This window comes from Novipirellula artificiosorum, from assembly GCF_007860135.1.
GTDB classification, from domain to species: Bacteria; Planctomycetota; Planctomycetia; order Pirellulales; family Pirellulaceae; genus Novipirellula_A; species Novipirellula_A artificiosorum.
Map to the genome: position 1 here is coordinate 19,823 of NZ_SJPV01000007.1, position 57,671 is coordinate 77,493.

Consider the following 57,671-nt stretch of genomic DNA (forward strand, 5'->3'; position numbering starts at 1 on the left):
ATTGAGGTAGCAAGTAGTACGAGAGCACGGGGGTCACGGTCATCGAAACCAGGAAAGACGCAAGAATTGAAACGATGTAAGCCAGACCGAGTGGTGAAAACAACCGACCTTCGACTCCCGACAACGCAAACAAAGGTAGGAACGCCAAGATGACAACGCCCGTTCCGAACAGAATTGAACTGCGAATCTCAAGGCTCGCGTCGTAAACGACGGCGAGCGAGGATTTTCGAGTCTTAATGTTCGAATTTGGATTGTCTTCTTCCCCAATCTTCGATCGCAAATCATTAATCGGCAATTTGTTGTTCTCTTGTAGTCGTCGAAAAATGTTCTCGACGTCCACAATCGCGTCATCCACCAACTCACCCATTGCGACCGCAATGCCTCCAAGCGTCATCACGTTGATCGAAAGCTCGCTGCCGGTCATCCAGCCGATCAACCGAAAAACGATTGTGGTTAGCACCAACGAGAGCGGAATCGCAGTCAAGGTGATAAACGTCGTGCGAAAATTCAGTAAAAACAGAAACAGAACGATGACCACCAATACTGCTCCGATTGCGATCGCCTCGGCAACATTGAAGATCCCCCGATCAATGAAATTTCTAAGCTGGAATAGTTCCGCATTGACGACGACATCCGCGGGAAGTGACGATTCGACTTCCGTGAAAGCTTCAACGACTCGATCGGTCAGATCTCGTGTATCCACATGCGGTTGTTTGACGACCGTGAAGACGATCCCCATCCGACCATTGACGCTGCCGTCGCCGCGCTTGAACTGTGATCCTTCGGTGACACGAGCGACCTGGTCCAGTAACACTGGCCGGCGAGGATGGTTGCGAACGGGTATCTTTCTAAGATCGTCGAGGACCACGCGAGCGTCCGGTCCGAGCCGCCCGAGAATGCGAATTGGGCGCTCGGTTTCACCTGTGACGGCAAAACCACCGCTGGTATTGATGTTACTTTCACGGAGCGCTCGCTCGACGTCTTGCAGAGTGACGTTGTATTCAAGAAGTGCGGTGGGGTTGATCAGAATTTGATATTGTTTCCGATCGCCACCTTGCATAAAGACTTCTGCAATGCCGGTTGTCTTCAGTAGTCGAGGCCGAATGACCCAATCGGTGACCGTTCTCAGTTCACGGTGTTGGCGATCGGAGGAAAAGAACGTCGTGGAGTAGTCGGCGCCAGCGATGATCAGCGTCGCGTGTGCCGAATCCACAATGGAGTTGGCTGAAGCGGGTGGATCGCCGTCACTCCAATGAACATCGTCGACAACCACGCTTTGCCAGGTCTCAGGGGCATGTCGGTCGACAACTTTCCACGCCAGCACTCGTCCATTTTCACTCTTGTCGAAAACCAGCTCGGCCATCATTTGAGTCTTGTCAATCGGAGCCAATTGGCCACCTGTCGGACCCCTTTGACGATAAATCCCCGCGACAACGATCTGTCCCATGATCGAAGCGGGCGGTGTCATCTGGGGCCGGATGTCTGCTGGCAGGATTCCTTCGAGTGCCGCCAATCGCTCCTGAACGGTTTGTCTCGCGGCACGAATCTCCGTTTTCCAATCGAACTCGATATAGATGACATTCAAGCCGGCAGTCGTCTGACTACGAACCGCTTGCACTCCGTTCGCGCCAAGCAGTGCAATTTCAATCGGCTGTGTGACAAGTGTTTCCACTTCCTCGGTTGCTAACCCAGGACACTCGGTAATTAAGACGACTCGTGGTCGATCGAGGTCAGGAAAAACATCAATAGGAAGTTCCGTGGCCAGATAGCTGCCGTAGACCAGCAAAAGAAGGCTGACCACAACAACCAACGATCGGTAGCGGAGCGATAGTCTAATGATAGAGTTAAGCATATGTAGATCGGAATTTATTCCGATACCTTGTGATAGGTTGAAACGTATTCCGACGCGTCGGTATTGTGAATGATCGTGTTGAGTAACGGAATAACTTCCGTTCTACGACTAATGCGCAGCATGACTTGTTCCATCGGCGTGGACATGAACGCCTGGCTGTTGACCGCTGGCGGATTGAGCTTTCAACACTCGGTTCAACGATGCGGCTCCACTCTGTGCTAAATAGCTAGCCACCGGTATGCTGCCATCGTTGTGAATCACGACTGATTGACGATCTTCGTACAACACATGAACCGGCAACCGTTTGAACAAGTCTCCATTTTGGCGAAACACATAGGACTCTGGCCCTTCGTGAACGACCGCCTCGGCAGGGAGTACCAACACGTCCTCATACAGTTCAACCGGAACGTGTAACCTCGTCCTCTGGCCTGGTCGAAACCGCCAGACAAGAAAGGTCTCACCGTTTTGCTCATACGAACGACTTTGATTGATCAATGGGATGAAAAAGTCGAACGTACGACTCGCTGAGTCGATAGAGTTCGCCATGTGCCGCAGATGAAGCGGTTGCTCAAGATCTGGCCAGTGCTCGTTCACATCTTCAGCGAATTCAACGTCAATCGATCGTTGCTCCTGTGCAACCTTTTCCAAGTAGGGTGCCTCGCGTTTGAATGCGTGACCAACAATGTAAAGGGCTCCGTGGTTGGATAATTTGCCCAGCAATTGTCCCGCTTGAACTTGTTGCCCAAGCTCAACGCTCAACTCTTGAACCTCGTAGGCAATACCGACTTCAGAGCCAGCATCGGCGGACTCGGTAAAGCTCGCTTGCTGTACGGAGTTTCCTCGCGGGCTTTCCAGCCATGCTTGCTGCGGTAACGCCGGTGGAGCAGTCACTTCGATTGTGGAGACGAAGTTGCCGCCAGCGACTTGTTGGACTTGCTGAGGACTAAGCCCGCGAGTCAATAAGTCTTGCTGATGTGCTTGAATCAACGTCGTCTGTCGGGCCAGTTGATTACGAAGCTCAATCAGTCGACTCTCGGCCACTGCACCACTCCGAGTTGCATCCGCAAGGCGGGCGATTTGCTGTTGAACGAGTTCGACTTCTCGAGTTGCTTGAAACAGTTCGGACTGAGTGTTTTGAAGGTATTCGCTGAACAGCCGAAGAGTGAACAGTGGTTCGCCAGGTCGCATCGTATCGCCGGGGAATGCATGGATCTGCGTCACGATGCCAACCGCTGGTGAAGTCACGCCACGATCCGAAAGGCCTGGACGATCAGCGATCTCACCTGGAATCAAAATGGTTCGCCAATACGATTGCGGGCGAACCGCTTTGGCTACCAATCCAAGGTTTTTCCGTGCCTGAGCACTGATTTCCAAGATGGTCTGCTTTTCGGGGGCACCGTCCGTTGTTTTGGTGGACGCTGTTGCAGTGGGCTCATTGGATTGACTGAACAATCGATCGCGAAATAGCCACATTGCGGCAATAGCAAGGACAACGACAACTGGGCCAATGAGGCTTTTCAATCGAGACTTCATATTTTGCTTGTTTTGATGATGTTGGACGAATGTGTAGCGGTGGGTTCCAGCAGCCGTGGATTTTCTGCCATAGCATGAGGGCAGCAGAAAACGATCATTTAACTGAAGGAATCGCTCGAATTCCGTGCGCGCAGGATCATTCACGAGATCCAACAACGGGGCATCGAGCAGCGTTAAACACGCAAGAAAGCCGGAATAAATTCCAACGTGGCCGCTATAAGCGTAAAGAAGCGACGAGAAGATAGATCGGTATAGGCGAGCACCGATCGGGCGGATCGCTTATCCGCGAACAACTACGCAGTTCACCAATGGCCAACGTAGAAGGCAGAGGCAAATCCAGCATCGTCGACCATTCGAATTGCGTTGCCACAACCGCTCGGCTGGCAAAAACAGTCGACGCTGCAAAGTAAACAGCATCATGATCATGGTTGGCAGAATGAGGCGTTGCCGTAAAACCGTCTAGTGAACTGACGACTGTATCGTGTTCATGCCCATGTTCATGACCGTCACCATGTTCGTGATGGGAATGAGAGAGGTGAACGTGAGGTCGCGCCGAATGATCGTCCGGTTCAACCACACCGCTCCCTGCATGCGAATGAGGCAAAACTTGCCCCAGCACGAACAGTGGAATTAGTAGTAGTGAAACGAATCGATTCATGCAGTTGAGCATATAGACCCATCAATCGATCGGCAATAGGGAAAGCTGCCAGACAGACTGTTCAGACTGTTCAAACACGAGACTCCTTGTAATGTCTCCGACCCTCGGCAATCGTTCGCGTCATCCGCAAACCCCAATGCCAGGGACTGCGTTCCAATACAGGTATGGAAACAAGTTGAAATCCAACCTGCTCAGCCCATGCTTGGCACTGCATGAGCGATGGACGGATATTGATGGACGGGCCTCTTGGCGTAGCAATGTCGTCGCGCCAATGGATGATCGCCAATGTGCCGCCGGGTCGAATCACGCGATGTGCTTCGGTAAGCAAAACCAAAGGAGACTCGATATGCAACAGATTGAAGAGCATTGCCCAATCGGCCCAACCATCCGGTAGTCCGCAGCCGTCCGCTAAGAAATCGCGTCGGGCCAATGATACGTCAGCCGAGGTTCGGTCAGAAAGTCGCATGCGCGTCGTTCTAATCATTTCATCATCAATATCAAACGACGCTATCTGCTTCACATCAACAAGCGAGGCGGCTGCCCGTGTAAAGGTGCCATATCCACATCCGAATTCCACGCACCTTTTGCGTTGATCAGGATCGCTCAGTTTGCGAACGATCTCATTAGCATCGAAATACGATTCCCATTGGGTAACGTCGGGCATACCGCTTTCACGTCCGCGCATGATTTGCCTCAACTTTGTTTTCGTGCATTGACGATGCGAACGGTGGTAGGAATCATTAGTGTTTTCGAGAATTGGATTGTGTTCATATGCGAGCACCGTTGAGGCAAATTGCTAATTGTTGCGAAGCAGCCGCAATCCATTTGCGATCACCAACATTGACGCTCCCATGTCGGCGGCGATGGCTGCCCAGAGCGATGCGTATCCCGCAATCGTGAGCGCAACGAACACAAGCTTGATACCGAGTGAGAAGACGATATTTTGACGGATGATGCGGAGGGTTCGTCGTGAGTGATGAATCAGCCAAGGGACTTTCGATAAGTCATCTGACATCAACGCAATGTCAGCGGTCTCGATCGCGGCATCGCTCCCGGCGGCCCCCATTGCGAGGCCGAGCGACGCGCGGGCAAGTGCAGGCGCATCGTTAACGCCATCGCCTATCATGGCGACGTGTTCGTATCTTCGCACAAGCGTTTCTACTTCTGCAACTTTGTCTTCGGGTAGAAGTTCCGCACGGACCTCATCGATACCAGCTTCGTTGGCGATGGCCTTCGCCGTCCCTTCGTTGTCACCCGTCAACATGACAATGTGTTCGATACCGGCTGCGTGAAGCTGATTCACCACTTCACGAGATTCTTTGCGTATCGCGTCGGCGAGAGTGATGAATCCGCAAACATGCTGATCATTTCCAATGACGACGACAGTACGACCCGCTGCTTGCATCGCTTCGAGCTGCTTGTGAATCTCCGGCGTTTCCTGACCTCGTTGTTCTAAATACCGATGGGAGCCGAGCCAGAAAGTTTTGCCACCAATGCTACCGGACGCTCCCTTGCCTTGAATCGTTTCAAAATTCTCGGTGGGTTGGACATTCATGCCACGCTGTTTTGCTTCATCGACGATGGCTCGGGCTAGCGGATGGTTGCTATTGAGTTCCAGTGCGGCGGCCCGCGATAACAACTCGGATTCGTCGTGACCGTTCATCGGAACAACATCCATGACCGCTGGTGCTCCTTGGGTCAGTGTGCCGGTCTTGTCCATCGCGATCGCTTTCAATCGGGCTGGCGATTCGATGAACACGCCACCCTTGATCAATACGCCGTTGCGAGCAGCGGCGGCGAGTGCGGCGACGACGCTGACGGGCGTCGAGATGACTAATGCGCAGGGGCAAGCGATCACCAACAGCACCAAAGACCGATACAACCAATCCGACCACTCGCCACCCAGTACAATTGGCGGAACAAGAAACATGAGTATCGCCAGTCCCATCACGACCGGAGTGTAGATGGCTGCGAACTTCTCGACCCATTTTTCGGACGGAGCACGTTTGGAATTGGCATCGCCCACCATCTTGATGATGTGAGCAAGCGTGGTATCGTTGGCCGTTTTTGTACTTTCAATCTCTAACAATCCATCGCCGTTGATCGTTCCCGCATAAACCTCGTCCCCAATCTCTTTTTCGACGGGGACGCTCTCGCCCGTGATGGGTGCTTGATCGACGCTACTCGCTCCTTTAATCACTCGCCCGTCCAACGGCATTTTTTCGCCTGGTCGAACGATCAAAACAGAGCCCACTCCAACGTCGGCTGGCGGTGCGTTTCGGACTTCGCCGGACTCATCACGCAAGTGAGCAATAGGCGGTGATAAGTCCATTAACGAGGCAATTGCACGCCGTGCCCGACCGATACTCCAAGATTCCAAAAGTAACGAGAGCGAGAATAGGAAGGCGACCGTCACGGCCTCGAACCATTCACCAATCCCGATCGCACCAAGCACCGCAACGGACATCAACAAGTTCATGTCTGGCCGTAGCGAGACGATCGATCTCCAAGCTTTGGGCAGTACAAGAATCAAACCTGCGAGGATTCCCGCGAGATAGCAACCGATTGCAACGGGAGGAACCAATTCACCCGACGTGGGCCAAAGAGATTGCACAACCAAACCTGCTAGTCCCAGCATTCCGCTTACGGTCGTGAGTGTCGCTCGCTGGTGACGTTTCCAAAATGATTGATTAACGGGATCGTCTTGCCTATCATTCCAAACCTCCGCTTTCAACCCCGTCCGCCCAATTGCCGCGAATACTTCGCCGGAAGTGATCTCGGTCTGCGAAAGATCGACGGACAATTTTCCGTTTAGCAAGTCAAAGCTGAGTCGTTCGTCGCTGCCCAGGAGAGGGACTAGCTCACGTTTCAACAGCGCGACTTCTTCGACACAATCCATGCCCTGAATGCGAAGTTCCATCGGTGGTTTTGTAGATTTATTCATGTACCCAGTATCTTGCTTCGTGATTCGCTTAGGTCTATCTAAAGAGTCCGGCACCTACCAAGTTCCACGTTCGTCCGTATCGCCACGAACTGTCTTGGATTGATTGTCCCTGTTTTCCTTCGGTTGTACCATTTTCACGTCCCAATGATTGTTCGGTTCGGCTGTTCGCATGGCTTCGATGAGTTTCCGCTTAAACTGCACACTGATCATGCGTTTGACCTCTCGTCCTCGACTGAACACCAGCAGCATGGGATAGCGGTCGACTTCGTACTTTTCCTTGATGAACGGGCGATCCACTCGGAATGCAATGGCGTCAGACGAGGATCTTCAGTGGAGTGGCGGGTGAAACGGTAAGTTGAAAAAATGGCTGAGGGCGAGCGTTCTCGCAGGAGGGCAAAGCGCGCCCGCTATGCCCCCAGCCACCACGATCCAATAGGCGACACGCCTATTCTGGCTGTGGGGGCTTGTGCCCCGTCTTGGCTTCGTAAGTGGCAGCAAACTTATCGAATCGTTTGGGGCTACAAATGAAACATTGCGATTCGGGGCGACCGTGCTCATCACACCAGTCGCCGGCATCCTTGAACTTTGACACTAAAGACTTGTCACACAACGCACACTCTTCCTCCGGCACGCCGTGCTCGACACACCACCATCCACCATGACTGTGATCCACGTTGGTGGCTGCGACCGGTTCGCCGCTCCCATCCGATGCGGTCTCGCTTTTGCTACATCCGGCCAACACCAGTGTGCCGACCAATGTTAAAAACGTGGTCGAACGCATCACTAAATTCCTACTCATTTTCATCGTCATCTCAAAGCTCCTTCGGCAATGCCGAATCAAAGGGTGAAAACTAAACCGTCACAGGTTTGGGCAGTCGCTTGCGATCGGGCAGATGCCCTGACTCAATTTCCTGCTCGACCTCGGGATCGGTCGGTTCATTAGGGTGACAATGATGACCATCATCATCGCCTCCATCTCCATCAAACTTCTCTACGGGCATGTTGAAAACAACATAGAGCACTCGAAGTACGAGCAAGCTCATCACCATCGCGCTACAAACACCACCAATCACGACTGTCGCGAGTGGCCGTTGGACCTCCGCACCCATGCCCGTACTAAACGCCATTGGGACGAAGCCAAGACTGGCTACCAGCGTTGTCATTAGGATCGGACGTAACCGTGTCATCGCGGCTTCCTCAACTGCTTCATCAAGCGATCGCCCGAGCCGGCGCAATTGCCGAATCGTCGATACGAGTAGCATGTCGTCGAGGACTGCGACACCGGACAAGGCAATGAAACCGACCGCCGCCGAAATTGAGAACGGCATGTCACGAATCCAAAGGGCTAGGATTCCGCCGATCCAAGCAAATGGAACGCCGGTAAAGACTCGAAATGAATCAATCCAGTTGCGGTAGGTCATGTAAAGCAATGCCAGGATCATCACCAACGCGATCGGCACCACGATCATCAAACGCAATTGGGCACGTTCGAGGTTTTCAAACTGGCCGCCCCATTCGACCCGGTATCGGCCCGGTGGCAACTGAACCTTCTCGGCAATGACGCGTTGGGCTTCAGCGACGAAGCTGCCCAGGTCGCGTCCCCGAACGTTCGACTCAATCGTGATTCGTCGCTGATACCAATCGCGTTTGATCGTGTTGGGGCCTTCGACCTTTTCAATGGTTGCCAATCGCGACAGCGGAATGCGTTGCCCCGACGGCGTGGCGACCAAGATTTGCTTGATCGCTTCGGGATTCGCTCTCGCCTTCTCTGGCAGACGAATGATCAGCGGAAAACGCAATTGGCCTTCGTAAACCTCCCCGACATTGTGGGTGCCCAATGAACGAACCAGATTCATGATCGTGCTGGCGGGAATCCCGTAGCGTGCGATTTCATCTTGCTTGACGCGAATTTCCAACAGCGGTTGACCGGAGACTTGTTCGACCTTGACATCCTCAGAACCAGGAATGGAATCGAGTACCCGTTCGATCTCGCTGGCCTTTTCTACCATTATGTCCAAATCGTCGCCGTAGAGAATCGCCGCGACATCGGAACGAACGCCCGAGATCATCTCGTTCATCCGCATCTCGATCGGCTGCGACATCGCCAATCGCGGTCCCGGCAAATCTCGTAATTCCTCCTGAATGGCAATGGTCAGTTCTTCCTGAGTCTCGGCGCGCGTCCATTCTTCACGGGGATGCAAGGTGACGAATAGATCCGTGAGTTCCGTTCCCATGGGATCGGTTGCAACCTCTGCCGTGCCCATTCGGCTCCACACTTGAAAAATCTCATCGGGGAACTTTTCCAGTAGCACTTGCTCCATCTTTGTGTTGTACCGAATGGACTCTTCCAACGTCGTCCCAGCCAGTCTTACCACGTTAATCGTGATTGCACCTTCGGACAGACGCGGCACGAATTCACTACCAAGATTCGGGGCCACAAGTCCAAAGACACTGACCAACAATAGCAGTGCCGAGCCGATGACAAACGCCTTGTGATGCATCGTGAATCGCAGCACTGGCGAGTAGAGTCGTTTGAGGACTCGGATCAGCAGCGGCTCTTTCTCTTGAACGTTTTTTGGCAGAAACAGACTGGCCAATACCGGCATCAAGGTGAGTGAAAGTACCATTGAACCGGCCAGTGCCATGATGACCGTTAACGCCATTGGACGAAATAGTTTTCCCTCCACCCCTTCGAGTGACAAGATCGGCAAGTACACGATCATAATGATTAGTTCACCAAACATGGTCGGCTTGCGAACTTCAACCGCCGCATCGCGAATGATTTCGAGCCGACTCTTGCCTTGGTTGTTGTGGGCCAAGTGCCGGACGCAGTTCTCGATCATCACCACCGAGCTGTCGACGACCAATCCAAAGTCGATCGCCCCAAGACTTAGTAGGCTGGCCGCAATGCCGAACTTCAACATGCCCGAGAATGCGAACAGCATCGAGAGCGGGATCGCCATCGCAACGATCAAGCCCGCTCGCAGATTGCCCAGGAAGATGAACAGCACCGCGATCACCAGTAAACCACCCTCGAAGAGGTTTTTTTGGACGGTGTGGATGACGTGGTCGATCAGTTCCGTGCGGTCGTAGACGGTTTGAATCTTGACGCCCGCAGGCAACGTTTCTTGGATGCTGGCGATCTTTTCTTTGATCGACCAAGTCACATCGTGGCTGTTTTCGCCCATCAACATGAAGCCTAAACCGAGCACAGCCTCGCCACGGCCGTTCGCCGTCACCGCACCCCGCCGAATCTCGTGTCCGATCTCCACAGTGGCCACGTCGCTTACTCGAACGGGAACGCCGTTGACTGCCGTGATCACGATATTGCTGATCTCTTGGAGATTGACGGTTCGACCCACGCCATGAACGAGCAACATCTCGCTTCCATCGGTCACCGTCCCTCCACCAACATTTTCGTTGTTCGAGGTAATGGCATTGGATACTTCCTCGAACGTTAGGCCATATTTGAAAAGATTATCCGGATCGAGCCTTACTTGATATTGCTTTTCATAGCCACCCCAACTGTTGACCTCCGCGACGCCGCGAACCGATCGCAATTGTGGTTTGACCACCCAATCATGGATCGTTCGCAATTCGGTCATCCGCTTGACGCGTTCTTGTTTGGAGGCCGTCGAAAAGTCGACGCCGTCGTAGACGAGAACATAATGAAACACCTCGCCCAACCCAGTGGAGACCGGTCCCATTTGTGGCCGCTGAATTCCGTCAGGTAATTCGACGGTCGACAACCGTTCGTTGATCAGTTGCCTGGCAAAGTAGATGTCAATTCCGTCGTCAAAGATCACGACGACCTGCGACAATCCGAACTTGGAAATCGAGCGTAGTTCGTTCAGTCCCGGCAATCCGCTGATCGCTTGCTCGACCGGAAACGTGATCTGTCGTTCGATTTCTTCCGAAGCGAGTGAGGGCGCGACGGTGTTAATCTGGATTTGAACCGGCGTGGTGTCCGGAAACGCATCAATGTCAAGTTGCAGTAACGAGAAACCACCGATGATCGCGAACAGCAACGCGGCCAGGATCACCAGCGCGCGGTGCTTGAGTGAAAAATCAATGAGCCAATTAAGCATCCGTGCATTCCTTTATTCAGCGACGCAGTCACAGCCTGCGCCTAGGTTGTTCTTGAGGAGTTGCGCCCGCAGCACGTCGCTGCCGTCAGTCGCGATCACTTCGCCGGGCAAAACTCCGGAGATGACCTCCGTAACGCCTCCGTTAGTCACCCCCAGGCGAACGCTACGAACATGGAACACCTTGTAGCTTTCCGGGCTGTCGAAATAGTTCTTGTCACGAACAAAGACGACTTGGCAGCAGCCTTCCCAATGCGATGCCCCAGTCGGAATCACGATTGCGTTGGCTTCGCTTCGCAAAATGATCTCGCCCGTACCGAAGGTTTCGTTGCGGAGGCGTCCATCAGCGTTATCCAATACGGCCCGGACCTGAACCATTCGCGTCATCCGATCCGCCGACGTGCTGATCCAATCAAGTTTTCCGACCACCGGCATCCGACTTCCGTCGGCGTGAAAATGAACGGGCTGACCGATAGCGAGTTGGCTCATGTTTTCCAGCGGCACGTTCAATGTCATCCACATTTGGCGAACATCGGCTACCTGAAACAGAATCCGTGCCGGATCGACGACCTCACCGGGTGCCACGCTACGCTCAACAACGACACCTTCAATCGGCGAGCGAACCGGCAACAGATTTGACGTTATCGATTGCGAATTAAGTTGCCTGCGAATCGCGTCTGGAATACCAATCAAACGCAGTTGATCCAGCACCTGTTGCTCGCTGAGCCCCTGTAACGAGTTGACATCGACCGGCAAGCCAAGATTTCGTAGCGACTGGTCAGCGGCCAGCACATCGGCTTGCGCTTTCGCCAGTGCCGCCTCGGCATCCAAGATCCGCGATCCAGCAATTGCCCCGCGAGCATCACTCAATCGCGAAACGTTCTGCTGTTGCAACTTGCGTTCGGCAAGTGCTCTCAGTAGCGTTGTCTTCAGTTCGCCGACTGCCGCAGCATCGATCACGGCCAGTACTTCACCCTTGACAACGGGATCGCCCACATTCTTGGTCACCAACCAAACGGTTCCCGGCAAGCGTGACGCCAAACTGGCTTGACGGGTGGGGTCATAGACAATTTCCCCACTGCCGGTGATCGCTTCGGTGATAGGAGCCCGCTGCACCAATTCCACGTCAACACCAGCCTGACGCACCGACTCGATCGAAGCGAATTGAATCCGCGTTTGGTAAACCTTGCAAGCACTATTGTTTTCTTTCCGAGGCGCAATTTCCAAGGCTCGCATCGCTCGTTCCAGATCGCTCGTCAAAATCGAAGGCGTCTCTTTCAACTGGGCGACGTCGGGGTGTTCCAAAGTGCAGTTATGCACGCCGTGAACCTCGCACCAACCATAGTCAGGACCTTTCGGCATCAACGTCGGATCACACTGTACGCAAATCGATTCAGGCACGCTGTGTTCTTCGCACCAATCGGTGACGACCGGCTCGACCGTTCCCGTCAACGCCGCAAATTTTGGGATTCGCCAGTCGTTGTGATGTCCGTAATAGAACACGGCAGCGAAACCAATCAGGACCAATGTCGGCCCAATGCTGCCCAGCACAAGGGATAACCCACGCCGGAGCGGTCCGCGTTGTTTTGATTTCTTGCCCGTTTCAGCTTCGGCTGTCTGGACGTGGCGAACAGTGACGTACGGCTCAGCCGGATGTCGCTTTGGGTGCTGTTTCGGCGCATCAACAATGGAATGACTCATGGAAAAACTCCTGCTGGCAATGGATTGGACAAGCCGGAAACGCAACCGTTGCGTTTTCCGAGCACGAACCGTGGATGCAGGCAAACCAGTCGAGTCAAATCAAATCAAAAAGCGCAGCGACGAACCAAAACTGGTAACGTCAACGCAGTTCGCTGGTTAGCGAGCGGAGGCCAGCAGCGGCCTAGAGCAAAAGAGAAGCGTGCGCAAGACGCACCGATCGACCAGTGAGCAAATCGAGACGGTGAGGCTGTTCCTCGAACCGATCCACAAAAGCTTCGGGTAGACCAACCGTGTCCAAACAAAGAGGCGTAACATCCATCATCCACTGAACGTCCACGATCAGCCGATGGTTCATCTCTGGTGCGACCTGGCATTCACAGCCGGATTCACACGGACAAGGCGACTCCGGGGGGGACGGTTCGCCATCGCCACACGGATTGCTTTGACTCTTTGAGCAACAACAATCGCAATCCGTGACCGCAGCTTCGACGCTCGCCACCTGCGCATCGCCACCCGCACAGCAGACTGGGCAGGCGATCACACGAAGTGCGATAAACGATACGAAAAGCAGACGAAACATTCGGAAGTGCAGTCCGGTTTTTTTAATTGTTCTGGCGTCGTGAGTATGAGTATAGGTTAGGTTGAGAACAGCCCACCCGCAAGGCCGATATCGTAAATAGGGAGAATGGGAACTTTCACATAGCTCCCCACTCCTTTACTCCCCACTTCACTTCATCAAGCATCCTCCGCGAACCTCGGATCGTCAATACCTAGCCGTAGTTTCCATTCCATGGCAGCACAATAAAGCACTGGCACAACCAGCATCGTCATGATCTCGATTGTCATGCCGCCGAAACTGGGGATGGCCATTGGCACCATGATGTCGCTGCCCCGACCGGTTGAGGTTAACACCGGGATGAGTGCTAATAGTGTCGTGGCGGTGGTCATTAAACACGGTCGGACACGACGCATGCCTGCCGTGACGGTTGCTTCGCGTGCGTGTTTAGCGTTAGCAATGCGGTCCTTGCGGAAACTCTCGTCCAAGTAAGACGCAATGACCACTCCGTCATCACTGGCGATTCCAAACAAGGCTAAGAAACCAACCCAAACAGCAACACTGAGGTTGATCGTGTGGACTTGGAATAACGTCCGCATGTTTGTTCCAAGAAAATCAAAATCTAAGAACCATGTTGTGCCGTAAAGCCAGAGCATGATGAATCCGCCTGCCCACGCGATCATGATGCCACTAAATACAAGCGATGTCGTGATGACGGACTTGAATTGGAAATAGAGGATCAAAAAGATGATCCCGAGGGCCAAGGGGAGAACGACCATCAATGTCTTTTGTGAACGTATTTGGTTCTCGTAGTTGCCTGCGAACGTATAACTCACACCCGCCGGCAGCACCAACTCACCACTGTCGATCTTCTCTTGAAGAAACGCTTGGGCGTCCTCGACCACATCGACTTCCGCATTGCCGGCCTTCATGTCGAACAGGACGTAGCCAAGCAGGGACGTGTCCTCGCTCTTGATTACTTGTGGACCGCGCAAATAACGTATCTCCGCAAGCTGCTCCAACGGAATCTGCTGGCCCATTGCCGTGGGAACGAGGATTCGTTCGAGGGATTCTGCATCGTCTCGCAGTTCTCTCGCGTATCTCACACGCACGGGGTAACGTTCACGTCCTTCCACCGTCGTCGTGATTCGTCGACCACCAATCGCGACTTCGATCACATCCTGAACCGTCCGAATGTGCAAGCCATATCGCTTGATCGCATCACGGTCGATATCGATTTCCAAGTAGGGCTTGCCGACGATCCGGTCGGCAATCACCGCCGACGCCTGGACCGTTGGAACTTGCTTCAACAAGCCCTCAATTTGCAGTGCAACTCGTTCGATCGTTTCCAGGTCAGGTCCTTTGACTTTCATTCCCATCGGAGCCCGCATTCCACTCTGCAACATTACGATTCGAGCCGCGATCGGTTGCAGTTTCGGGGCCGATGTTGTACCGGGAATGTCCGCTGCCTCGGTAATCTTCTCCCAAATGTCGTTAGGTGATTTGATTTCATCACGCCACTGGCGAAATGGCCTGCCGTCGGAATCTTCGATCAGTTCGCCCTTCGCATCTCGAACGTACTCGTTCGCTGCATCGTCGTACCGGAATTTCAAACGGTTGCCATCCTTGTCCGTTTTATACTCGGATTTGTACGAGATAAACGTCTCGATCATGGAGATCGGAGCGGGGTCCAGGGGACTTTCGGCACGACCAATCTTGCCCACCACGGAATCAACTTCCGGTATCGAAATGAGGAATTTGTTTTGCAGTTGCAACACATCCATCGCTTCACCGATCGACGCATGTGGCATCGTCGTCGGCATGTATAGGAACGAACCTTCATCCAATGGCGGCATGAACTCTTTGCCTAAGCCCGGCAGGACATCGGTTGCAGCGACCCAGGGTTGACTGTCGCGAATCGCTGTTTCCGAAACTCCAATAAGGGACGCGGATTTAGGAATGAACGAAAAGACTTTGTCAAATCCTTGCCACGCACTTGCTCCAAACAGGACGATCAGAGTAGGGAGAGTTAGAAATGCAATTTTATGATTCAAGCACCAGCGGAGAAGAGGTTCGTAAAGGATACGCTGGAAGAACGTAAAGAAGCCAAGTAGCCCTCCGATCAGTAGGCCAACAAACATCAGATTGCGTGCCAATCCTTTCTGTGGTCCAAGAGGCAACCAGTGATCGGTTAGTAACACTCCTACCACAACCACTGCGACCGCACTCGCCGCGTAAGGCCCATATTTGCGATATTTCTCGGGGATGAATCCCTCAAGCAATTGGTACAAACCAAGACCGGCGATAATTGCACCTGCCCACCAAGAAACAAGAAAGGCGATCAAAATTCCTGCTGCGACCAGAGAAATCATGAGGTATCGCCGCAGTGCTCCGCGTTTCAGCGGTCGGCCCATCAGAACATGAGCCGCAGGCGGAATGATCGTCAGTGCAACGATGACTGAGGCGATCAGCGCGAATGTCTTGGTGAAAGCGAGCGGTCGAAACAACTTCCCTTCGGCTGCGATCATCGTGAACACAGGCAGGAAGCTGACCACAGTCGTAGAGACGGCCGTCAATACAGCACTGGCCACTTCGTTGGACGCTCGAAAGATCACGTGGCTGCGAGGCTCGTTCGGATCCGCCTCGTCCAAATGTTTCAATATATTTTCCGTCAGAATGATCCCCATGTCCACCATGGTCCCAATGGCGATCGCGATGCCTGAAAGAGCGACGATGTTGGCGTCGACGCCGAATGTCTTCATCGCGATGAAACACATCAAGACGGCAAGCGGCAACAAGACGCTGATTAAGAACGAACTGCGAAGGTGCAACACCATCACCAAAATCACGATAATCGTGACGAGGATTTCTTCGGTTAACGCAGTGTTCAGGGTTCCGAGTGTTTCATAGATGATGCCGGTACGGTCGTAAAACGGCACGACTCGAATTTGACTTGTCGTAATCCAAGTCGGCCAATCACTGCGAGGTGTCGAACGAAGATGGCTGACCCACACATCGTGATCCGGCTCGGTTCCCTCAGGCGGCGTCAGGTTGTGTGTCTTTGCGTAAGCCATGACCTGCGATGGCGTGGTTTGTGTGTAGTCAATCAGTACCTTGGTCGGCAGACCTGGAGAAATCTCTAAGATTTTCTCTTTGACGTTCTTGATCGCTTCGAGCGGGTTGAATCCATATCGGACCACGGCAACTCCACCGACCGCCTCGGAACCTGCCTTGTCCAACGCTCCACGCCGTAGCGCAGGCCCCAACGAGACGTTGGCAACATCCGCGATCGTGATCGGCACATTGTCCGTCACTTTCAAAACGGTTTTCTCGATGTCTTCGACTGCCTCGATAAAACCGAGACCACGAATCACGTATTCCGCCTTGTTGATTTCGATCGTCCTCGCTCCGACGTCAACATTCGTCATTCGCACTGACTGAAAGACGTCTTCCAACGAAACCTTGGCCGCACGCATGGCATCGGGATCAACATCGATTTGATACTCTTGGACAAATCCGCCGATCGAGGCAACTTCGCTGATCCCTTCGGCGGACGTCAACGAATAGCGAACGTACCAATCTTGCGTCGTCCTAAGTTCATCCAAATCCCAACCGCCAGTCGGATTGCCATCGGGGTCTTGTCCTTCGAGCGTGTACCACAGAATCTGACCGAGTGCCGTTGCGTCGGGACCCAACGCCGGTTGGACGCCTTCGGGCAACGTCCCGGCGGGAAGGCTGTTGAGCTTCTCCAGCACTCGAGATCGTGACCAGTAAAACTCGGCATTCTCGTTAAAAATGATGTAGATGGTCGAGAAGCCGAACATCGAGTAGCTGCGAATCGTCTTGACTTCGGGGATACCCAACAAGGCGACCGTCAGCGGATAACCAATTTGGTCTTCGACGTCTTGCGGAGATCGCCCCATCCATTCGGTGAACACGATTTGCTGGTTTTCGCCGATGTCGGGAATGGCATCGACGGGAACGGGATTACGCGGCAGGCTACCGACTTGCCAATCGAACGGCGCGACCATGATCCCCCACATCATGATCGCCAGAACGAATAATGTCACGACAAGCTTGTTGTGAATGCAGAACCAGATGATGCCGCCGAGAATGGTACGACGACCCGCTTCAATGTCGGGAGCGATTGTGTTTTCGGTGGTGTCAGTCATGAATTGAGAGTATATGAGTCAAAAGTTGAGAGCCGATGGCTAGCTCGGAAGTCGCGTTGAGTATGGAGACAAGGAGACAGCAGAGACTTTTCCTGACCCCTACTCTCATTCCCTCCCACGCTCATAGCTTCTCTACTTTGTCGGCGCATTTCAGCATCGACTTGCCGTAATAGGGATTTCGGACTTTGTCATCAGTCTGAACCCAACTCGCACCACGACCATCGAATGCCATCGGACAATGCAACTCGAAAAGTGGTTGATCAAACTGGATCCCGAAGGATCGTTGTAACGTCAGTAGCTCGTCGGAAAGCAACGCAAAGGCCGATCGCAATGAATCAAGATCGGTCGCATTCGCGAGACGCGCCGCGATCGTTGACAAACTGTTGCGTTCAGCAGTCCAACGTTCCGCCGCTTTTTCCTTCAGTGATTCAGCATTGATGGAACTAACGGCTTTGTGAAGTCCATCGACAGCAGCCATTGCAGCATTTGCATCGTCACTCGACAACGCTTCTCCGATCGCCAAATATGGCGGTAATAACCGAGTTAGCTCTGTACGAAACTCAACCGGAACCTCAAGCGGCATCTCTGCCATGTCGTGTCCTGCATGAGCCAAACCGAACATCTTCGTCAATCGCTCGGCATGACGTTTTGTGACAAGGTAAATACGATCCGCTGGCTGCAACGTAAGGATATCCTGACCTTCCACGGCATCGTTGTTTAACAGCATCGCAAACTCTCGCCACTGGGCTTTCATGTCACTTGAAAGCGGATTGGCATCCACCGCCGCGACCTGTAGCCCAAGCTTCTTAAATGCCTCACGAATTCTTTCTAAGTCTGCCTCTTCAATGGATTGACCAATCGCGTCCACTGCGCCGACGGTTTGATGCAGTTGAGCCTCCAGTTTCGCGGGAAGGGACATACCCGAATGTCCCGCCATCGCCTCACCACCTGCACTCGTTTTGGAGCCACCTCCGTGGTCATGACCACCGCCGCCTCCACCTTCGGGCGTCATCATCGAAGGCTTGGCAGAAATCTGTAACGCACTGTCGAGCTTGAAGTTGCCGTTGGTGACAACCAGATCGCCTTCTTCCAATCCTGCTTTCACGAGGTAGTAGTCGCCTGCACGGGGACCGAGTACGATTTCGCGTCCTTCGTACGTCGGTTGCTCGGCATCAGGGATCTGCAGATACACGATCGCCCGCGTGCCGGTCAGCAAAGCCGCTGAGACCGGGATCACCAATGGTTTTGCGGCGTCGCTGGGTTCCGCAGTGACGTATCCGAGTGTTTCGGCTTTCACTAAGGGCATACCGCAGATCGGGCAATCACCAGGTTCATCCTTCACGATTTCGGGATGCATCGGACCGATCCATTTGCCAGCCAATGACGCATCGAGTACTCGGCCACCCGCAGCGATCTTTGAACGAACGATGGCACGAACGAACATCTCTGGTTTTAGACGCCCATCTTCGTTTGACACATTAACACGGACCTTCACCGTTCGAGTTGCCTCGTTAAGCACTGGATTGATAAACGCAACTCGCCCCTTAAACACTTCGCCGGGATACGCTTCGGTGGTGAACTCAACTTCTTGGCCATACCTGAGCCATGCCAAGTCAGATTCGTAAGCATCCATCTGGACCCACAATTTCGTCAGGTCCGCAACCGTATAGATGCGGTCGCCAGTCCGGACTCGGTCACCTTCTTGACGAAGTTTCTCGATCACGATACCGCCGACTGGTGAGTAGATCGTGATATGATCGGTGGGTTTCCGCCGCTGCTCAATTTCCTGGATTTGCTTCTCCGTGATCCCAAGCAATCGGAGTTTCTCGCGAGCCGATTCCGCTAGATCGATCGATTCGATGAACCGCGATGTGGGACGATTCACATCGGACTCAACTGCAGTGATCAATTCCTCTTGAGCCGTGTAGAGTTCTTCGCTGTAGATGTAGGCCATGTGGTCGCCTTTGTTGACTCGCACACCGGTGTAGTCGACGTACAAGCGATCCAGACGACCGGATACCCAAGCTGTAATGTGAGCTAGACTGGTTTCGTCATAATCGATCTTTCCGACCATTCGCACGTTTGCGGTCACGTACCTGCGAGTGACGGGGACCGTTTGCACGTTCATCAGTTTCTTGACATCCGAACTGATGGAAACCGTCCGCACTCCGCCAACGGATTTCTTGACCGGAACTAAGTCCATGCCACAGATCGGGCAATCGCCAGGGCCATCGCGGCGAATTTGCGGGTGCATTGAACATGTCCAAATCGCCGGCTCGGCGTCAGCCGTCGGTGCCGCAGTCGAGGCTGTCGTGCTATCACCGCTAGGAGTTGACGGACCACGTAATGACCAAGCGATGGCAAAGCCGATCACGGCAAACGCGACTGCCTGAGCGATCCAAAGTTTCCGTTGATGTCGTTTGATTAGGTCTTTCATATCGTCTTTGCGTTTGGAAGAAAGAGAGTCTGGGAGATAGGGGAGTTTGGGAGACAGGGAGTCTGGGAGAATAATATGTCTCCCTGACTCCCCCTCTCCGTTTCTGTTTTCAGGTCTTCTCAAGCCAATCGATTAACTCACCCAGTTCGGCTTGATTGCGAACGCCCACGGCTGTGACGCTACGCGAACCACGCCGCCACGTCGCTGCGATACTCGAATCGAGATCCACTAAGCAGCACTCCGTATCACCACATACCGTCTGACTGGTCTTGCGATCACCAAACCACTCGGTCTTCTCATCATCGTGCTCGAACAAAACCAGCGTTGAACCGTCGCTACGCTTACAGACTGCCTTCACACAAGTGCAACATGGCATCTTCAAGACGCTCGTGGATGCCAGTGAATACCCGTCCGGTAGTCCACCGGCGACCGCTGGTCGATAGCCAACTAATTGCACAGCCGACTCAGCGGGAACCGTCGTCCCTTCGTATTTGCTCAAGAGAAATCGTTCCGCTGCATCGGGGTCATTGGGAAGCGTCTTCAAATAGTGATCCATCGTCATCGCGAACTCAGCACTATGTTCGTGCTCATGATCATGCACTGCCGCCATGGGACCTGTATCCGAGTCACGCGAATGACGTGCCGCTATGACGCCCAGTCCGAGTAGAATCAATACCGCGGCCGCAACTGCGAAATGTCGCAGTCCCAGCCAGCCGTTCCGCTGGGTGGGAGCAAGCAACGAAGATGTTTGGATGAGCGGAGCCAGCGACTCACCCTCAACTAGGCTGGCACCTTTCGTCGAGCTGGCGTCGAGCCGCTGGGACAGGTTCGTCCATATGGACGCGGGTGCCTCCAATTTCGGTGAGCGTGCGAACTCCTCCGTCAGACTAGCGAAACTGGCTAGTTCGGACGCACATTGTTCACACTCGGCAAGATGTTGCTTCACGGCTTCGTTTGCCGGAGTATCCAGTTCGCCATCGTAGTAGGCCGACAATTGCTGTCGAACGTCAGTGCATTTCATGGCAATCGCCTTGTTTCAAAATCATTCAATTACTGAGACGCTGCCTTTTTGATGAACGCTGCGTGGGTTTTCTTCACCAAAGACCGGGAATTATCCAGAAAAAGATTCAAGTAACGATGCCATTGGCACGGATTTTCCACTTTTTCGCGAAAACCGTGAAGAAACCGAGCCGGCGACCATCTAAAGGGGTGTACGCAGGAATTCATTTCGGCGCGAAACAGAATTGCAACGGAATAAAATCCGTTCTACTCGCACACCCCCAAAGGAAGATGAAACTCTTAATTCCAACCACCCTTGCGTTAATTCTTATGGCTGGCATTTATGGCTGTAATTCACCTGAGTCAGATTCGCTACCAGCGAGCCCGTCAGCCATCGAGAATGAAAGTGGCGATCACGATTCAATGAATCACGACGAGCATGAGCATGAAGGTCACGACCACGCTCAGCACGATGCCGTTGCAAAGACCGACATGGAAAAGATGACTGAGGCACTCGCGGACCTGCCGCCCGAGGATCGGGAATCAGCGATGAAACAGCACTTCTGCCCTGTCAGCGGCGAAATGCTCGGGGTGATGGGAGAGCCTGAAAAGGTCGAAGTGAAGGGACAGACGGTATGGATTTGCTGCGACGGCTGTAAAGACAAACTTCTTGCTGATCCAGACAAATACCTCGCCAAAATCAACAAGTAAATCAGAATACTTTCCGCTTCCCACCTAAACCCACTAACCGTCCGTCCTCGCTCAACGTGAGCGTGGCCTTGCAGCTATGTCGGAATGAATTCCGGCCTACATTCACCCCAGAGAAACGCAATGAAGATGCGCAACCTACTCGCGGCAACGGCTGTCGCGACCACGACTCTTTCCTTTTCCCCACTCGCCTCCGCTCAGATGTCGCACGCTGACCATGATCATGGTGCGATGCAGCATGCCCAATCCAGTCACGATCACACCGCCATGACGGAATCGCCCGAGACGAGCGTTGGTCCACATGGTGGCACGGTTCAAATGGTCGGCTCGCGGAGAATCGAAACCGTCCTTGTTCCGAAAGGAATCATGTTCATGATTCTGAACTCGAAAGGAGAACCAATCGCACCACCCGATGTGGAAGGTACGGTTTCGCTACGAGTCGGCAACAACCCAAAACTGCATACCTACCAAATGCGGATTCTGAAAAATCAAGCGGTCGGAGTCGCCGTCGATCTTTCCAAGGTCACCGACCAAGCATTGCACATGGATGTTGAGATCACCAATATCGCTGCTAAACCAGTCTCATTCCATTCGATGTCAAAAGTCATCGGAAGTTCAACCGGTGCGGGCCTAAGTGATGAAGAACTCATTGCATTGCAAGGAGTATGTCCGATCAGCGGCAAACCACTCGGCTCGATGGGCCAACCGCCCAAGGTGATGGTCAACGGCAAGTCACTATTTGTTTGCTGCGGCGGATGCAGCGGCAAGGTAGAAGCATCACCTGATCAATACTTCACGAAGTTCTATTCTGCGGAAGGAGAAGAAGTTCGACCGGGCGTTTTTAAATCAACGCTCGCTGATGCCGCAGCGATAGCCGCCCAGAAAACCTGTCCGGTGATGGATGAAAAGCTCGGTGGGATGGGCGTGCCACTAAAGGTCAACGTAAAAGGAAAAGCCGTCTACATCTGTTGCGCCGGTTGTGCAAAGAAGCTTGCCGCAGAGCCAGACAAGTACCTACAAAAGCTATCCCAATCAGGCGTCACGCCCCCAGCGATGTAGTAAGCAGTACAGCCGTGAGGTACCAAGGGCGGCGTGCCGCAATCGGGTAAGTCTAAACCAAACAGACTTGTTCCGATCGCGCGCCGTCCTTCGTGCTTTCTTGTCCTGAAAAAGCGTGAGGTAGGCCGTTGTGGTACCTGGCCAACAGGGGAAACGGATGGTTGCTATGATGTGGTTGTGATTTGAGTTTGAATCCAAAATCAAGACTGCGTGTTGATCGCTGCGATCTTGGCGAACTCGACTGCTTGATGGGCCGTGTTGATCTCTCCGTCCAAGTAGGAAGCCGGCTCGCGGTACTTAGTTTTACCGGTGCCGGCGCAGAGAGATTACAGTCCAGCAGCATCGAGTGCTGCTTGGACGGCGGCTAGATCGGACTCGGGTAGGGCAGGCGTGCGGTCGATGCTGGTGTGCAAAAACCGCTCGATCGATTCGAGTGTCGTATAGCGAATTCCGCCACTCATGACGGTTTCGAGCTTACGCCCGCGTGTCCCTTTGGTGGCCCAGCGATAGACGGTTGAATAATGAACCTTCTTTCCTCGTCGCTTTGGAACGTGACGAGGAACTTCAGAAAGTGGAATGGATGTTTCCTTACTCAAGTCGATTCGCCGGTTCATCGCCCAGTTTCCTTATTGTCAAAGATCCAGCGGTAGGCTTCATCCAGTGCCAAGCGGAGTAGCGGCACGTCGTCATGACCGAATCGACGCGATTCCTTCCAATCTTTCCCGTTTCGGTAGAGCCGAAGGGTTGATAGTGAAAACGATGAAGTGGACCTGGAACGGCGACGATAGATCCGTACGACGACAAGGCCACGACGGATTTCATGTAGCGGTTTAGCTGCCATTGTCCACCTCACTTCCTGGAGGAACGACGTGGTCGAGACTTTCGGCATAATTGCCCATCACTTTGCGTCCTTCACTGTCCATCCACTCCGCGTCCGCGAGCGTGAGGGCCAGCGCATGGCAAAGCTTTGCGAATGCTTGGAGATCTTCTTGCCGTAAAGTAAGCGTGCGTCCATGGCCTGGAACCCGTCGCTGTACACTGAACCGGCATTCGTAACCTTCGTCACGGGAAACAGGAGAAATCAGATCACCGGCACCAAGCGTAGCGTAGGGAGGTTTTCGATCGGGTTGGGTGTCATCTTGCATCGTATTGCTCCCGGATCTCTTGGGCTTCGCGAGTTTGAATCGTTCGTGACCAGATCCAGGCGTAAGCCATTTCGGCGGCTTTCGCTACGACCGGCAAGTCATCACGATTGAATGAGGTGGTTTCTTTCCAGACTTCGCCGTCACGATAACTACGCGAAACAGCGACGCTGTACCAAGTCCTTTGACCCTCGCCACCGTTTTCCCAGATCGAAACTCTGATCCGAGAAAGTTTGATTTCATGAATGGGCTTCCTGGCCGGACCTGACTGATTCGGCATACTCATTTGCAACACCTTGTTTTGATTGCGATAGAACAGGGAATAGCAACGATCAAGACGAGTGAGTCATCGAAGGTTGCTCCAAGTCTTTATGATTGCTCAGCAACGGCGATCCGAAACGCGATTTTGGGGTGAATCTGACTTCGCTCGAATCATCAGTGCTTTGATGTTGGTATTTGCCTATTGCAATCCGAAATCATTTCATGGCACCCTCTGAAGAGTCGCGATCGCTGCGTCGCAAGCGTGGTGCGCGGGTTGAAAGAAAGCTCAGGCGAGAAGCGGAGAACTAATGTTCCACCGCTTCCCTCCCGAACAAAGATCAAGAGGTTTGATCAAGACCGAGTTTAGTATTCACTCGGAAGCAGGACTGTCGTGGCGTGACGGCCTGCTTCCGTGATGATCCAAAACTTCGTTCCCTTGCGATCCTTATAGACCGAGAACAATCTCGATCCGACTATCAAAGCTTCTTCATTGGCTTCCCAGTCCTCTTTACAACAATCGCCCCAGTCACCGGCAAGATGACGGTGGATTGCTGCAAAGACATCCACTTGTTCAATCTCCTCGGCTGCGCCGGGGGTGACTGACAGATATCCATACTCGAATTTCGGCTTTTCTGTGATTATCAACATCATCGGATTGCCCCTCCTTGTTGTGCAGAATCATTCTTTACTGCGTTAATCTTTGCCTCACGACGTAGAATCCAGCCGTAAGCCATGTCGATCACCTTGTTTACAACTGGCAGATCATCACGTCCGAATGACGGGCTGCTCTGCCATTTGCCACCTTCTTGATAGAACCGCGAGAGCGTCAAGTTGAACCACAAATCGTGATCCTTTGACTTGTTCGCCCAGATAGCGGCTCGTATCTTTCCAATTTGGATTTCATGGGTTGGCCTTTGCTTCTCCATGACACCTCCTTTCATTGCGCACGCCGGAACTCCTATCGGTAACGACGTGCTGGGTTTGAAAACGAACAGATCGAGACCTGTCCGTCGCTACGAGTCACGGGATTGCCGCAACTCGGTCGCTAGTTCGCCTCGGATCGATCGCCCGCGAGCGATTCCGATCCGAGGCACAATGGTGCAAGTGACTAAGCCGTGCCGGACGGCGTAATCACTTGCGAAACTAACTCAGTGCTGAGGCGGCTGCTTCGGCTAACAACATCGTTAGCACGTAGATAAACACGCCTAGCACTCCGACAAACACATCACGTTTCGACAACCAGCCCGAAGACTCGGGAATCAATGGTGATGCTTGGGCTTTCTTAGGGTTCAACAGCACTTCGGCAATGTGCGCACCGCGATAAGGAATCCCTGAAAAGAGCGAAATCGAATCCGGCAATGACTCACCCGACAAATAATGGCAACGACCATCGGTCGCTTGTATCATCATCGTGTGAATCCGCCGAGTTGTCGTTCGCCCATTCTCGGTGTGAATAACCTTGCAAAAACCTTGACCGTTGGCTGCGAGTGCCATAGTCAATCCTCCTTGTTTGTTGCGGCTACATACCGCATACGTTGGTTCAATCGCTTCCAATAAAGGGAGCGAGCAACGACGCCCGAAGGTATCATTGTGATCTTTTTCCGTGGTTGATCGTTGAACTCGATTCACAGGGTTGTCTCCATCGAGAACCAATGCAAACGGCTCCAACAGGAGCCATCTGCCGACACACACATACGAGTTGATTTGTTAAAAAATCAGCTCTCCATCCTTTGCCCCGTTGTCTCTGTCGGGCGGGATGTGAGTCGCGTGTGTCTGCTGCCACGATTTAAATTCTGGGCAGGTGGTCAGAATACTAAGTCCCTTGTTTAATCCTCGAAGGGCGTGAGGTTGATGTGCAGTCAGTATAGAAGCGTCGCCAGGACGCAAACTGCGATTTCGAGGTGATTCTGGGTTTTGCTGTTACCGACTTTCGAGATGAGGCGCGTCTACTCAGACAACACGCCTTTTTCAACCAGAATGTCACCGTATTTCAGCAAATAACGCTGAGCGTTGGACAGCAGTTCCTGATCGGCGTCAGACCAGTAATGAGGATATGGACGCAACGACCATCGCGGCTCAGGAAGGTCGCGGTCGCTTCCAATTTTGGCCAATGCCTGAAGTCCGCCGATATCCGGGTCCAACGCACCCGCATTTCGTATTGCAGTCAAAGACATTGGCTGATTGACTAAGGTACGAACGAATTTAACCGAAGCGCCCGACATCTTGGGCTGAACGAATCGTGATTCTGTAAACGGAGCAAGAACACTCAATACCTCTGGCGACAGCGATTGTACAATTATCGGTAATTTTGCTTCTCGCTTAGCAATCTCATCGTCAAAGATACGAAGTACCTCAACCACCCACTCGGGCACGACGATGGGTTCGGTCGAGGTACTCATTTTTGCCCTAACGTCGAGTGCCACTGCTTGAATTCGCCTGGCGGCGGTTGACCAATGAACACTCGATGTCTCGGCAAGTTTCTCAAGTCGACGTAACTCAATTTGCTCCGGTGATGATAAAGAAAGATTGGTGGAACTCGCCCTTCGAGATTTTAGAAGCTCGCGAAATTTGGCGACACTCGTGTTCGTATCTTGCACTTGTTCTTTAGAAATACGATCCTGCGATTGTAGTGCCGTGAGCCGTTTAGTTTGCTGGGGATCGGCGTTGATAGCCGCAAGGGTTTCCTCATCAAGCGATGCAATCTCAGAATCCCATGTTTCGATACTCGTGAGCGCACTATCGAGCTTTCGAGTCGCAGTGTCGATAGCTTCGGATGCGTCCAAAAGCTGATTCTGTTGAGCAGTGTTGCCGGTTGGAGCGTCCTGTTGAACAGCTTTCGTTTTAGATTGCCCGGTGAGTTTGTCAAATTGCTGGCTGATAGCGTTCAGAAGCAACACCAGTAAAGCGGTCACGAACAAGCCGGTTATCGCCCACCTGCGAATTGGGTACACCAGTTTACCTCTAAAAAAAGGACGAAGTTAAAGCGTTTATTCTATACCGAACGATACACCCCGTGAATCGTCAGGCATTACGTTCCACCTTTGGCGTCTTGACCACGGCGATCAAAATCGCTTAGGTAGTCCGTTTCTGCCTGACTAACCGATGTTGGTGGCATCTGGGGCACCGGTGTCGTGACTGTTTTGGTGTCGCTGGGCACTGGCAGCGTTCCTACCTCAAAGGCCCCCGGTGCGGTCGGCCAACTCACCATGTTTCGCCGTCGATACTCTGGCCCCGACATCGCAAACTGGGAGACCATCGGGACCGTTTTGCCCGCAAATTGCGTGTATCCGCTACCAAACGTGAAGCGTATCAAGCTCGATTGTCGTCGGGCTCCGATCGCCAGTAGTTCTTCGATACTGAATCGCGATTCATCCTTCTCAGTGATTCGGATCGTCCCCTCCTGAGCGAAGGCGGGATTAACTGGATCAATTAGATCACCAGCGAGCCGGTTGCGAGCCTGAAACCATCCCGTCGCTCTCGCTTTTCGTTTCCCAGAGAGCTTTTCGAGCTTTTCCAGTGAACGCAAATCGGAAGCTCGGAAAGTCTGTTTCACTGCGGTACACGAATCGACTGTCTCACCAAGGTCGGTACCATCACGATGAAGCTGGCCAGCTGTTTGATGAGCCATAACAAGCGTTCCCCCTAGTCCCCGAAACTGCTCGAAAATCAGCTTCATTCCATCGCTAATAATCTGTTGGACCTCGTCGATCAAGAAATACACCCGCTTGTTCGGATTTTCGCGTTGAGCTGCTGCCGTGAATGCTGACCACAGGAACGTGCGAGCGATTGCGGGGGCATTCGACGGTTCCAGCGCTGACTTCAGGTTCAGGTAAACTACCTGAGGGCGTTCAAACAGATCGGCAACATCAATCGCCTGCTCAACCACCTGATGATGATCCGGGAACGATGTAGGAACAACATTCACTGCATCGCTTGTCGCCAACCGGGCCACCAGCGCGATCAGATGCCGGGCCTTTTTCCAGTCTTCGTGTAAGCCAAGATCTTTGTAATACTGTTCGTCCGCTAGTCGCTTGCTCAGTTCCAAGAAGGACTTCGGTCTTTCGCCCTTGATCAACGCATGTAAAACGATTTCGTTCATCGCCGCAAAGAATGCTGCGCCATACTTAGTTCCGGATTCCAGTTCAAGCCCGCGTAAAATTTGCTGCGTTAGCTGCAAGTCCGTCATCCTATCGCAGTGTGACTGCGTAAACGGATTGAAACCGAACGTCGAGTGACCCTTGACATTTGTAAGCCAACGCATGTCAAGTTTGCCGGTGCGAGCAGTCTCAAGGCGGCACGTCTCGAACAATGACCGATCGCCTTTCAAGTCGATGATTACAACACTGACATCCCCTTGGGCAATCAATTGCGTTGCCAGTGGTGCCAACGCGAGGCTGGTTTTACTGGCTCCGGTATCGCCAAGGATATGGTCGTGCATCTCCTGGATTTCTTTATGCACAAGAACCGGGTAATCGCCTTTTTCCGTAAATCCACGCAGGAAATGCTCTCGTTCGAGTTCGTCATTGGAATTGATGATTCGATCGACGTAGTTATCCCAATCGGTCGTGCGTTCATCGAGGTGCTTTGAAAGCTCAATGTCAAATCGATCGAGTAGCGTCCCTGCGGTTAACCAAAGGAATCCAAACAACATCACGGGCGCAGAAACCACGGTGACCAGGAAACAAACCACCAGATGACCGAGGACACTTCCTTCCGCCAAGCGAGCATCTGCGATGGAAGGGCAATCTGCCGCGACGCAGAACGCCAGTAACATCATCGTGATCAGCATGAATACCCAGCGAACGATCGGCGGACGCAGCCAACGGGTGGGGAACCGAAACACTCCCGCCGCAGGTGTCCAATGAATATCGTAGGTAATAAACAAGACAAGAGCCTTCCAGGTCATTTGCAAACTGCGAAACAATCGGGGGCGCGGCAACAGGGCGAAAGCCACAACATGCCAAACAATCCAAACGGTCGGAAGCGTGACTACTAAAGCCAAAGGCCACCACCACAAGGTGCCGCTCGTCCGCATTGCCAGCCATCCGGCAGCCACAGAAGACGAGGTGATTAGCAGCGGGCCTGCGTGGAGCGTCAGCAGTTCGGGACAATCCAGCGACAAGCCTCGGGGCACGATGGTCGGCAAATTAAATCGCCAACGCTCCATTCGCTCGCGATCAACCGTTGGGCCGACTAGAATCCAGGCCGCTGCCTGCCGAGCGATTAAAGAACTGGAAAGCCAGCCGGTTGACCAAACCAGCATTTGGGCAGTCCCGATATCCAGCAACATTACCATCTGCCAAATCAGGCTGCCGGTGATTGCGAATATGTACCATCCTGCTGCGATGATCCAAAAATGGAGTTCGCCACCAGTGAGTTCACGAAACTTGATGACGGCGGCGAGAAATACGGCGATCGAGATAATGAACACCTCGACGAGCGGATGCAGCGATTGAAATGCACTCACCGTGCTCGACAGCACCACGGCCAGCGGAACAGGGACAAAGAGAATAATCTGGACGATTCGTGTTTGTTGCTCAAGAGTTATCGGTTGTGTTCGATAATTCAATTCGGTGTTGTGCGTTGGTGGTAGTGCTTCTACGTCCAGGGCATCATCTAATTGCTCGGGGAATATCTCAAACATTTAGCGACTCAGCGTCAGGAGTGAAGAGAGACCAGGAATCAGGGCCGTGCTGACTGCGACCGCACCGAAAGAAGATCGCTCAATTTGTTTCGCGATTTTTGCTTGTTGTTCTGGCAAGCCGGTTAAGACGACGATTTCAAAACGGCCCGCTTGTATCAATAGCTTGAATTTCGGCAAACGAGACCGTTGTGCAATCACCCGATTGACTCGCGATCGAATGCGACGAGCAGCACCGCCACGGTCAATTAAAAGCATTCGGATTTTCACGCCGTCTTGACTTTTAATCCGCACATAATTGGCCGACCTTGCTCCGTCCCACCACAGTTCCGGGTAAAGGTCCCTGAATTCAGCCACTGTCTGACGCTCCAACCGCATCGACACGCAATACTCGGCTACGGCCAAAACGACCGGTAGCGATTGTTCGGTCAGGGATCGCTGCGAGCGAGCGGGGAAGCCCATTGTCCGCATTCCTCGGACAGTGATCGTGACATAATCGAATCCATTTACAGAGCGATGCTGTTGAATCAGTTTTTGGCTCTCCAGACGCTTTAGCACTCGCTTGCCGTTTGCGTCCGAATCGGTTTTTGAAAAACAAGCTTCTTGCAAAATCATTTGTGTCGCGGCGCGATAGCGATACAGGAAACGAAGGACTCGCTTATCGCGTTTACTTAAATATCGTTCATGCCTTTTCATCGAGGGCCTTTTTGTCAAATCTCGTTACCAAAATTCGTAGCTCAAGCCGACGCCGCCGAAACCGGACAACGCCGTGTGTATTTCGTGTAGACGTTCGGGGGAATAATCGCCGCCGTATTCAATGGCTCGCGTTAATCCCCCGAGACGGTTCTGCAGCGCCGCATCAGGCCGAACGTTAATCGGCCACCAGCCGGGAAATCGATCCTCGCCGATCCATCGTTCCGCCAATCCTCGCCGTCGATAATTCAAATAAATCTCGGTGACGTGCAGGTCATGCGTCATTTGTGTTAATTTCACCGTCGCGAGTTTTCCCACACCAAAAATGCGGTTTGCTTTTTCAGTCGCGAAAACTACGGCAATGATTTCTGCTGGCTCTGATGCTCTTTTATGCAGTCGCCGAGAAAGCCGTGTGAAGTTCGCCTGCGTGGCTCCAGGACTCCAAACAACCAGTGGGCGTTCCAACGCAGTGACAGGGCGAGAGACAGCCTGTTGCAATTTCAGCCAACCTTCGTCGGCCATTTTTTCAATCGCGGACTTAGTTCGGGAGATTCCCCAGGACGTCGTGCTCCACCAAGTTTGAGCAATTTGAAAAACCGTCATCACACGGATCGAGTTGCAGAGAACTGCCGTGATCTCTTTTTCACGCGGAGTCATTTTTCCGCCGATGGATTTTTTCGCGGGCGCCCACGCCGACGAGGTGGCTGATTTACTTCGCTGGAATTATCGTCGCCAGTTTTAGGCTCAGCGGAATGCCCTTGTTCGCTGTAATTCGTAATCATCGCCGGTCGGGCTCCAGAGCGATGTGACGATGCCGTGTCTGAACGTCCGCCACTTTGCTGATCGTCCAGAAATTCCAATGCGTCTTGCGTTCCATCAATCACAGCGTCAAAAGCTCGCTGGCGTAAATAGTCAAAAAGTGTAAGCACGGTTTTTTCTCCACCCGGTGAGTTAGTGATTGCCCGGTGGTATTCTGGTGGAGGAGAAACCATCCGAAGTGAGATTTTGACTCGGTTCTCAGTTCGATTTTTTAGCCAATCAGCATCATCAATGCTCCGGCAAATCCTTTTTCGGCGTTTTCCAAACTCATTCAAAACGCTGCAATCCAGTTCATAAGAACTACCGAGCGATCATGATTTTTAAGTCCCGTTGACCGAACGACTTAGGTGCAATTCCCGAGTTTTTTGGTAGGCTCAAGCATTGTTGGACCATGTTGCGTCACGGATTATTTTTCAACGACTCCGAAAACAATTGATTTTCCCCAGAGCCAATGCCACATCACGAAGCCAAATCGATTCGCTTTCGCGGGCGTGATGAGCCGGTATTGGAGACAATAAGAATACGTGGCCGCAATTATTCGGTACTGGAAAGGTTGAGCCACCGAGGAGCGTACAGAGTCTTCGATCCAGGAGCTGGACCGGGTGGGGATTACCGCGTGCTGTACCGATTAAAAGCATCCAATTCGAGCAAACAAAAAATATCGGTACTGCGACGGATGACCGGCGCATCCGCGAATCGGAATTTCCCACACATCACCGATTATTCGATTGCGGGAGACCAGCTTTTTGTTGTGCTCAGTTGGGTATGGGGAAAAACACTCGATGATTATCTGAGGGCAATTCGCGAAAAAGAAATTCCTCGTCCCGTGGTTCCTGAAGTCGTTCGTTTAATTCGCGGTTTATCTCACGGGTTGAGCCACCTTCATCGCCGCACCAATTTAATTCATGGCGATATTAGCCCAGCGAACATCGTTTTGACCTCGGGGACCAGTCAATTAGTTCTCGTCGATTTCGGCTCCGCATGGCCTATTGAAAATTCAGGCAATAAAGACCCTGGTGACGGAGTCACCTCGCCCTATGCCGCGCCGGAACGGCTCGCCGGTCATGCTGCCGAGGATTTTCGCAGTGACCAATTTTCGCTCGCCGTCGTCGCTTACGAATTATTGACGATGACAATTCCCTTTGATCAACTTGGCGGACAGGCGGGATTACCGGAATTGATCAAGCAAACCGAAAAGAATTATTTACCGCCGTCAAAATTACTGCATCGGGCAGGTAAATTACCTCGCCAATCAATCAAGCGTCTCGATGAATACTTCAATACCTCGCTCGCACTGCACCCTGACAACCGTTTTCCGACGCATCAGGCGTGGTTATCCGCAATCGACGACTTGCATCGGTCATTGATTCCCGGAAAGCAGTTGTCTGCATGGGAGGAGGCAGCGATCAGTGTCGTCCATAAAATCGCAAAACTCCTCGGTGTTTCCAGGCATTAAAGCGACATTTCTTCGACTGATGCCAAAAGCCCTAAGCGGACGTTAAAGCGGCTTTCGAGAGAACTGGTTCATGGTCGCTAACCGGGCAACTTCGAGTCTCGCGCGAGGCGATGCTTCAAAACGATTTTGTTTTAACTAGTTGCGTCACGCATGGAAGGCTAATCAGTTTCGAGTGTTTCGAGCATTGCGTGTATTTCGACGTTGTGCTATAGTACCTTTGTCACTCGATAAGGAGAAATATCATGGCCACATTGATTCCTGAAAACTTCGAGACGGTTGCACCAACCGAGGCCGAGGCGCTGCTCGCCCGCGAATCCAGCCGCCTTCTGGCGGCTCATAAAATCGGCACGCGATCTAGCGTTCGCATCCAACTTCTCGATGATGGCGAAGAAGCCGAATCACTCGCCGTTCCGGCATCCGCGTTGCGATTATTTCTGCATTTGCTCACTGAAATGTCGCAGGGGAACGCTGTCACGTTAATACCGACCCATGCAGAACTGACCACCCAACAAGCCGCAGACCTGCTCAACGTGTCCCGGCCTTATGTCGTGAAGCTACTCGACGAAGGAAAGATCCCTTCCCGCACCGTCGGAAAATATCGCCGCGTTCGCTTCGATGACCTCATGGCGTACAAGCGGAAGGATGATGAGGCTCGGGCCAATGTTCTGGACCAGTTAACCGCCGAGGGCCAGGAACTTGGGATAGGCTATTGATGGAGCAACCCGTCACTGCCGTCTACGACGCGAACATTCTCTACCCGGCTCCCCTGCGAGATCTGTTCATCAGACTTGCGCAGGCGGGGCTTGTCCAGGCAAGATGGACGGAAACGATCCATGATGAGTGGATGCGGAATATCCTCAAAAATAATCCGCAGCTTGCGTCTGAGCGTTTGCTCCGAACCCGAATGCTGATGAACGGGGCTGTACGTGACTGCCTCGTTACCGGCTACGAAGACTTGATCGAGTCGATTACACTACCCGATCTGGACGACCGACATGTTTTGGCCGCCGCCATACGCGCCGGTGCCAAAGTCATCGTGACATACAATCTGAAAGACTTCCCGCAAGGTATGCTGACTGGATTCGACATTGAGGCAATCCACCCAGATGACTTTCTGGTTGGTCTGCTCGACGTGGCTCCAGGTGTGGTCTGCGCCGCAGTCAAAAGGCAGCGGGAAAGCCTTCGCAATCCGCCGAAGACCACCGAAGAGTTGCTCACCACTCTCGAAAGCCAAGGACTAACCCAAGCGGTTGCACGTCTCCGCACGTTCGCAAGTCTTCTTTGAAAAACTCGACATGCCGTCATCCAGTCGGCATTAAACCGACATTTCTTCGACGGACGCCACCAGTCCCAAGCGGCACGACTTGGCGTGTGGTGGAATTGTTCCAAATCGGTCGCCGCATTCGCAGTGATAGAGCTTGCCATTTCTTGCCTGAGCCACCTTCACGGAAACTCCATTTCTCGTTTCTCGCTTGTATTCCTGCTTAGAAATCTCAATGGGCTCACCAAGGGAACAGCCGCGACAACGTGAACGGTCATCGGGTTGCTTCGGTTCAGCAAGCTGATTTTCGCTCAACTCAACCGTCTTCAGGAAATCGCCAAGCATTTTCCTGACCTTCTCGTGCAAATCGGGTGTTACGATCATTGCGATCCCTTTGGCCGAATCAGCGGGAAAGACAATACCGAACGGTGAATCGTAATTCCCCATCGATTCCAGCAGGGCACAGTACGCCGCCACTCGACATTGATGTTTGTCATGCAGGACGCCATTGCCGTGGGCAATATTTTTTGCCCCGCTGTGGATGACCGGGATTCTCCTGCTGCCATGCTTTAACACTCGCCACGGACATCCTTCCAAGGGCCATTCGGGGTGTCGAACCGGTGATTGATAGGTTCCAGGCTCATATCCAGCAGCGAGTGCTGACCACCAATTCACTCGCTGATACTTTGGTGCAGTCGATAATAAATCAATTTTAAGCGGCTTCGGTGAGTCGGCTTGATGCCTGCGATTGATCAGAATCACAAGCCGCCAAAAAACTTCGCCACCCCACATGAGATCCAGCACCAAGATGCCAAAACCAGCCATGAAGAGCAGGAAATCAGTTTGCTTAATGCCGACGTACATTATCGCCACGGCAACGGCAGCGTAGAGCATCGCCATGCCTAATAAACGAAGCTGTTTTGATAACTCAGCCTGAATCCGGTCACGGTCAAAGTTGGGCAGGTAGGTCAAGCGGGGGCCGTTATCTTCTTCGTCTTCCCGTTCGTCTTTTTCAAACGCCCTCACGCCAGCTCGGCGGCAAAAAGCAAATTGTCCGAGGTCGTGGACACTCACAAACTCGCGTACTCGGCCTGTATCGGCCTTCGCGTCGTTATTGTTTTCTGTCTCCGGCTCTACCTCCGTCGGAGGCGTCTGGGCGGTGAGTCCGGTTTCCGGCTCAATCGGCCCGTCGGACTCCGTTAAAGGAACTTCCTCGATTGTTGGTGACGTTTCAGCAGCAAGCTCGGTTGTCACCTCCTCGCCGCTTACCGGTTCTCGCGACTTCCTACCTCGCACGTACTGCGAGTAATACGGTTCCAGCTCACGCGAATCGATCTGATATTCAAAGACTTTGCTATTCATACGATCCACGCCTTCAGTGAATCGACGATCTGTTTCAGCGTCACCTTGCGGGCCGAAGGCGTTATCTGGAGCGACAAGTTGACTACGTCGCGAGTTTTCGTTGGCAACTTGGTAAGCCGTTCGATCTCCTCTTTTCCCCGTTCCGGCAGGTTCCCCCAAGCGGCGTGGGCAAAGATTCGTCCCCAGCTATAGATGTCAGCTTTTTCAGTGATTTCTTTTGAGCCAGTCACCTCCAACGCTCGGTAAGGGTCGTCGGGCCAAACCGCTGGAGCCACCGTTGGTCCGCCCTTATTGATTTTCGCCATTTCCAAATCGGTCAAAACGGGCTGGTCATTCTTGGCTCGCAACAATACCGATGCCGGTGTCAATTCACGCCGAATAATCCCCTCGGCGTGCATGGCGATAAGCCCTTCCGCGATCCCCGTCATCACGACTTTCAATTCGTAGTCGCTGAACGCACCCGCCTTCATCCGCTGAGCAACCGTCTCGCCATCCTCCCAGCGATCAATAACCCACCATAATCCGTCAACCTCTGCGGCGGTGATATTGCGAGCGACGTTGGGATGGTCGTCGATACGGTCACAAACTTCGATGTGTCGATGCAGATAGACCTCAACCTCCGTCCGCTCACGATCACTCATGTGGCGAAGCTCGTAACATTTGCCCCTCGCAAACCGTTGGGGAATAAACCGATGACGCAATTTGACAAGCTGGTACTGCAACCCATTCGTCGTTGTCGCCCAACCGCTCAAATACTTCTCCACTTCGTATTCAAGCACACTGCCCGAAGGTGCAACGCTTGTCTGCGCCCCCATCGCGGCCTTTTCTTCGGGGTGCAAGACTTCCAACACGCTATCGATGCCAAATGCTCGACTAACCGCCTGTTTTAGCTTGCTGAGCAAAACCGGTTCGCCACGCAACATTTTGTTGGCCGTGCTTCGGTCAACCATCGCCTTGACTCTAAAGTCCGCGACGGTCATTCCCGCATCGACTCGCAGACGACGCATCAGTAGGGCATCTGCTCGATATTCACGTTGTTCCAAATCCATGTCGGTCAGCTCTCCTCGAAGGGGCTGACAACAGGTTTGCCCGATTCATCGACATCGACACGAATGTTCGTCAAACCACGTTCTTGGCGTGCCTCAATAAACACGTCGGCCAACAATGCGATGATCTTGTTCCTCATATCGCGAGTGTCACTAGTCGCTTCAGATTGCGCAAACAGATCGACGATGATGCTGGGAGCGAGGCAGCACAAGTTCAGCCCATAGGCATTCGCTGTAGCACTGATCTGTATGGCGATGACTTGCAGCTTCGAATCTTGATCCAACGGACGGAACACAAGAATTCCGTCAATTCGGCTGACAAATTCAGGGGTGAATTTCGGCGATCGTTTTAAGATTTCCCGAACTGCATTGTCTCGTTTTGCCTCTTCCCCGATTTCACTATCTACATTGGCGATCGCCTCAAACGACTCATTGCTCGTCATTACGATAATCGCCTCGGTAAAGTCTACCCGATTGCCAGATCCTTGTTCGTCAAGATGCCCCTCTCCCATAATGGATAGCAATGAGGTGAGCACATCGGCATGAGCTTTTTCCAACTCATCAAATAGAATTAACTGACGTTTGTTGCTCATCATGGGACGAGTCAATTGCCCCCCTTTATCTGCGCCAACGTAGCCCGGTGGAGGCCCGACGAGTCTTGACGCACTATGCGGGTCCTTGAAATCCGCACAATTAAAGCGGAGCATTCGCTTCTCGTCGCCGAACAAAAATTCGGCCATTGCTTTTGCCATCTCCGTTTTGCCGGTCGCCGGGGGACCGACGAACAGGAGTGTCGCGACAGGCTTATCTCGCCTTTCTACCGCCAACCCTTGACGCACGAACCTTGCCACTGATCGAACAGTGTCGTCTTGACCGAGCACTCGCCGACTCAGATGGTCAATCATTTCTTCAAGATGAAAGACATTATTCATTCTCTGAGCCAGTTCAGCTAGAAGTCGTTTTAATTCGTCTTTATTTGTGATGGATAAGGGATCAAAAGGTTCATCATTCATGGTTTTCACTCACGACAAGGGATAGGTTATTTTGCTTCTGTGCTGAAATAGCAACAATCGGCTTTCGTAATAGATTTTGAATTCGTTTCGGAAACATGCAATATCCGATCGCATCGTTCCACTTTGCAACCTGCGTGGCCAAAATCATCGCATCGACTTGTACCAACCGAATGTCGTGATCCTCGCACTCTTTAATCATCAACAAAGCGGCCACTTCGGCTATCTGTTCATCGGAAGGCGTTTGGCAAAAATAGAATTCAGAAATAGCCGATACCAATCTGGAGCCAATCGCCGATTCTCGACAGAGCGTCTCAATCACGCTTTCCTTCCAAAGGCTCCGTCCTAAAGCTTTTTCATCAAGGGCCAACACCGATTCGATGCCCACAGTCGTCGTTATCACGACCACCGAGTTCTCAAAGGATACTGGTTCATCTTCGCCTGGAACCGTGATCGAACCTTTCCTTAGAATGATGTCCAATAGACTTTGTACTTCGGCATCGGCTGATTCGAGTCGCTCAAAACACACCAATCCCAAGCCGGAGTCGGCGGCGATCTTCGCCAAGCTGCCGGGCGATGCTTGGGTTCCGATAAGACTATCAACACTGATTCGTGAACAATCGAAGACATGAGCCCCGTTTTGGGCATAAAGAAGTTTCGCCAGCACACGCGAGAGATAGGTCTTGCCGATGCCTTCTGCGCCGATTAGCAACACCGATGCGAGAGGTTCTTTCAACGCTCCCTTGCGGCGTGAAGCTCGAACCTGATGATGATCGTAAATGCTTTCCAGCATCCCCGTGATCACGTTGTCGTGCCCGCGAACAAGCTGCTTTGCTATTCTCTCGGCCGCCCGATAGTCACTTCGCAAATGTAGCAACAACCTGCGTGTCTTGGCATTTTCGACTGTCGGAATATCGTCGCCTGTCAGGTAACAAACCAAGCGAATGTAGGCTAGTATGAAGCGATACTCACACGCCCCCACCAACCACTCGCGATGAAGGCGAAGTAGCCAAGCCGTGACGGCGTTCAGCAGGGCAATCGCCGTCACCAGCCAAGGCAGCACCCACCACCAACCAGCCAGATACGCCAGTATCCACCACGCAAGGAATGCGAGGAACACAAATCGGAGACATTGCTGAAACAACGACTTAACATGCCTCCTTTACAACCATAGATACACCACGCCTACGATCGCCAGCACCGCGTTGATGCGAAAGAACAAGCTATCGTTCCAAAGCGAAACGATCGAAGGCCGAGACGATCGACTCAATTGACGATCACCCCCATCTGATGGGTTTGGCCGACAATCATCTTCTGGCAGAAGTAATTTCCGCGACTGGTCTTAAACGAGATGGTTATTCCACCCCCTCCATCGCGGACACCGACGACCGAGACCGTATTACTGCCGCTTTGTAGCGGGACGGTTACCTTGGCTCCTTGGTGAAGAATCGGAACGGTTGCAAAGGGAACACCGTTTACCAAAATCTCGACAACATCACCGTCCTCATCGCAGCAATCGAACAATTGCAGCTCGAACAATTCGGTGTTGCGGTCCCTGAGAGCCGACTCAAGTTCCGAGTCGGGGGCGATTTGCGGTGGCATCACGTCAGGATCACCATCGGGAAAGGACTGCAATGATTGCAGGGCTGCTGTCGCTGCAAACAAATCACCACGGGCGAGCAATGAGCGAATCTGTCGTGAACTGTTCCGGTCGGCCGATTGCTGGTTCACCTCGATTGCCGAAGCCAGTTGCAAGTCACCGTTATCGCTAATCTGAACCACTTTCTCGGCACCTGGCTGTGATGCGGCGGTTGCCGCTTCGACATGCTGCCAATTGGGATGCTGTTGCTCAGCGTCAACCGACGCTTCGCGACCAGCCCAGACTCCAAAACCGATCAATCCGGCGAGAATTACAATACCGAGTCCCGCGAGGATACCTCGTGTTGACTTAAAGTCACCATCACCTGAATCGACGTTGCTGCCCATTGGCTCGTCGCCCCACGACGAAGGATCATCAGCCCCTTCTCTAGTGGATGACGGCAGACGAATATCGTCATCCGGCTGTTGATGGGCCAGTGCTTCGCTATGTTGTCGATCGCGGTCGTGGATAAATTCAGGTTCAGGCATGGGAGGTGGGAAGTTTTTTTGGCCGGGGGCGAGTGACTTCCATTATCACTGTTATGGATCGTTTTCTCAACCTGTCCAATGCGAGGAAAATATCGCGGGCACGTCGCTTGCAATTCGCAGCGATATTTTGCTTGGCAAGCTGTTGTTTTCGGATGAAATGGATGCACTCTTTCAAGCATCGCGCTGATCACAAAAGATGAACCTTATTGGCAATCCTAAGCCGGACCTCCTCGAGCGCTAGTATGAGTGCCTGCTCCATCTCGTCGTAGTTCCCTCGACGGGGTGATGTTACCAGCACTTTCCAGCCGTCTTCCGTCATGAATGTCTGCCTGACGCCTCGGGGTTCGGGCTTCGGTTTGCCTATTCTCTGGCGGACTTGGCTTTGTGCTTTGACGATGGTGATACGCTGCGGTTGCTCATCTTTGCTTCCGATAGCCGCATGAACCTGCTCGTGCGTGGGGAGCTTTGTCAGCTCGTAAGCGGCTCTGGCGGATAGGTCGCCCGATTCAACTTGATGCTGAACATCGTCTGGCAATTTAAGCAGTGCAAGCGAACGAGTGATTTTCGACGGGTTAACACGAATGGCCTCGGCGAGTTGCTTACCGGTCCAATTGTTTAATCCAAGTAGCTGGCTAAATGCGGTTGCTTCTTCAATGGGACGCAAGTCTTGTCGCAAAAGGTTTTCGATGAGTTGCTGCTCCAGGATCTCGGTTCTCGAAAGCTCGCCGTTTTGAAAATGGCAGTGGATTGTCGGCAACCCCGCTTTCAAGGTTGCTCGATAGCGTCGCTCGCCGGAAATGATCACCCATTTTCCATGTTGGTCAGACCAGCGGACGCGGATCGGGTGTAACTGACCTTTGTCTCGGATACTGTTCGCGAGTTGACCTATTTCATCGGCATCGAACTCGGTTCGCGGCTGCTCGGGGTCTGGAATCACACTTTCGATGGCAAGGCTTCCAAAGTCTCGCAGCGCACGTCGGCCCACATCTTTAAGATTGGCGACAGGGCTTAGTTTGGGAACGGAATCCTGCGTGCGGACGCCTATCGATTCATCCAGTCTGCTGTCAATGTCCTTCAGTCTGTTTCGGGTGTTTGCCAAAGTTACCTCCTACGTCAAGCGACGTGTCGCTGCGATTTATTCCTGATGTAATCCAAAACCTCGTTCGTCAGTGCTCGCATGGACTCAGCCGCATAAGAGCGTTTGTCAAAGAACTCAGCCGGCTGACGACAAGCGATCGAGACCTTAAACGCGGAGGCTTCGGGAATAATCGTGTCGAAGACCAGCCGGTCATAGATTTCTCGCAATCGCTGTTCGTACGAACGGTGAACCAACAACCGCTTGTCATGCCGGGTAACGAGGTGTCCGAGGCGGCGTAGTTTTGGGTTCAGTTGCCTTGCGTGATCAATGCACTGGTGAACGGCTCGGAGCCCCTGAGTTCCAAAATCCTCAGGCGGAACGGGAATGATGACGTAGTCTGAAGCAATCATCGTGTTCCAACTGCACTGGTAAAGATTCGGCGGACAATCAATCAGCACAACATCGAAACGATCAAGCTGATCCAGAAAGTCACGAATCGCATATTGCAGCATTCCTCCCTTTTCAGGGCACGGCACATTGAACGCACCTAGATGGTGGTTCGTGGGCAAGATTGAAATGTTATCGAAGCCTGTATTTCGGATCAGGGCATTCGGATCGCTAAAGAATTCGCCCTCGTCAAACAGAGCTGCGAGCGTTTGACAAAGCGGGAGTTGTTCGACAACTTCCGAGCCAAAGAATCCCTGACTGAGCGAACCCTGCGGATCTGCGTCAACAAGCAACACCGACAGGCCGGTTACCGCAAGAGACCCAGCGAGATGAAAGCAGGTCGAGCTTTTCCCGCATCCCCCTTTCTGATTGATCAAGCAGATTGTGAACCGTTCCACTTTCCTCCGTTGTTTGTTCTTGCCGAGGCAATTGCCAATGGCAATTCTGTGTAAGACAGCGAAATCACTTTAGATACCGTGACACAAAAGAACGAAGGTCGTCAAGGAAAACATTCGTTAAAGGGAATTGACACAGAACTGAGTTTAGCTCGTACTGGATTCATCCTGCGTGATGCCACGCATTGCAGCAAGGGTTATTACTGATATCGGAATGGTAGTGATGCCTCACCAGAGGCCCGAATTGAGTTTTGCTTTCCAGGTCCGCTTAGACGTGCTAGCCAGTCAAGATAGCTAAAGCATGAAAGATCTAACCATGGCACCAAATAACGGCACACAAAGACGGATTTCGGGCGTTGGGCAACTATCGCTCGTTGAACATGCACTGTGCCCGCTCGATCCCAGGCTCTCGCTCGTCGAGAATGCTGTCTATGCCGCTTCCTACTCTTATTCAAACCAAGAAGGCAAACGCTCTCAGGCGAACACCCGAGTATTCGCACCGCTGGGGCTTTCGGCTTCAGACGAATTATTCCTTTGGGGACTACTCTCGCTGAGCCTTCGCGGTCGCGGTGCCGAGCCAGAGTCAGAATTGGTCGCAACACCACACTGGTTCCTAAGTCAATTAGGACTCATTAACCAGTCAACGCGGCGTGGTGGCCGGCAATACCAGCAGTTCCGGGAAGCCATCCGGCGGTTGTCGGTCGTGAACTACATGAACGACGCATTCTATGACCCGATGCGAAGAGAGCATCGGCAGGTCAGTTTTGGATTCCTCAGCTACAGCCTCCCCGCTGAGTTACGTTCGTCGCGGGCTTGGAAAATCGCTTGGAACCCGATTTTCTTTGAGATGGTACAAGCAATTGGTGGGAATTTCCGATTCGACCTCGCCCAATATCGTGCGTTCGATACGGCCAGTCGTCGTTTGTTTCTGTTCGTCAGCAAAATCCTGTCTCGGCGAGTTCAACTTCAGGCTGTCGAGTTTGATCAGCTCTCGGTCGATACGCTTGGGTTCAGCCCCAGCGTGCCAAGACGTGTTAGAAAAGATAAGGTGAGTCGTCACCTCCAAAAGCTGATTGATCTTCAAGTGCTGAGCGAGGCCAAAGTGTATCGGACGTCGACGAACAAGTATTTCGTATCAATGACACGCGGTAATTACTTCTCGCGTCAGGAGAGTCATGCTCGGGAACGGTCTCCAGCAGAGTCACCGATGATGGATTCACTATTGGCGATTGGCTTTGAACGCGAACCGGCGGTTCGTCTGATCTCGCGTTTTCGGTATCGCCCCCGACTGTTGGCTGAGTGGTGCGACATCACTCAAGCAGCAATCGAACGTTTTGGAAAAGGGTTCTTCAAAAAGAGCCCAATGGCTTTTCTGATTGATTCCGTCGACAAAGCATCGAAGGGAAGTCGAACGCCACCGGACTGGTGGTTGGAGATAAAGCGTCTTGAGCAGTGCAAACACGATCTGACGGCGGAAGGCCGAACGGTTTTTGCCAAATTGCAAAGTGAATTGTTCGGTAAGGTGCCAACCGACCATCGATCGACGAACGCGAAAAATGAAAAGAATTCACTGACCGCGATCGGCACCATCCTGGGCAGTTCAAAGTGATTTACTCAAAGCCAAATCATTTGTTTCAAGTACTTATTTTGTACAAGTACTTTGGAGCACGACGCTGAATCAGAATTGAAATCGAAAAAATACAATCATCCCCGTTGGTTGGGTGCTCTCAATCTGTGGTCGCTGTAAGCAAAGCGTAACGCAACCGACACGCATTCAGGTGAATAGCGTAACGCAAGCGACACGTATTTTGAGCAATCGAGTGTAACGCAACCGACACGCCTAAAATCTAAACTACAGGACAACAAATCCAGTCAACAACAGCCGAACCACTCAAACCGTCGGCTAAGATTGGAAACACAAATTGAGTCCCTTACAACCCAGTCTTGGAGCGATGCTGGCCGATTCCTTGCGGCTGTCTAATGTCTCGGCAGAGCCGGTCGATGTTCACAAAGTAATTGGCTTGTTGGGGGCAAAAGTTGCAAAACTGAGTCGGTACGTTAATGATGCCTGTGAGGTTGGGTGTCGGATGCCTGACCTTGGCTATCGTTTTACGTTAAACGCGTTGCTGCAAGCGGATTTGCAAATTCGGATCCGCGAGTGGTGACATGCAAGATGGACTTCAGTAGGCGGTCGCACCCGGTAAACTTGGACTCACCATCCAGGCTAAGGGGACAGGACTAACCACCTGTCACGCGATTGACCCGTAGAGCCGGATGCATCGAGAGGTGCTTGTCCGGTTCGACGGAGGCTTCGTCGAGTAATCCGATTTGGCAGCTGGCTTCGTATGCCAGATGTGTACAAACCGAGTAATACGACGATTCGATCCGATACAATAGATCCGCTGGGTATGTGCTGTAATGCCCAGGGGCGGGGGCGATACGGACAAACCTTGCGTGACTTGCTCGTAGCAGTCACGCCAGGCCGTCATCTTTCAAAGCAGGTGAGGATTCTTAGCAATGAGATGTGTAATCCTGCACACAGGGGTCCGAGGTCATCGACCTCGTTCAACTTGTCCGGCGTGGGGAGCTTCGAGCCTGGCGACAGGCCGAACCGCAGGCGACTTACTGCGGGGATCGTTGGCAAATCCAACGACTGTGAATAGCTCAACTATGAAAGGCCCGCGAGGGCTTGCCGGTGAGTCTTGTGGAAGACGGAGCCGAAATGCGAAAGACCTTGGTCGATGGGTAAGAGTGCGCTTCTACGTTCGGCACTCTGAAATCATCGGGACGCTGGAAACAGAATTCCGATGGAAACTATGCTTGTTCTGGCGAACGAGACATACGGCCAACGTCCCTCCCGGTAAACGGGATAGCGACGTGATCCACAAGATGAAGAAGATGACTAACGTAGGAAGGTCTGCGGCAGCCGGTGTGGTTACCGGTGCCTGACATTGGTCCGTCAGGTGATTCAAACGCCGTAGACTGGGAGTGTGGCTTGAGTAGACAGTCGAGTCGAGTCCAAGTGGGAGCTTGGGTTCGATTTGAGCGATGTTCCCTGCAAGGCAGTGGGGACTCGTTGGCGTCGTAACAGGTGGTGCTGACGGCTATGCCACGACGAAAGAGCTGACGGGTAATATGTACCTGCTGAAGAGCTATACCGGTGACTGGACTTGTTACAGTCGCCGGTCCTTGGAAAGGCGCAGGGCGGTCACACAAGACTCGTGCGGGAGCACGGGCCTTCTGTGGCAGCGAATCGATGGCAGTCGCCTGGGGTGCATCTGCACTCAGGGGCTACCGCTTGAAGGTTCTGGGGATGGTGGGTTGTATGCATTGGCGTGGCACAATTGAAGAATGTAGTGCTGCGAGCAAAGTCGGCCCAAAGCTGGAGTGGTTTTCCGTTTGCAAAGGCACTGCTGGTGCAATTGCGGCAGAAGGGAACTCCCGCATCATCTTGCTGCGTTATTATGAAGGAATATGGCTTTTGGGGAGCCTGTGCCAAAGAAAACAGGCACCCCATTTTTTCCATCGCTTCAGCTTGGGGTGCTCCGGGTGTATCGAGCAGTCACCACTTCGGTCGAGGGATTCATTCAGCAGATCGCTTGTTGCTACCTGCGACATGGATACTGGTTCTACGTCAAAGGCGTGGTGCCGAGCGGGAAGTCCCCAGACGCAATCGACAGGAAGCTGATTCAGAAATACGGAATTGATGTGTCGGAATCCACGCGAGCACGCCGAAAGAAGGCGGGACGATCGAACCTACAATACATCCGTCACGAATCGGTTTTTGTGTTAATGGCGACCAAGGGCGAGCATCGCTTCTTCGAGGAAGAGGCAAATCGGATCCGTGACATTCGGCGAGTCCCGCTACGTTATGCCGGCTATTCGATCAGCTACAAACCTGGTGGTCGAAAGAAAGACGGGTCACGTGATGACAAATGGCATGCCCATGTTGCGATTGATCGGGAGCAGTACTTGGACCTGCGGGCCTGGTTTACCGACCGAGCCCTGCGGGAATCTCAAGAGAAACTGGCGCTCGCGTTTTACCAGCTACCACTTTCGCCCTATGCACCGGTTCGCCGCCAACTGCTGATGATGCTGCGCGAAGTGAACCGCATTCGGAAGACGGCCGGGAAGCGACAACTACCCTGCGACATTCTGCCACTGCGCCGCCGAGTGGTTCAGCCATTCGCCTCTGACGCCCGCTAAACTACGTGCACTGAGTCAGCGTCAATAGCTTGCGGAAGTTGGCATGTTTCGCGGGCGATTGTAGGTTGCCGATTTGGCTGGAATTCGGTGCGGCCGTTCTTGAGGATTTCCATAACAGAATCCTAAACAGATTATCTGACGATCAAGGCAAAGAACATGCTTTTGGGGGGTGCCTCATAACACACTTTGCAGTTGGGGCGCGGCGGAGAGAACCGTCGAGTACCCTCATCTGGTGAACAACTTCCGGCTGTTTCGCAAAGTGAGCTTCTGGAACTGAAACGTCGTCTAGCCAATCCTCAACCAAAGCGGGCGGCGCAACCGAAGCCGACAAGACGACCGTGAGGCTCAAAAGAAAGACGGGCAATACCTTTTGCGTTTTGCATCCGTTAGCGTTGGTCTCGGTTTGCGATTGCAGAAACGCCGGGAGCACTCCTGTCCTATCAGAGAGACGTAACGCAGATCAGGCGTCTATTTAGCCCATCGAAGCAGGATTGCCAATTACGTCCGGTTCGCGTTGGAACCGACAATTAGCCTTCCAAGACGGGTAGTAGGAGCCATTTCGTCGCGATACCATTGCATTTGTCAAAAGAACAATTGTGATGGCGGTCAATAGTGGGAAAACGAGTACTCGTATCGTGGATCGGGCATACCGACTTGAAAGCGATGGTCGCTGCAGTGCCGTCGTCTGCGTCCGAGGCTGCGCGAAAGATCGTCGGTCAGTGCGATAGCGTACCGGGAGTGGGGCCGGTGAAATCGCTGTTAGACCAAGAGTCCTTCGACCAGATTCATCTGCTGAGTGACTACACACCAGCAGCATCAAATGAGTTTGCTTCTTGGTTGGACCGTAAAGTTAAGATTCATGTGGTGGCGGTAAAAAATCCGTCGGATCACGGCGCGTTGCTCGACATCGTGCGTCCAATTTTGCAAGGGCTTCGTAGGGCCAAAGACGACGAACTTGCGTTTCACCTTAGTCCTGGTACTCCAGCGATGGGGGCAATTTGGATTCTGCTTGGTAAGAGTCAATTTCCAGCGACGTTGTACCAGACGTACAACGGCAAAGCCTGGAAGACGGAAATTCCGTTCGATATTACAACCGACGTTTTACCCGACTTACTTCGGGAGCCTGATCGGTACTGGCAGCATCTCGCGACTCGGACGCCTCAAGAAGTCAGCGGATTTGAATCCATTGTCGGCAAGAGCGAAGCGATCAAGGCGGCCGTCGGCCGGGCACAACGGGCCGCAATTCATGACGTTCCCGTATTGATTCTTGGTGAAAGTGGTACTGGCAAAGAAATGTTTGCCGAGGCCATTCATAAAGCGAGTCACCGGGGCCGTCAACAGATTGTGTCGATCAATTGTGCGGCCATTTCCCGTGAACTACTTGAATCGGAACTGTTTGGTCACGTTAAAGGAGCGTTCACGGGCGCGGACAAGAATCGCATTGGAGCGTTCGAGGAAGCGGACGGTGGGACGCTGTTCTTGGACGAGATCGGGGAATGTGATTTGGCGATGCAGGCGAAATTGCTGCGAGCACTTCAACCGCCAGCCGCCGAAGGCCCATGCTGCCGCATTTTCCGCCCTGTCGGAGCGATGCAGGACAAGAAAGTCGATGTCAGAATAATCGCCGCTACCAACCGAGACCTAACCAAAGCGATCGCCGATGGTGCGTTCCGTGAAGACCTATTGTATCGACTGTCCATCGTCACGTTAAAACTACCACCGCTTCGGCAACGTCCCGAAGATATCGCACAAATCTCGAAAACGCTGCTGATCGACATCAACGTTCGGCTGAAAAAGCAAGGTGGTCCGTCTTATCAAGACAAATCCATTTCTGCTGACACAATTCAGTTTATGCAGCGGTATCCTTGGCCTGGAAATGTTCGAGAGCTTTCTAATGCCTTAGTTCAAGCCGCCATGATGGCCGATTCCAAGACTCTCAAACCCCAAGATATCGCTGCTGCGGTCGCTGAATTTCCCTCTGCAAAAAACGACGATCTGCTCAGCCTTCCGCTTGGCGGCAGCTTTGTCCTGGAGTCGCATTTACTCAATATTCAGCGGCATTTCCTGCGTCGAGCCATGTTGGAATCCGACGGAAAGGTCACTAAAGCCGCCAAGCTACTTGGCTACAAAAACTACCAAACTCTGTCCGCGCAACTGGAACGGTTGGGCGTCGAATTTGAGATGCAATCGGAGGCAGAGTGATCATGCTTGAGCAGAATTCTTTCATGTTCCACATTCGTTTGGCACAGCCGATGCTTTATGGCTTTGACTCGACGAAACCAATCACATCCCAGGAACTGCGGAGGAAGCGGCTCACCCAAACGCATCAACTTAAGCACCGGCAGGAACAATGGAACTGCGAACGGCGACAATTGATTCTACCACCATGCGTTTTGGGAACCTGACCTCATGCCACTCAACGAACGGGAAACCCGACAACAACTAATCGACCCCAAACTTGCCACTGCAGGTTGGGAACTCGAACGTGAATTACGCATTGGCCCTGGCCGTGTCAATTTTAGCGGCGACACTGCCGACTCGATGTACGATCCCTCGCAAGCGATCATCGCAGACTACCTGCTGCGTTACCGTGGAGTGCCACTTGCCATCTGTGAAGCGAAAGCAGAAAGCGAAGACGCTGCCGACGGTATGCAGCAAGGGTCGCGGTATGCCGATCGTTTGTCGCTTCGCTTTTCAATCTCAACAAATGGTCACGATTGGATTCTGACTGATAACGAAACGGGTGACTACGAGACGTTCAAAGAGCCTCCCACGCCGGATGAAATCGTTCTGCGACTTGGTGTCACCATTGATTGGGATCGCTGGGAAGGTTCCTTCGCAGCAAACTTCTACGTTGATCAAATCAGCCGTCGAAAAACGCGTCCCTATCAAGAGATGGCAATCGCCAAGACCCTTTGGCAATTTGCGCAAGGGATCGAGCGAGTCTTGTTGTTAATGGCGACCGGAACAGGCAAGACGTTCACTGTTTTTCAACTCGTTTGGAAACTGATGGGTGGCGGTGCTCTCAAGCGGCAACATGTCTTGTTTTTGACCGATCGCAATAGCTTGAAGGACCAGGCGTATCGTGCGTTCAACGCGTTTGATGCCAACGAACGAGTCACGATCGACAAAGCGACCGTAGCCGACGGAAAACACACCGTCGGGAAAATCTTCTTCGCCAACTACCAGAACCTCGATGAGGAACTGGACGGCAAAAAGGTCTACGAGCACTACGACCCAGGTTTTTTCGATCTCGTTGTTATCGACGAGTGTCATCGCAGCGGCTTTGGCGATTGGTTTGGAGTGCTGGAGCATTTTGGTAGTGCGCTGCAACTTGGCCTGACGGCAACGCCGCGAGAACTTGAAGAAGGTCGTCGTGCGTTGACCGCTGAAGAGCAGCGACGTGACACCTACAGCTACTTCGGCGATCCCATCTTCACTTACACACTTCGCCAAGCGGTCGATGACGGTTACCTCGTTCCCTACCTGCTTGAAGAACGTATTACAAACGTCGACGAAAACGGATATACCGACGCAGAAGGACGGCAGTACGAAACGAAGAACTTCGAGCGTGACATCAGTTTGCCGGATCGAACTCGGGCGATTGCGGAAGACCTTTGGTCCATCCTCGGTAAGTACGGACTCCGAGAAGAAAAGACCATCGTCTTTTGTGTCAACGATACCCACGCCGCCTTCATGGCTGCCGAACTGCGTCGATTGTCGGGAGACAAAGACTATGCCGCCCGGGTCACTCGCAGTGAACGCAACAGTCACCAATTGGAACGAAACTTCGCGATCGTCGGCGCGAGTAAACCACGTGTCGCCGTCACCGTTGATTTATTGACAACCGGCTTCGATGCACCCGACGTAAAAAACGTCGTCTTCGTTCGCCCGCTACGCAGTGCGATTCTGTACAAGCAGATGAAGGGACGTGGAACGCGACTCTGTGAAGACGTCAACAAACGCTACTTCACTCTGTTCGACTATTCCGGTGCCAGTGCGCTCGAAGATGCTGAATTTGACGGGCACCCAGCAAACAAGCAAAAGGGAGCAAAGCCGAAGTCGAAACCAAAGAAAAAGGATAGTGACGATCCCAAGACACCGAAGCCAGTGGATGAAGGCGTTACGGTTTTCATCTCGGATTCTAACCGCTACGTCTGTCTAGCCGACGGTCGAAAAATACCATTTGAGGACTATACCGAGCAATCACGTGAGTTCTTGTTGGGCGTATCGTCCAAGAGTATCGATCAGTTACTCGAAATTTGGATTGACAAAAAGAGCCGTCAAGAATTGCGGGAGGACTTGCGAGATCAAGACATTTATCCAGCTGCGTTCCGTCACTACCTCGATTTACCCGACACCGATGACGTCGACATTTTGTCAAAAATCGGATTTGAATTACCTCAAGTACCGACGCGTCCCGAACGAGTCGCTCGGTTCTGGCAAGCTGACAATGTATGGTACGAGTCTAAGTTTGGTTTGACGCTGCCTCAAAACGAAAGCGGTAACTTACAGATTGGCAGTACCGATTTCAGCTTAGCAGGCGAAGAGATCGCCAAATCTGGTGACGCATGGAAAATCGACTTCTGGCGAACAGCACTGGACCATTACTCGATGTTCGGGATCGACGATCTTGAACGGGCGCAGACGTACGGCGCACCTCAGTTCGTCGAACAGTTTGGCAGTTTTCAAACGTTGACCAAACGTTACGGCGGCGCAAAAGACCTCAAAGTTGACTTGGAAGCAATTAAACAACACGTCTACGTCCCCATGACCCTGTGAAACGCATGACTCCAACCGAATTCACCCAGCAGCAAATCCAGCGATATCGCCAGATGACTGGCGAGCAACGGTTGCTGATCGCACTGAACTTGCACGAAATGTCGTGCGAGATTGCTCGTGATGGCATTCGTGGCCGATACCCTGATGCAACGTCCGAATTGATTGAAAGCAAGCTACACGAACGTTTGCGGCAAGCCTATCCAACGAATGCCATGGTGGCTTCTGATGACTGAACAAGAACTACTGCAAGATTGCCTCAGGCGACTCAACCAGTCCTCGATCGACTACATGCTCGTTGGTTCGATGGCTAGCAACTACTGGGGCATCCCACGATCGACACACGACATCGACTTCGTGATCGAGTTTGAAGACGCTGATGTCGATGCAATCGTCAATCTCTTTGAAGATGACTTTTTCATCCAAGAGATCAGCGTTCGATCGGCACTCAAGCCACCCTACCAATTCAATGCACTGGACAACCGGTCGGCGTTGAAGGTCGATTTCTTTCGACTCGCCGGAGACGCCTACGAACTTGAAAGATTCAAACGACGGAGAAGCGTCACGATTTTGGGGCAACCCGCGATCCTTGCCGCCCCGGAAGATGTCATCCTTCACAAGTTGCGTTGGTACACGATCAGCCCATCCGACCGGCAACTCACGGACTCGGTCGGCATCCTGTCGGTTTCCGACGACGTGATCGACAATGAATACCTGAACCACTGGGCGAGCGAGATTGGTGTCATGGAACTACTCGACAATATCCGCACTGGACAGACGCCACCAAAATCCACATGACCAATTGTGGGATAGGCTTCCAGCCTGTCGGCACACAACGACAGGCTGGAAGCCTAACCCACGTCTTTAAACAAACGCATCGTTTAACGAATTAACATACATGGCAAAGAAGAAAGCAACCAAAAAGAAAAACGCGACGACCAAGGCGGTAGCCAAGAAGTCCGCTGCGCCAAAAACAAACGGCTCCGTCGACCATCGTCGTCAGGAAGTTGGTCAGATCGTCAAGAACGCTTGCAATCAGCTCAATTCCGAAGGCGTTGATGCGAGAAACTACGTCGAGCAACTGGCATGGTTGTTCTTCTTGAAGGCGTTTGACGAAGCCGAAACGCGAAGGGAAGAGGAAGCTGCCTTCGACGACGAGCCGTATGATCGCCGCTTGGCCGGTGAATATGCCTGGTCATCTTGGGCATCCAAGACCGATCATCCCGACGAGATGCTGGAGTTCGTCGACCGCAAATTGTGGATCAAACTAACCAGCCCCGATCCCAAGAAGGGATTGGGGGACGATCCAATGGCCGAACGATTCCGCCGCATCTTTGACAACGTCCGCAACTATTGCCGTCGAGGCGCATCGTTTGCTCGCGTGGTCCAACAAGTAAACCGTCTGCACTTCAGCAGCGACACTGACGTTCATGTGTTGTCGGAAATCTACGAGGATTTGTTAAATCGCGTTGCTGCTGACAGCGCCGGGTACGCGGGCGAGTTCTACACCCAGCGGCACATCATTCGTGCGATGATCGAAGTCGTGAAGCCGCAAGTTGGCAAAAAAGTCTATGACCCTTGCTTCGGAACCTGTGGATTCTTAGGTGAAGCCGCTGACTACATGGTGGATGCAAACCGGAATCCGAAGGCCCGCAATCTAAGCGGGCGCGATTTGGAGAAGCTGCAATCGGGCACTTTCTACGGAATGGAGATCAAACCGCTGACCTACTTGCTGGGTACCATGAACATGATCCTTCACGGGATCGAATCGGCTAACTTGGAACTCGGCAACACGCTGGAAGTCCACAACCAGAACGTCGCCGAGAAGGACAAGTACGACGTCATTCTTTCCAATCCACCCTACGGCGGCAAAATGGCCTCCGAGTTGCAAACCAATTTCCGAGTTCGCTCAGGGGCGACGGAGTGCTTGTTCTTGCAACACATCATGCGCAACCTCGCCAAAGGCGGTCGTGCCGCAGTGATCGTTCCAGAGGGAGTTGTTACGCAAGAAAATGCAAGCCAGAAAATCAGGAAGGAGCTATTGGAGCAATTCAACGTACATACCGTGCTTTCGCTACCAGCCGGTTGTTTCCTGCCATATACAAATGTAAAGACAAATGTTCTTTTCTTCGATCGACCTACGAAAACGCCAACAACTGGAAAACTGCAAACAAAGGAAGTTTGGTTTTACGAGCTAACGAATGATGGATTCGAGTGCAAGACATCAAGAAAACCAATGGATGGAACGCAGTTCCCTGACTTTCTTTCAAAACTGCATAGCAGAGATGATAGCGAGCGATCTTGGTGTACTAGCATCGACGATATCGTTGCCAAAGGCTACGACCTATCTGCGAGAAACCCACACCGAAACGACGAGCTCGATACGCGACAACTTGATGAAGTGCTTGACCTGACGGTATCCAACGAGTCGAAGGTGCAAGAGTTGTTGGGGGAGATCGTTGATATCGTTGGGCAGGCTAGCACATCGCCGCAGTGGCCAAGCAAAAAGCTGTCATGCGTCACGCAGATAAACCCACGAAGGCCAGCCAGTCTTAGGGACCTCCCCGATGGTCATGCAGTGTCATTTGTTCCGATGCCCGCTGTTGATCAGTACAAGGGTGCAATCGTCGGTGCGGAAGTTCGGCCGTATGCGGAAGTCAAAAAAGGATTCACTTATTTTTCGGAAGGTGACGTTATCTTTGCGAAAATCACGCCTTGCATGCAGAACGGCAAGTGCGCAGTGGCACGCAACCTGTCGAACGAATTAGGTTTCGGCTCGACCGAGTTCCATGTTGTTCGACCAATGGCGGACGTTATTGAAGCAGAGTGGATTTGGCATTTTCTCCGACAGAAGCCCCTTCGTGTTGAAGCGACACACCATTTTCGTGGAGCGGTCGGACAGCAACGGGTTCCGGCATCTTACATCGAGGAAATTCAGATCCCGATTCCGGAATTGCCCGAACAACAACGCGTTCTCCGATTGATCCACTCAATATTCAACAGGCTCTCCGATGTCGAGAGTCTCAAAGCGGAGGTATGCGGTAGCCGAGTCTACCTTGAGTCGCTCCGTGATGCTGTCCTTCGCAAAGCCTTTGCAGGGGAGCTGTAATCGCCGTGGCATTTGGGCAATCAATTTCTCGAACATCGAAAGAACTGCAAGCGATTTGTGAGCGGCTGCGAACTTCGGATAGCTCCGTGCAGCACGTTTGGGTGGCGTTGGCTACACTGATATTTTTGCGCTGGGCAGATTTTCAGGATGCTGAACGGGAAGCCATCGCAGCATTCGATGAAGATGACTTTACGCCCGTATTGCCTTCACAGTTGCACTGGCGAAGCTGGTGCGAATTACCGCCAGAACAGCTTTCCGAAACGTTGAAATTGGTGATGGGACGGATCGTCAATCACGAACCTGACTCAGCGCTTGCTGTGCAACTCTCGCGGATCACGCCCGGCCTGGAGGTGCTGCTGTGGTATCCGCCGGATGTCGTCAAGTCGATGTGCGATTGGCTGCGTTCACACCAGATCGAAACACCTGCGGAACGACTCGCACTTCGTCGCATATTCGACGAATGCCTAGCTAGTGCCGATGTGGAAGATGCAGGAATGATGCGGACGCCGATCGAAGTCGTTAATGTGATGGTGCGATTAGCTGATCCCAAGTTAGGTGAATCGGTCTACGATCCATGCATCGGCACTGGTCGTTTCCTGACGCGGGCAATCGATTATGTTCACAAGATGACAGACATGTCGGATCCGCTAAAATTGCAATCCGGTAAGCCGCTACTCAGCGTGGCGGGCGTGGAACTGGATGAACACCAGTACGTCATCGCACTGACTCGCTTGGTGCTGTCGGGCGTCGTCGAGCCACAACTTGAACGTGGTAGTAGTTTGGAACGCGACGGCGCGGGCAATCCTCATCACGAATTGTTCGATGTCGTGCTAGGCAATCCGCCATGGGGAATGAAAATCGATACCGATGGACTGGGGCAGTATCCTGTACCAACGAACGATTCGGCATCGCTGTTCGTGCAACATGCCCTAAGCAATTTGAGGCCTGGCGGTCGATTGATGATGACAGTGCCGCCCAGCTTACTTTTCAGCCAAAAAGACCAACCGCTGCGTGAGTTTCTAATTGAACAAAACCAACTTGAGACGGTGATCTCGCTGCCATCGAAACTGTTCAAGCCTTATACATCGGTCGGCTTCACGCTTCTGGAGGTCGTCCGTGGTGGCGAAACAAAGAGTGTTCGATTTATTGATGGTGATGCTATCTATCGCGAAAACCGCGAAGACTTAGAAATGTCTTATACCGTGGACGAGCTGTGCATCAAGTTTTGGAATCATGCCCGGCGTCCCGATTCGAACACGACGTACCGCGTCGAAGGCGTTTCAAAGTTGGCGGATCGTGAGTTTGATTTGACACCGCGAGCAGGTACGGAAAGCAAGTTAGAAGCGACACTGGAAGCATTATCCAGTGACATTCCGATTCAAACGCTTGGCGAAGTTTGCCAAATCTTGCGTGGTCACAACATCCCAACACGGGAGCTAATGGAATCGCCACCGCGATCCAACTACAAACCATCGGGAACAACGCTATTTGACGAAGTGGAAGTAGAGGAAATCAATCCACAACGCCCATTCGATTTTGCCGATGAAGCAATCCCTTATCTGCGAATCAAGGATATTCAGGGCGGCTCGATTACCAGTGGGTCATCGTGGCTGATGCCCGCTGCTGCTTCAAACCTAGATCCAAGAAAGAAAGTTCGTGGCGGCGACGTCTTGCTGTCCAAATCCGGGACGATCGGCAAAACTGGAATTGTTCGCGATCAAGCGAGCGGCGGTGTCGCGTCCAGTGGGCTGTTCGTCCTCCGAGTCCAACCCGGCATCGATCCAAATTACCTTGTGGCGTACCTACAAAGCGAAGACGCAAGAACCTGGCTCGACGAACGAGCCCGAGGATCTGCGGCTCGGCACCTTTCGGCGAAGACGCTGGAATCGTTACCCATCCCCGTTCCAGCGATGCAGGTTCAAGAACGAGTGATCCAAGCGGTGAATAACGAACGCGATGATGCGATCGCAACGCTTGCGAGTGTATCAACAGATCAAAAAAGCACCGAAATCACCAATGCGATTTATCGATGGATTGATGAGGAAATTCGCCGCATCGCATTACATCGAATCGTGGATCAACAAGCTAATGAAAACCGCGATACAATTGAATCAATGGCCCGACGTAAGGGCATCCCGGTGAAATGGAACGTATCAGCCAACTTAATTTCATGCCTAGAAGATACTGCACATTACGGATCGCCGCTGCATATTTGCCAGAAGTGCGGAAATCCCTATTTAGTCGACTTTATAAATGGAACTCGCAATTCTCCGGCTGGCTACAACCAAGTTGTTTACGAATCGTGTGTTCCTTGCTTTGTAGACGCCGGACCGAGTGAATTCACGATTGAATCGATTCGTGAATGCACCGCACTGGCTCCATGGGCTATCGCGATGAGCGAAGCAATCGACCAAATGACGTTGTTGACGGCAATCATTAACGACGGTGCGAGCTTGCTGGCCACCTTACAGGCCACGCGAGCGATGTTTAAATCATCGCAAAAGTTGATCCCTGACTCTGAAAAGAGCGGTAAACCCAAACACTTAGTTTCCGAATTTCTGAATCTGATCGACGATTGCATCAAACGTATGCACTCGCCACCGACAATTGAGCTGACCGTTTCGCTCGCTTCGAATATTAGGCGAGAGCCGGATAGATTTATCGTCACAGTCAAGAATTGTGGTCTGCTGCCTGTTCGCGTTTTACGCCTTGGTTCAGTCGGGCTCGATATTGAAGAAAAGAGAGGTGTAATCCCGCACCTGCGCGATGATGATACTACGGAACTCGAATTGGCATGCCTTCCGGTTGACGGTGAACAAGAAGTGGCCATTCGTTGGTCCGGCAAGCGTTTTAATGGTGTCCCATTTGAGGGAAGCTCTAACTTAATTGTACCGGCGCCTGGCAAGCAAAACGCTGATTTGCAGGGTGAAGAAACACCTATCGACACCACAAGCTTAGTCAGTCCTTACGTTTGCGGAGATCCGATCACACGCGAGCGAAACGATCTGTTCTACGGTCGTGAAGGATTGATTGACCAAATACGAAGACAAGTGCAAGAGAGTGGTAATCTGGTGCTGCTCGAAGGCAACCGTCGTTCTGGTAAATCGTCGATCCTAAGACATCTCGAAGGAACCGACTCGATTCCAAATTGGCTGTGTGTTTATTGCAGCGTTCACTCCGCCGAAGGGGACAACGACGGGCGAGTGTCGGCGGCAAGTTTCTTTCAGAGGTTTGCCTTGCAAATCGCGCGAGCAGTGCGTGATGCTTTTGGCCGCGTCACTTTCCCCGATGGCTCAATTGCAACAAATCGCAGGGCGGTGTCACAGAGCGTACGCGACCTGATTGGCAAGGAAATGCCGTTCAGTGACTTTCAAGAGTTTGTTGAAACTGCTGTGGAACACTTGGAGGCTTCTGGGATGAGCTTGCTGTTGATGTTAGATGAGTTTGACAAGCTGCAAGACGATATTGAGCGTGGTGAACTGCCGAGCCAGTTTTTATTGAATCTAAGAAGCCTTGTTCAAAGCACACCACGGTTCACCATGTTGATTACCGGATCGCTTCGATTGCAGCGGCTTCGCGAAGAGTATTGGTCGGCACTCTACGGTCTTGGGACACGATACGGCGTCACGGCACTTAGCGACGATGACGCGCGGCGACTGATTGTTGAACCTGTCAACGGCATGCTGCAATTCTCTGAAGAAGTGATCCAACAGATCATCAGTTTGACCGCTGGACAGCCTTATCTGATTCAGTGTGTTTGTTATCGTGCCTTCGACTTGGCAACACGACAGCAGGTCACGCGGATCAAGTCTGAGCACATGTTCGATGCGATCATGGAATTGCTACAAGATAACGAGCACTTTGCTGCGATCTGGGATTACGCCCACTTGCATCGCCGGAAACTGCTGTTGGCGATCATTCGTGCTGAGACAAAGCAATCGAATTCGCCGCCTCGATTTGGAATGCTGCAGGAAAAATTGGCTGATGCGGGAATCTTTTTGCCCGATGAAGATCTGGATCGCGATCTTGCCGACCTATTGGAACTGGAATTGATTGCCAAGACGGGGCCTTCATCGGATCGGAAATACGGTCTTGCTGTTCCGTTAATGGGGATGTGGATTGATTTGCACCAAGA

The 57,671-nt window shown here is 52.5% G+C and carries 45 protein-coding genes (1 of these 45 cut by a window edge); 15 read left to right on the forward strand and 30 right to left on the reverse strand.

Annotation, left to right across the window (positions count from 1 at the left end):
- The 11 genes from Poly41_RS18890 to Poly41_RS18950 form a co-directional block, all read right to left on the reverse strand.
- On the reverse strand, nt 1–1,852 hold a 1,852-nt coding region (locus tag Poly41_RS18890; protein WP_146528573.1), incomplete at its 3' end, for an efflux RND transporter permease subunit.
- 108 nt (nt 1,853–1,960) lie between these two features.
- Complete coding sequence (locus tag Poly41_RS18895) at nt 1,961–3,373, reverse strand: efflux RND transporter periplasmic adaptor subunit (protein ID WP_231615774.1); 1,413 nt, start codon at nt 3,371–3,373, stop codon at nt 1,961–1,963.
- A gap of 740 nt (nt 3,374–4,113) precedes the next feature.
- Nucleotides 4,114–4,728, reverse strand: a complete 615-nt coding sequence (locus tag Poly41_RS18905) for a class I SAM-dependent methyltransferase (protein ID WP_146528306.1) — start codon at nt 4,726–4,728, stop codon at nt 4,114–4,116.
- 111 nt (nt 4,729–4,839) lie between these two features.
- Nucleotides 4,840–6,987 (reverse strand): heavy metal translocating P-type ATPase, encoded by a 2,148-nt coding sequence (locus Poly41_RS18910; protein WP_231615775.1) that lies wholly within the window; start codon nt 6,985–6,987, stop codon nt 4,840–4,842.
- Between the two features lie 54 nt (nt 6,988–7,041).
- Entirely contained in the window at nt 7,042–7,284 is a 243-nt protein-coding gene (locus Poly41_RS18915; RefSeq protein WP_146528307.1) for a hypothetical protein, read from the reverse strand.
- Between the two features lie 148 nt (nt 7,285–7,432).
- Nucleotides 7,433–7,786 (reverse strand): RND transporter, encoded by a 354-nt coding sequence (locus Poly41_RS18920; RefSeq protein ID WP_146528575.1) that lies wholly within the window; start codon nt 7,784–7,786, stop codon nt 7,433–7,435.
- Between the two features lie 52 nt (nt 7,787–7,838).
- Nucleotides 7,839–11,075 (reverse strand): efflux RND transporter permease subunit, encoded by a 3,237-nt coding sequence (locus Poly41_RS18925; RefSeq protein WP_146528308.1) that lies wholly within the window; start codon nt 11,073–11,075, stop codon nt 7,839–7,841.
- 12 nt (nt 11,076–11,087) lie between these two features.
- Entirely contained in the window at nt 11,088–12,773 is a 1,686-nt protein-coding gene (locus tag Poly41_RS18930; RefSeq protein WP_146528309.1) for an efflux RND transporter periplasmic adaptor subunit, read from the reverse strand.
- Between the two features lie 735 nt (nt 12,774–13,508).
- Nucleotides 13,509–17,501: an efflux RND transporter permease subunit gene (locus Poly41_RS18940; protein ID WP_146528311.1), complete on the reverse strand. Its 3,993-nt coding sequence runs from the start codon at nt 17,499–17,501 to the stop codon at nt 13,509–13,511.
- A gap of 121 nt (nt 17,502–17,622) precedes the next feature.
- Nucleotides 17,623–19,938, reverse strand: a complete 2,316-nt coding sequence (locus tag Poly41_RS18945; RefSeq protein WP_146528312.1) for an efflux RND transporter periplasmic adaptor subunit — start codon at nt 19,936–19,938, stop codon at nt 17,623–17,625.
- 109 nt (nt 19,939–20,047) lie between these two features.
- Nucleotides 20,048–20,959, reverse strand: a complete 912-nt coding sequence (locus Poly41_RS18950; protein WP_146528313.1) for an anti-sigma factor family protein — start codon at nt 20,957–20,959, stop codon at nt 20,048–20,050.
- A gap of 62 nt (nt 20,960–21,021) precedes the next feature.
- Between Poly41_RS18950 and Poly41_RS18955 the strand changes: the two genes are divergently transcribed.
- Nucleotides 21,022–21,648 (forward strand): hypothetical protein, encoded by a 627-nt coding sequence (locus Poly41_RS18955; RefSeq protein WP_231615777.1) that lies wholly within the window; start codon nt 21,022–21,024, stop codon nt 21,646–21,648.
- Nucleotides 21,649–21,768: 120 nt separating this feature from the next.
- Entirely contained in the window at nt 21,769–22,704 is a 936-nt protein-coding gene (locus Poly41_RS18960; RefSeq protein ID WP_146528315.1) for a hypothetical protein, read from the forward strand.
- Between the two features lie 326 nt (nt 22,705–23,030).
- Here the strand turns inward: Poly41_RS18960 and Poly41_RS18965 are convergent, their stop codons facing one another.
- The 12 genes from Poly41_RS18965 to Poly41_RS19020 form a co-directional block, all read right to left on the reverse strand.
- The gene (locus Poly41_RS18965; protein ID WP_146528316.1) at nt 23,031–23,318 is read right to left on the reverse strand and encodes a DUF1580 domain-containing protein; all 288 of its coding nucleotides are present in this window, start codon (nt 23,316–23,318) and stop codon (nt 23,031–23,033) included.
- Entirely contained in the window at nt 23,315–23,545 is a 231-nt protein-coding gene (locus Poly41_RS18970; RefSeq protein ID WP_146528317.1) for a hypothetical protein, read from the reverse strand. Before Poly41_RS18970 ends, Poly41_RS18965 begins: the two co-directional genes overlap by 4 nt.
- Complete coding sequence (locus Poly41_RS18975) at nt 23,535–23,849, reverse strand: hypothetical protein (protein ID WP_146528318.1); 315 nt, start codon at nt 23,847–23,849, stop codon at nt 23,535–23,537. Before Poly41_RS18975 ends, Poly41_RS18970 begins: the two co-directional genes overlap by 11 nt.
- A complete protein-coding gene (locus Poly41_RS18980) occupies nt 23,839–24,132 on the reverse strand; it encodes a hypothetical protein (protein WP_197231441.1) in 294 nt (97 codons plus the stop codon). The genes Poly41_RS18975 and Poly41_RS18980 overlap by 11 nt, the downstream gene beginning before the upstream one ends.
- Nucleotides 24,133–24,470: 338 nt before the next feature.
- Nucleotides 24,471–24,758, reverse strand: coding sequence for a hypothetical protein (locus tag Poly41_RS18985; RefSeq protein WP_197231442.1), 288 nt, complete (start codon nt 24,756–24,758; stop codon nt 24,471–24,473).
- Nucleotides 24,755–25,033 carry a hypothetical protein gene (locus tag Poly41_RS18990; RefSeq protein WP_197231443.1) on the reverse strand — a complete coding sequence of 93 codons (279 nt, stop codon included), beginning with the start codon at nt 25,031–25,033 and terminating at the stop codon, nt 24,755–24,757. The genes Poly41_RS18985 and Poly41_RS18990 overlap by 4 nt, the downstream gene beginning before the upstream one ends.
- Before the next feature lie 217 nt (nt 25,034–25,250).
- Nucleotides 25,251–25,601, reverse strand: a complete 351-nt coding sequence (locus Poly41_RS18995) for a hypothetical protein (RefSeq protein WP_146528319.1) — start codon at nt 25,599–25,601, stop codon at nt 25,251–25,253.
- A 452-nt stretch (nt 25,602–26,053) separates the two neighbouring features.
- Nucleotides 26,054–27,058, reverse strand: a complete 1,005-nt coding sequence (locus tag Poly41_RS19000; RefSeq protein WP_146528320.1) for a hypothetical protein — start codon at nt 27,056–27,058, stop codon at nt 26,054–26,056.
- A 77-nt stretch (nt 27,059–27,135) separates the two neighbouring features.
- Nucleotides 27,136–29,751, reverse strand: a complete 2,616-nt coding sequence (locus Poly41_RS19005) for a type IV secretory system conjugative DNA transfer family protein (RefSeq protein WP_146528321.1) — start codon at nt 29,749–29,751, stop codon at nt 27,136–27,138.
- A complete protein-coding gene (locus Poly41_RS19010; protein WP_146528322.1) occupies nt 29,752–30,444 on the reverse strand; it encodes a hypothetical protein in 693 nt (230 codons plus the stop codon).
- A 24-nt stretch (nt 30,445–30,468) separates the two neighbouring features.
- Entirely contained in the window at nt 30,469–30,741 is a 273-nt protein-coding gene (locus tag Poly41_RS19015; RefSeq protein WP_146528323.1) for a hypothetical protein, read from the reverse strand.
- A 353-nt stretch (nt 30,742–31,094) separates the two neighbouring features.
- Nucleotides 31,095–31,535: a hypothetical protein gene (locus tag Poly41_RS19020; RefSeq protein ID WP_146528324.1), complete on the reverse strand. Its 441-nt coding sequence runs from the start codon at nt 31,533–31,535 to the stop codon at nt 31,095–31,097.
- A gap of 401 nt (nt 31,536–31,936) precedes the next feature.
- Between Poly41_RS19020 and Poly41_RS19025 the strand changes: the two genes are divergently transcribed.
- The 3 genes from Poly41_RS19025 to Poly41_RS19035 all read left to right on the forward strand — a co-directional run bounded on the left by Poly41_RS19025 (nt 31,937) and on the right by Poly41_RS19035 (nt 34,001).
- Nucleotides 31,937–32,716: a serine/threonine protein kinase gene (locus Poly41_RS19025; RefSeq protein ID WP_231615778.1), complete on the forward strand. Its 780-nt coding sequence runs from the start codon at nt 31,937–31,939 to the stop codon at nt 32,714–32,716.
- Between the two features lie 242 nt (nt 32,717–32,958).
- Nucleotides 32,959–33,429, forward strand: a complete 471-nt coding sequence (locus tag Poly41_RS19030) for a helix-turn-helix domain-containing protein (protein WP_146528326.1) — start codon at nt 32,959–32,961, stop codon at nt 33,427–33,429.
- Nucleotides 33,429–34,001 (forward strand): PIN domain-containing protein, encoded by a 573-nt coding sequence (locus tag Poly41_RS19035; RefSeq protein WP_146528327.1) that lies wholly within the window; start codon nt 33,429–33,431, stop codon nt 33,999–34,001. Before Poly41_RS19030 ends, Poly41_RS19035 begins: the two co-directional genes overlap by 1 nt.
- A 30-nt stretch (nt 34,002–34,031) precedes the next feature.
- Here Poly41_RS19035 and Poly41_RS19040 read toward each other — a convergent pair whose 3' ends face one another.
- The 7 genes from Poly41_RS19040 to Poly41_RS19070 all read right to left on the reverse strand — a co-directional run bounded on the left by Poly41_RS19040 (nt 34,032) and on the right by Poly41_RS19070 (nt 41,445).
- Nucleotides 34,032–35,339 carry a PD-(D/E)XK nuclease family protein gene (locus tag Poly41_RS19040; protein WP_146528328.1) on the reverse strand — a complete coding sequence of 436 codons (1,308 nt, stop codon included), beginning with the start codon at nt 35,337–35,339 and terminating at the stop codon, nt 34,032–34,034.
- Complete coding sequence (locus Poly41_RS19045) at nt 35,336–36,388, reverse strand: protein kinase domain-containing protein (protein ID WP_146528329.1); 1,053 nt, start codon at nt 36,386–36,388, stop codon at nt 35,336–35,338. The genes Poly41_RS19040 and Poly41_RS19045 overlap by 4 nt, the downstream gene beginning before the upstream one ends.
- Nucleotides 36,389–36,393: 5 nt before the next feature.
- On the reverse strand, nt 36,394–37,398 hold the full coding sequence (locus tag Poly41_RS19050; protein ID WP_146528330.1) for an AAA family ATPase: 1,005 nt from the start codon (nt 37,396–37,398) through the stop codon (nt 36,394–36,396).
- A complete protein-coding gene (locus tag Poly41_RS19055) occupies nt 37,391–38,539 on the reverse strand; it encodes an AAA family ATPase (protein ID WP_146528331.1) in 1,149 nt (382 codons plus the stop codon). Before Poly41_RS19055 ends, Poly41_RS19050 begins: the two co-directional genes overlap by 8 nt.
- A 122-nt stretch (nt 38,540–38,661) precedes the next feature.
- The gene (locus tag Poly41_RS19060) at nt 38,662–39,522 is read right to left on the reverse strand and encodes a hypothetical protein (RefSeq protein WP_146528332.1); all 861 of its coding nucleotides are present in this window, start codon (nt 39,520–39,522) and stop codon (nt 38,662–38,664) included.
- A gap of 187 nt (nt 39,523–39,709) precedes the next feature.
- On the reverse strand, nt 39,710–40,621 hold the full coding sequence (locus Poly41_RS19065; protein ID WP_146528333.1) for a ParB/RepB/Spo0J family partition protein: 912 nt from the start codon (nt 40,619–40,621) through the stop codon (nt 39,710–39,712).
- Between the two features lie 14 nt (nt 40,622–40,635).
- Nucleotides 40,636–41,445 carry a ParA family protein gene (locus Poly41_RS19070; protein WP_197231445.1) on the reverse strand — a complete coding sequence of 270 codons (810 nt, stop codon included), beginning with the start codon at nt 41,443–41,445 and terminating at the stop codon, nt 40,636–40,638.
- Nucleotides 41,446–41,743: 298 nt separating this feature from the next.
- Between Poly41_RS19070 and Poly41_RS19075 the strand changes: the two genes are divergently transcribed.
- The 10 genes from Poly41_RS19075 to Poly41_RS19120 all read left to right on the forward strand — a co-directional run.
- Nucleotides 41,744–43,051, forward strand: a complete 1,308-nt coding sequence (locus Poly41_RS19075) for a hypothetical protein (protein WP_146528335.1) — start codon at nt 41,744–41,746, stop codon at nt 43,049–43,051.
- A 313-nt stretch (nt 43,052–43,364) separates the two neighbouring features.
- Entirely contained in the window at nt 43,365–43,607 is a 243-nt protein-coding gene (locus Poly41_RS19080; protein WP_146528336.1) for a hypothetical protein, read from the forward strand.
- A gap of 883 nt (nt 43,608–44,490) precedes the next feature.
- Nucleotides 44,491–44,790 carry a hypothetical protein gene (locus tag Poly41_RS19085; RefSeq protein ID WP_146528337.1) on the forward strand — a complete coding sequence of 100 codons (300 nt, stop codon included), beginning with the start codon at nt 44,491–44,493 and terminating at the stop codon, nt 44,788–44,790.
- Nucleotides 44,791–44,934: 144 nt separating this feature from the next.
- On the forward strand, nt 44,935–45,648 hold the full coding sequence (locus tag Poly41_RS19090; protein WP_146528338.1) for a hypothetical protein: 714 nt from the start codon (nt 44,935–44,937) through the stop codon (nt 45,646–45,648).
- A 612-nt stretch (nt 45,649–46,260) separates the two neighbouring features.
- The gene (locus tag Poly41_RS19095; protein WP_146528339.1) at nt 46,261–47,850 is read left to right on the forward strand and encodes a sigma-54 interaction domain-containing protein; all 1,590 of its coding nucleotides are present in this window, start codon (nt 46,261–46,263) and stop codon (nt 47,848–47,850) included.
- 207 nt (nt 47,851–48,057) lie between these two features.
- Complete coding sequence (locus Poly41_RS19100; RefSeq protein WP_146528340.1) at nt 48,058–50,430, forward strand: DEAD/DEAH box helicase family protein; 2,373 nt, start codon at nt 48,058–48,060, stop codon at nt 50,428–50,430.
- A gap of 5 nt (nt 50,431–50,435) precedes the next feature.
- Nucleotides 50,436–50,663 carry a hypothetical protein gene (locus Poly41_RS19105; protein ID WP_146528341.1) on the forward strand — a complete coding sequence of 76 codons (228 nt, stop codon included), beginning with the start codon at nt 50,436–50,438 and terminating at the stop codon, nt 50,661–50,663.
- Complete coding sequence (locus Poly41_RS19110) at nt 50,656–51,225, forward strand: hypothetical protein (RefSeq protein ID WP_146528342.1); 570 nt, start codon at nt 50,656–50,658, stop codon at nt 51,223–51,225. The genes Poly41_RS19105 and Poly41_RS19110 overlap by 8 nt, the downstream gene beginning before the upstream one ends.
- Nucleotides 51,226–51,325: 100 nt before the next feature.
- Nucleotides 51,326–53,536: an N-6 DNA methylase gene (locus Poly41_RS19115; protein WP_146528343.1), complete on the forward strand. Its 2,211-nt coding sequence runs from the start codon at nt 51,326–51,328 to the stop codon at nt 53,534–53,536.
- A gap of 86 nt (nt 53,537–53,622) precedes the next feature.
- Nucleotides 53,623–57,671, forward strand: partial view of an N-6 DNA methylase gene (locus Poly41_RS19120; protein ID WP_146528344.1) — the 5' portion only. The gene runs 127 nt beyond the window's last position; 4,049 of the gene's 4,176 nt are visible here — the first part of the coding sequence; the start codon lies at nt 53,623–53,625; its stop codon lies off the right edge, out of view.

Coding starts and splice junctions, on each gene's coding strand:
- Poly41_RS18905 (WP_146528306.1), bottom strand. CDS start 4,728: ATGCGCGGACGTGAAAGCGGTATGCCCGACGTTACCCAATGGGAATCG.
- Poly41_RS18910 (WP_231615775.1), bottom strand. CDS start 6,987: ATGAATAAATCTACAAAACCACCGATGGAACTTCGCATTCAGGGCATG.
- Poly41_RS18920 (WP_146528575.1), bottom strand. CDS start 7,786: ATGAGTAGGAATTTAGTGATGCGTTCGACCACGTTTTTAACATTGGTC.
- Poly41_RS18925 (WP_146528308.1), bottom strand. CDS start 11,075: ATGCTTAATTGGCTCATTGATTTTTCACTCAAGCACCGCGCGCTGGTG.
- Poly41_RS18930 (WP_146528309.1), bottom strand. CDS start 12,773: ATGAGTCATTCCATTGTTGATGCGCCGAAACAGCACCCAAAGCGACAT.
- Poly41_RS18940 (WP_146528311.1), bottom strand. CDS start 17,501: ATGACTGACACCACCGAAAACACAATCGCTCCCGACATTGAAGCGGGT.
- Poly41_RS18945 (WP_146528312.1), bottom strand. CDS start 19,938: ATGAAAGACCTAATCAAACGACATCAACGGAAACTTTGGATCGCTCAG.
- Poly41_RS18950 (WP_146528313.1), bottom strand. CDS start 20,959: ATGAAATGCACTGACGTTCGACAGCAATTGTCGGCCTACTACGATGGC.
- Poly41_RS18960 (WP_146528315.1), top strand. CDS start 21,769: ATGAAGATGCGCAACCTACTCGCGGCAACGGCTGTCGCGACCACGACT.
- Poly41_RS18965 (WP_146528316.1), bottom strand. CDS start 23,318: ATGAACCGGCGAATCGACTTGAGTAAGGAAACATCCATTCCACTTTCT.
- Poly41_RS18970 (WP_146528317.1), bottom strand. CDS start 23,545: ATGGCAGCTAAACCGCTACATGAAATCCGTCGTGGCCTTGTCGTCGTA.
- Poly41_RS18975 (WP_146528318.1), bottom strand. CDS start 23,849: ATGCAAGATGACACCCAACCCGATCGAAAACCTCCCTACGCTACGCTT.
- Poly41_RS18980 (WP_197231441.1), bottom strand. CDS start 24,132: ATGAGTATGCCGAATCAGTCAGGTCCGGCCAGGAAGCCCATTCATGAA.
- Poly41_RS18985 (WP_197231442.1), bottom strand. CDS start 24,758: ATGATGTTGATAATCACAGAAAAGCCGAAATTCGAGTATGGATATCTG.
- Poly41_RS18990 (WP_197231443.1), bottom strand. CDS start 25,033: ATGGAGAAGCAAAGGCCAACCCATGAAATCCAAATTGGAAAGATACGA.
- Poly41_RS18995 (WP_146528319.1), bottom strand. CDS start 25,601: ATGGCACTCGCAGCCAACGGTCAAGGTTTTTGCAAGGTTATTCACACC.
- Poly41_RS19005 (WP_146528321.1), bottom strand. CDS start 29,751: ATGTTTGAGATATTCCCCGAGCAATTAGATGATGCCCTGGACGTAGAA.
- Poly41_RS19010 (WP_146528322.1), bottom strand. CDS start 30,444: ATGAAAAGGCATGAACGATATTTAAGTAAACGCGATAAGCGAGTCCTT.
- Poly41_RS19025 (WP_231615778.1), top strand. CDS start 31,937: ATGACCGGCGCATCCGCGAATCGGAATTTCCCACACATCACCGATTAT.
- Poly41_RS19030 (WP_146528326.1), top strand. CDS start 32,959: ATGGCCACATTGATTCCTGAAAACTTCGAGACGGTTGCACCAACCGAG.
- Poly41_RS19035 (WP_146528327.1), top strand. CDS start 33,429: ATGGAGCAACCCGTCACTGCCGTCTACGACGCGAACATTCTCTACCCG.
- Poly41_RS19040 (WP_146528328.1), bottom strand. CDS start 35,339: ATGAATAGCAAAGTCTTTGAATATCAGATCGATTCGCGTGAGCTGGAA.
- Poly41_RS19045 (WP_146528329.1), bottom strand. CDS start 36,388: ATGGATTTGGAACAACGTGAATATCGAGCAGATGCCCTACTGATGCGT.
- Poly41_RS19050 (WP_146528330.1), bottom strand. CDS start 37,398: ATGAATGATGAACCTTTTGATCCCTTATCCATCACAAATAAAGACGAA.
- Poly41_RS19060 (WP_146528332.1), bottom strand. CDS start 39,522: ATGCCTGAACCTGAATTTATCCACGACCGCGATCGACAACATAGCGAA.
- Poly41_RS19075 (WP_146528335.1), top strand. CDS start 41,744: ATGAAAGATCTAACCATGGCACCAAATAACGGCACACAAAGACGGATT.
- Poly41_RS19085 (WP_146528337.1), top strand. CDS start 44,491: ATGTTCCCTGCAAGGCAGTGGGGACTCGTTGGCGTCGTAACAGGTGGT.
- Poly41_RS19100 (WP_146528340.1), top strand. CDS start 48,058: ATGCCACTCAACGAACGGGAAACCCGACAACAACTAATCGACCCCAAA.
- Poly41_RS19105 (WP_146528341.1), top strand. CDS start 50,436: ATGACTCCAACCGAATTCACCCAGCAGCAAATCCAGCGATATCGCCAG.
- Poly41_RS19110 (WP_146528342.1), top strand. CDS start 50,656: ATGACTGAACAAGAACTACTGCAAGATTGCCTCAGGCGACTCAACCAG.
- Poly41_RS19115 (WP_146528343.1), top strand. CDS start 51,326: ATGGCAAAGAAGAAAGCAACCAAAAAGAAAAACGCGACGACCAAGGCG.